Source organism: Brevundimonas sp. UBA6550, from assembly GCF_002434505.1.
Taxonomy (GTDB): Bacteria; Pseudomonadota; Alphaproteobacteria; order Caulobacterales; family Caulobacteraceae; genus Brevundimonas.
The window spans coordinates 1-53,615 of record NZ_DJKE01000010.1 but is presented as its reverse complement, the minus strand read 5'-3'; the positions used below and the strand labels follow the sequence as shown (position 1 = coordinate 53,615).

Sequence of the window (53,615 nt, the reverse complement as noted above, 5' to 3'; positions counted from 1 at the left end):
TCGGTCTTGACCACGTTCCAGCCCAGACCATCGATCGGCGTCAGATAGACGATGTCGCGATAATTGGCCGAGATCCAGGGCGCGACCGTCGTCTTGGAACCGGTGTCGCCATTGCTGTCGTTACGATACAGCACCCCGGCCCCCAGATCTACGGTCCAGCCCTCGGCGGCGGGCCGGACCTGTTCGTAAGGCTGCGACTGGGCGAAGGCGGAACCGGCGAAGGCCGTTGCGGCGATGGCGGCCGTCATGGCCAGGAAGCGCAGGGACATGGATGTTCCTCGAATGGGATTCAGGTCACACGATACGTTCGGGACGCCCCTTTGGCTCCAGCAGAGCCAACGAAGCCGTCTCGATGCGACTTTCCAGCAACGCCATCATGGCGCCGCGCTTCAGGCCGGCGGGGATCGGCTCCAGGAACTCGAACACCACCACGCCGGGGTGGCGGCGGAAGCCGTGGGCTGGCCAATGGACGCCCGAGTTGGTGGCCACAGGCCAGCAGGGGCCTTCCAGATCGCGATAGATGGCGGCGACGCCGGGCTTGTAATCGCCGGGCGCGCCGGGATCGTTGCGCGTGCCCTCGGGAAAGATGACGATCTGGCGGCCTTCGCTCAGGCGATCCCTGGCCTGGCGCGTCATGTCCTTCAGCGCCTTGGCGTGACCGGCGCGGTCCACGGCGATCATCTTGGCCTTCCAGGCGAACCAGCCGAAGAAGGGAAGGGGCATCAGCTCCTTCTTCATCACGAAACAGGCGTCGGGCAGCACCGCCAGCAGGGCCACGATATCCAGCATCCCCTGGTGCTTGGAGGCGACCAGGGCGGCGCCCGACGGACAGTTCTCCAGCCCCCGGAACTCCACCCTAACCCCCGCGATCCAGCGCAGGCCGAACAGCACCGCCTTGGCCCACATCTGGATGACGCCCATGGCGAACCGATGCGGCATCAAAAGCGCCGGCGACAGGCCGACGGCGAAGACCGGCATCGATAGGTACAGCCAGGCGGTGAACAGGAGGGAGCGTAGCGTATTCACTTAGGCGGGGGCCTTCTCTTCGGCGGCGGGAACGGGCGTCGCGGCGGCGGGCGGCTCGCGGGTGAGGCGACGCACGCCCTCGCGCCCCAGGACGGCCAGGTATTTCATGTATTCCAGCGTCATGCGCCGCGCCGTCACCGCCGCCCGCCACCAGCGCGCATTGTCCAGCGACGGGGTCGAGACGGCGTAGGGGGTCAGCTTGACCCCCGGCGCCTGGCCCCGGATCTCCACCAGCGAGCGCGGCATATGATAGTCGGACGTCACCACGATCAAGCTGCGATAGCCCTTGGACCGCGCCCAGGCGGCGATCTCCTGGGCGTTGCCGACCGTATCCTCGGCCTCGAAGCCCAGGTCGACGCAGCAGTTGAACAGGCGGCTGGAGCCGGGGGTCAGTTCGCGCAGTTCGCGGCGGCGCACCTCGCGGTTGACGCCCGAGATCAGCACCCGCTCGCCCTTGCCCTGTTCCAGCAGGCGGATGGCGGCGTTGACGCGCTCGGACGACGGGCCGGTCAGGGCCACGATGGCGTCGGCGCGGGCGGGATCCTCGGCGGGCGTCAGTTCGCGCACCCGGTGAGCGAAGGCGAACAGGCCGACCAGCCAGATCAGGCCGGCGATGAAGACGACGCTCAACAGTCTCATGCGTCCCCCCCGCTCGCGCCCGCACCCGAAGCCAACACCCGCATGGCGGCGAATCTCGCGGCCAGAACCGCAACCGTAGCCGCCAGCAGCGGGCATGGCGAGAGCAACAACAGGTCGCCCCACGCCACCGGCAGGGCCGCCGTCAGCCCGCCCGATCCGCCCAGCAGACGCAGCAAGGCGACCAGGATCGCGGCCAGCCCCGCCCCGATGGCGCCGGCGCCGGCCGCCAGCAGGCCGAATCGGCGCTGGAACAGGCCGGCGATCCGTCCGTCCGTCGCCCCGTTCAGGCTCAGGGTCTGGATCACGTCCCGCCCGGCGGCCAGGCCTGCGCGGGTGGCGTAGGCGATGGCGGCGGCGGCGGCCAGGGCCGTGGCCAGGAAGGCCGCGCCGGCCAGGGCGGTGATCAGATTGGCCGAACGCTCCACCTCGCCGCGCCACAGGCTGTGGTCGTCGACCGTGGCGTCCAGACCCGCCTCGGCCAGGGCGCGGCTCAGGGTCACGGCGCTGGCGGGCGCCTGGGGGTCCAGCCGCACGGTGACCAGATGGGGCAGGGGCAGGTCGGGCAGGACCGCATCGCCCAGCCAGGGGCGCAGCAGATCCTCGGCCGCCTTGCGGTCCAGGGCGGCGGCCTCCTCGACCCCGGCGACGCCCGACAGAGTCTCGGCCGCGCGGGCGGCGGCGGTGTCGCCGGTCTCGCCGACGCGGGGGCGCACCTGGACGGTGGCCTCGGCGCCCAGCTGCCGCGCCCAGCCGTGTGCGGCGCGATCGGCGGCGGAGGCGGCCACGGCGGCCAGACAGGCCAGGAAGCACAGCACGGCGATCACCGTCATCAGCCACGGCTCGCCCGCGGCGGCGGGGGGCAACAGGCCGGGCCGGCGGCTGGTCAGGCTGAAATCCGAAAGGCGGATCATGCGGCGCCCCGCCCCGGCTCATGCAGCCGCCCGCCCTCCAGCCGCAGGACGCGCGCGCCGGAACGTTCGGCCAGCCCCTGATCGTGGCTGGCGATCAGCACGGTGGCGCCCAGTGTGTTCAGCGACTGGAACAGGCGAAGCAGCTTGTCGGCCATCACCGCATCCACGCTGCCGGTCGGCTCGTCGGCCACGATCAGGCCGGGCCGGGCGATCACCGCGCGCGCGATGGCCAGCCGCTGCTTCTCGCCGCCGGACAGGGCCGGGGGGCGGGCGTCCATGCGCCGGCCCAGGCCCACCCATTTCAGCATCTCCTCCACATCGGCGGCGTAATCGGCCTCGGCGCCCCCCGCCAGCCGCAAGGGCAGGGCGGCGTTGTCGAAGGCCGACAGATGGTCCAGCAGGCGAAAGTCCTGGAACACCACGCCCATGCGCCGACGAAAGGCGGGGATGTCGCGCCGATCGATATGGGTGACATCGGCCCCGAACAGGCGAAGACTGCCCCGCAGCGGACGGTCCGCCAGGGTCAGCAGGCGCAGAAGCGAGGACTTGCCCGCCCCGGACGGGCCGGTAAGAAAGTGGAAAGAGCCGCGCGGCAGAATGAGGTTAACGTCCCGCAGCACGTCGGGCGCGCCCGCATAGCCGAAGCCGACGCCCGACAGGCGCACGGTCTCGGTCATGGTCTCGGTCATGAGGGCGGGTTCGGCGGACGGCATGGGATGACGGGTTCAGGAACAGGGGCGCGACGTCGCGCCTTACGGGAGGGGGCGACAGCCTCGCAGTCAGCCACATGATACTGACCTGCCCGGCCTGCGCCACCAGCTATTTCATTCGCGACGACGCCGTGGGGCCGGAAGGTCGCAAGGTGCGCTGCCAGTCGTGCGGCGAGGTGTGGCGCGCGACCCCCGACGAACCGCTGGAACTGACCCTGACGCCCGAAGCCGCCCCCTCTGCGCCCGTGGCCCCTGCGTCGTCTCCCGAGCCGGAGCCCGAGGCGGGCAGCCTGGCCGAGACACCGGCGCCGGAGCTGCCCCGCGCCTTTCGCGCCCGCGCCGAGCGCCAGAAGAAGCTGCGGCGCGCGGCCGCCCAGGGCGTGGTCTGGGCCGGGCTTGCGGCGGTCTTCATCGGCCTGATCGCGGCGGCCTTCGTGTTTCGGGTCCAGATCGTCCAGGCCTTCCCCCGCGCGGCCTCGGCCTATGCGATGATCGGCGCCCCGGTGAACGTGGTGGGGCTGGACTTCGAGGCACTGACCGCCAAGTCGGCCCCGAACCGGCCGGGCATGGTCCTGGTGTCCGGCGCGGTGCGCAACGTGCGCGACGCCGAGATCGTGGCGCCCCCGATTCGCGTCGCCCTGCTGGACGCCCAGGGCGCCGAGGTCGGCTCCAAGATCGTCAAGATGGACGGGCCGCCGGTCCTGCCGGGCAAGGTCCAGGGGTTCGCCGCCCTGATCCCCGATCCGGGCGGACACGGCGCAGGCATCGGCGTGGACTTCGCCCCGGCGCCGCCCGCGCCCGCCAAGCCGTCCGTCGATCACGGCCCGGCCCCCGCGATCCGGCCGGCCCCGCCTTCCGGCGCCCCGGCGGGCGAGGCCGCCGCCTCGCACGGTCTGCGCTCGGCGACCGCGCCCGGCGCCGATACGCCGCACGCTGCCCCGGTCGAGGCGCGCCCGGCCGGCGCGGCCGCGGACACGCCGGCGGTGGACAAGTCCCATGGCCAGGCGGTATCGGCCTCGCATCATGGCTGATCCCTCCCCGACGCCGACCGTCCTTCTGCCCGAGGCCGATGTCGCCCGCATCGTCGCCGAACTGGCCCAGCGCATCGCGCCCGTGATCGACGACGAGACGGTCGCGGCCGTTCTGCTGACCGGCGGCCTGTGGTTCGCCGCCGACCTGACACGCGCCCTGGCCCGCGTCGGCAGGAACGTCCGCTTCGACGCCCTGTGGCTGGCCTCCTATGGCGACGAACAGTCCAGCCGGGGCAAGATCGACGTCTACGCCCCGTTCCAGCGCCCCATCGCGGGCCGGCGCGTCCTTATACTGGACGACGTGTTCGACACCGGCCTGTCGCTGGCCGAGGCGGTCCGCATCGCCAGGGAGGGCGGGGCGTCCGAGGTGCTGACCTGCGTCTTCGCAAGGAAGCCCTGGCCCAAGCCGCGCGCGCCCGAACCCGACTTCGTCGGCTGGGAGGCCCCCAACCGCTTCCTGGTCGGCTATGGCCTGGACCACGCCGGCGCCCTGCGCGGCCTGCCCGACGTTTGCGCGCTGGACTGAGGGCGGCGGGACTGGGGACATCGGGCCGCGACGACGAGGGATAATCCGGGCGGGGCTGAATTTCCGCCGGGTTCGGCGTTGACTCTCGAACGCCCTTCCGTATATGTCGCCGCTCTTCGCCGCCGGGGGTATCTCCGGGGGGCGTATCTTTTTTTGCGTTTGCGCTGAGGCTTCAACATGTACGCGGTGATCAAGACCGGCGGCAAGCAGTACCGGGTCCAACCGGGCGACACCATCGTCGTCGAAAAGCTCGACGGCGACGCCGGCGCTGAGCTGAAGTTCGACAGCGTCCTGATGCTGGGCGGCGACAAGGGCGTGACCCTGGGCGCCCCGCTGATCGACGGCGCCTTCGTCGGCGCGACCCTGGTCGAGACCCGCAAGGGCGAGAAGATCAAGATCTTCAAGAAGACCCGCCGTCAGGGCTATCGCCGCACCAACGGCCACCGCCAGATGGAATCGGTCCTGCGCATCACCGGCATCGAAGGCGCCGGCGAGACCGCCAAGTGGGACGGCACGGTCGATCTGACCACCAAGGCCGAGATCAACCTGCGGGCCCGCAACCTGGCCACGCGCGGTGCGACGTCGTCGCTGGGTTCGACCGAGACGGTCGTGACCGACGTGGACGGCGCCGAGGTCAAGGGCGTCGTGGTCGAGAGCTCGGCTCCCGCCAAGAAGGCCCCGGCCAAGAAGAAGGCCGCGCCCAAGGCTGAAGCCGCCGGCGACGAAGCCTAAGACATTCACCGGCGCTTCACGGCGCCAGACCTAAGTTGCGGACGCGCTCAAGTAGGCCGAACGGCCGGTAGCGCACCAAGAAAGTACGGAGCGGCAAGATGGCTCACAAGAAATCCGGTGGTTCGTCGCGCAACGGTCGCGACTCCCAGTCGAAGCGTCTCGGCGTGAAGAAGTTCGGCGGCGAGCGCGTGCTGGCCGGCAACATCATCGTGCGTCAGCGCGGCACCACCTTCCACCCGGGTGAGAACATCGGCATGGGCCGCGACCACACCCTCTTCGCCCTGACCCAGGGCGCGGTGAAGTTCACGACCAAACGTGGCGGCCGTTGTTACGTGTCGATTCTCGCGGCCAATGACGACGCCCAAGTGGCGATGGCCGCCGAGTAACGCGAGCTGGGATTTCACCGGATCGCGTTGCTTACGACAGCAGCCGATCCGGACCAGGGAAATATTCCGCGGGGAGTCTGGATCACCAGGCTCCCCGTTTGCGTTCCCCGCCTCGAAGACCGTCCGAGCCCTTCAAGGAGATGGTCGAGAGAATGAGGCGATCGCCATGTGCGTCATTGAAACCTCCCCCGTCGTCGAGACGCGGCGTCTGGTGCTGCGTGCGCCCGCGCCCCAGGATGCGCCGCGCATCGCCGTCCTGGCCAACGATCTGGACATCGCGCGCATGACCAAGCGGATGCCGCACCCGTTCCGGGTTCGCGACGCCGACGACTTCGTGCTGCAGGTCGCATCCCAGGATCCGGCGCGGGCCAACACCTTCGTCATCGATCACGAGGACGCCGGACCCATCGGCGTGATCGGCCTGTTCGAGGGCGAGGATCGGGTGCCTGAGACCGGCTACTGGATCGGGCGGGAGTATTGGGGCCGGGGCTTCGCCACCGAGGCGCTGGACGCCGCCCTGGTCTGGGCCAGCCGCAAGTGGAAGCGCCGGGCGCTGGTCGCCGGCCATTTCGCCGACAACCCCGCCTCGGGCCGGGTGCTGGAAAAGGCCGGCTTCCTTTATACCGGCGAGACGCGCCGCGCCTGGAGCCGGGCGCGGGCGGCCGAGGCGGATACGCGGATGATGGTCTGGCTGGCCTGACGCCTTAGTCTCAGCTCGCCAGGGCGGGGCCGTAGATGGCGGCCGCGGCGATCAGCCCGGCCGTCAGCATGGCGGCGGCCCCGGCGATGAAGGTGGCCACCGTCTTGGCGCGGCGGCGGCGCATCCCGCCGGACTTGTATTTGCGGATGATGACCGACGGTCCGCGCGTAAAGGCCTCGGAGCCGATGATGTTGTGTTGGGACAAAGAAGACGCTCCCCCGACTGGCACACAGAAGCCCTAACCCCTCCGGGGCGCTCGCGGCCAGAAGATGGCGACCCGCGTTACCGGGGTCGCATCTTCGTGACACGGGGCGACGGGATCACAGCGTCAGGGACACCACCCGTCCGCCGCGCGTCTGGACATGGCGCATCAGGACGATGGGGTCGCCGTCGGCCTTGACCGGCGCGATCACGAACCAGCCGCCGTCCGGCAGGCCGTCGAACTGGAACCGGCCGGCCCGGCACTGGGTGTCGCGGACATAGGTGACGTAGTTGGCGTTGGCGTCGGCCACGGTGCGGGCGCGGACCACGGCGGCCGGCACGGCGGCGCGCTCGGTCGAGCCATACAGGGTGCGGAAGCGGGCGCGGGTGTAGGGGGTGTCGGGCGTCAGGCCCACATTGCCGACGCAGGCGAAGGCCTTGCCGTCCTGGGCGAAGGCGATCTGGCCCTGGATGGCGTTGCGGCCCGGGGCCTGGGACCAGGCGAAGTCCGATTCGGCGAAGGCGGCGGGACCGGCGCCGGGCAGGCCGCCGCCGACGGTGGGGGCGCAGGCGGCGAGCGCGGTCAGGGCCAGACCTGCAACGGCGGTCGCGGCGACGGTGAGACGGCGGGACATGGGCTTTTCCTCCGAAAGCGACGGGTCGCGGGGGAACGACCCGCGCCACTATCGCACGACCCAAGGGGCGACATCCACGGTCAAGATGCCCCGGCTCTGGACCGGCGCGCGACAACGCGCGAAACAGGCCGCATGACCGTCACCTTCGCCGACATCCAAGCCGCCCGCGCCCGCATCGCGGGTCAGGTCGACCACACCCCGACCCGCTATTCCCGCCGCCTGTCGCAGCTGACCGGGGCCGAGGTCTGGGTCAAGTTCGACAATCTGCACTTCACCGGCAGTTTCAAGGAGCGCGGGGCGCTGAACCGCCTGCTGCTGCTGACCCCGGACGAGCGCAGGCGCGGCGTGGTTGCGGCCAGCGCCGGCAACCACGCCCAGGCCCTGGCCTATCACGGCGGACGGCTGGGGGTTCCGGTGACCATCGTCATGCCCGAGGGCACCCCCTTCGCCAAGATCAACGGCACCCGCTCGCACGGGGCGACGGTGGTGATCCACGGCCTGGACTTCACCGGCTCGACCGAGGAAGCCAAGCGGCTGGAGACCGAAAAGGGCTATGTCTTCGTCTCGGCCTTCGACGACGAAGGCATCGTGGCGGGTCAGGGCGTCTGCGGCATCGAGTTCCTGGAGGATGCGCCAGAGGTCGACGCCCTGATCGTGCCGATCGGCGGCGGCGGCCTGATCGCGGGCACGGCCATCGCGGCCAAGGCGATGAAGCCGGGGATCAAGGTGTTCGGGGTCGAGGCGGCCCGCTATCCGTCCTTCACCGCCAAACGGGCCGGTCTGCCGCCGGTCTGCACCGGCCAGACCATCGCCGAGGGCATCGCCATCAAGGCCGTGGGCGACATCCCCTTCGGCCTGGCCAACGCCCTGATCGACGAGGTCTTCGTCTGCGAGGAGGCGGATTTCGAACGTGGCGTCTCCTATATGGCGACGATGGAGAAGACGGTGTGCGAGGGGGCGGGCGCGGGCGGTCTGGCCGCCATGCTGGCCAACCCCGAGGCCTTCAAGGGCATGAAGGTTGGGATCGAGCTGACAGGGGGAAACATCGACGCGCGGATGCTGGCCGTGGTGCTGAACCGCGAGATGGTCCGTGAACGGAGATTGCTGGTTTACCGGATCCTGGGCGACGACCGGCCGGGGATGCTGTCGGCCATGGCGGCGGTGATCGGGGGCCTGGGCGGCAACATCATCGACGTGGTCCACAACCGTCTGGCGCTGGACGTGCCGGCCAAGGGGGCCGAGTTCGACATCATGGTCGAAACGCGCGATAGCGCCCACGCCGACGAGATCGGCGAAGCCTTGAAGGAACGCGGCTATGAACTTCGGATGGGGTAGGGCGGCGCTGCTTGCTGCGGTGATGCTGGCGGGCTGCGGCCAGGCCGAGCCGGTCGATCCGAACGCGGGCAAGGCCGAGGCGGCCGCCTTCATGGACAAGAACGCCAAGGAAGAGGGCGTCCAGACCCTGCCCAGCGGCCTGCAGTACAAGGTGGTCCAGTCCGGTCCGGCCGGCGGCGTCAGCCCGGACCGCAACGACCTGGTCAAGGTCGATTACGAAGGCAAGCTGGTCGACAACACCGTGTTCGACAGCTCGTTCGCGCGCGGGGCGCCGGCGGTGTTCACGCCCGAGGAAGTGGTCAAGGGCTGGACCGAGGCGCTGCAGAAGATGCGCGTGGGCGACGAATGGCTGCTCTATGTGCCGCCCGAGCTGGGCTATGGCGAACAGGGCAACCCCAAGATTCCGGCCAACTCCGTGCTGATCTTCCGACTGAAGCTGCTGGACGTGGCCAAGGTGCCGGGCGGCGGATCGGGTGCAGGCACGGCGATGGGGTGACGGCTGCCGTCTCCTCCCTGCGAAGCGGGGAGGTGGCTCGGAGCGAAGCGGAGAGACGGAGGTGTTCTGTGCCGCATCGCAAGCGCCTGTGGGACGTCAAGAGCCCCTCCACCGCTACGCGGTCCCCCTCCCCATAAGTGGGGAGGAGACGGAAAAGTGCACTGCAGTTTTTTTGAGTGCACTTTCGTGCAGATTTTTGCGAGTGGCTTGCAGCTCTGCGGCGAATGTCAAAGACCAGGCGGGCAGTTTAGCTCAGCGTGCGAGGGCGGTGGGGTAGCGGTCGCTGGTTGTCTCTAGGTCTCTGAAATCGTTGTGGTCTATCGCGGCGATTATGCGGGTTGGGCGGTTTGGGACCGTCGCCATTCGGCCAGGACCTGGGGATCGGCCTCCGTCGTCGCCTCCGCCAGGGCCGCGAACACGTCGACTGACGCCAGTCGCGACAAAGCCCATACCGCTGCGCCACGCACCAGGGGCGAAGGGTCGGCCAGCAGCGCCTTTGTCGGTTCGATCAGGGTCGCGTCGCCCGCGTTGCCGACGGCGTAGAGAACGTTCCGCAGGAAGCGGTCGCGGCCGATCCGCTTGACCGGGCTCTTGGTGAACAGGGCGCGGAAGGCGGCGTCGTCCAGCGCCAGAAGGTCGTGCAGGCGGGGGCTTTCGAACGCCTCGCGCGGCAAGAGCCGGATCTCGCGGGCCTCTTGCGCGAACTTGTTCCACGGGCAGACCGCCAGACAGTCGTCGCAGCCATAGATGCGCGATCCGGTCAGGGTGCGGAACTCGACCGGCCAGGGACCGGCGAACTCGATGGTCAGGTAGGACAGGCAGCGCCGGGCGTCGAGCTGGAACGGGGCGAGAAAGGCGTTCGTCGGACAGGCGTCCAAACAGGCGGTGCAGCGGCCGCAGTGCTCGGTCTCGGCCGCGTCCGGCTCGATCTCGGCGGCGGTCAGTATGGTGCCCAAAAACAGCCAGTTGCCGTGGGTGCGGCTGAGCAGATTGGTGTGTTTGCCCTGCCAGCCCAGGCCGGCGCGCTGGGCCAGGGGTTTCTCCATCAGGGGGGCGGTGTCGACGAAGACCTTGATGTCGGCGCCGTTGCGAGCCGCGATCTGACCCGCCAGCTGTTTCAGCCGACCCTTGATGACCTCGTGATAGTCGTCGCCGCGCGCATAGACCGAGATGTATCCGGCCGAGCGGTCGGCCAGCTGGTCGAGCGGGTTCTCCTCGGGGCCGTAGTTCATGCCCAGGACGATGGCGGTCTTCGCCTCGTTCCACATGGCGGTGGGGTGCTGGCGGCGGTCCAGCGTCGTCTCCATCCATTCCATGTCGCCATGCCGGCCTTCGTCCACGAAACGCCGCAGCCGCTCGCCCGCCGGCCAGGCGTCGGCCGCCGAGGCGAACCGGCAGACATCGAAGCCCAGCTCGGCCGCGCGCTGGCGGATAAAGGTTTTCAGGCGGTCGGACACGGGGCGGGGGATAGCACGAAGTCTCCTCCCTGCGCAGCGGGGAGGTGGCGCGGCGCGTCTTCGCGCCGTGACGGAGGGGCTGCCCCCGCATCGCAGGCGCCCGTGGGACTTAAAGAGCCCCTCCACCGCTTCGCGGTCCCCCTCCCCACACGTGGGGAGGAGACGGCGTCGTCATTCGCCGGATGCGGCCTCGCCGTCGAACAGTTCCAGAATTTGCGCCCGGATGTCTGTTGGCCAGGGGGCGATCAAGGCGGCGAGACGCTCGCGGTCGGCGGCGAACAGGGCGCGGCTGGCCTCCTCGAAATCGGGGGCGTCGCCGGCCATCTCGACCATGAAGCCATAGGCGGCGTCGGTGCGGCGGCGGCGCGCATCGTCGTCGGCGCCGGTCTTTCGGGCCTGCTCCACCAGCCGGCGCAGGGCGGCCGAGGCGCCGCCGGGCTGGGCCGCCAGCCAGTCCCAGTGGCGAGGCAGCAAAGTCACCTCGCGCGCGGCGACGCCCAGGCGCGGCCGGCCTCGCTTTGGCGGTGTCGGTTGCAAGTCGAGATCGACTGCGCGTCCGGTCTGAAGGTCGAAGACGCGCAACGCGGCCTGGGGCGAGGTCGACAGAGCGGTCTGGAAGGCGGCCGACACCACGGCTTCTGTCCCCGTAGCGATCCGGTATGACCCGTCAAACAGCACCAATCGGCGGATGTCTTCGTCCATACATTTACCCGGATAAAAATAGGAGATAGGATAATACCCGGATAATAAGGAATGCCGTTATGACCACAAGCCGAAAGACCCTGCTTGCCGCATACAAGGAGCGGCCGACCATCGCCGGCGTCTATGCCGTGATCTGCAGCGCGACGGGCCAGGTGTGGGTCGGCAAGAGCCGCCACATCGACACCGAACAGAACGGCCTGTGGTTCGCCTTGCGCCACGGCGGCAGTCCGTACCGGTCGCTTCAGGCGGCGTGGAAGGCGCACATGCCCGAGGATTTTCGCTTCGAACAGCTTGATCGTCTGCCGGACGACATCTCCGACCTGCGACGCAAGGATGAGCTGGTCAGCCGGGCGAAGCTGTGGATCGCACGCCTGGGCGCCGAAGCGCTTTAGGCTCGCCTTCAACTTTCGTCATTCCGGGCGAAGGGCCGCTTGGCCCGAAGACCCGGAACCCAGCGGCGCGCGAGAGCGCGAACCTGTCGCGCATTCGATTTTCAAACGCCGTGCGGCGGATGGATTTCGCCTTCGGTGCCGCTGGGTTCCGGGTCTCCGCTGCGCTGCGCCGGGAATGACGAAAGGGGTTGTGCAGACCTTTAAAAATCCAGGTCTGCATACCAGGCCGACGGCGGCACGCCGACGAAGCGGTCGGCGAGGAGGGGGCGGAAGCAGGGGCGGGATTTGAGCTTGGAGTACCAGGTCTTCAGCCCGGGCCAGGCTTTCCACTGAATCTCGCCGAAATAGTCCAGCACCGACAAGTGGGCGGCGGCGATCAGGTCGGCCTGGGACAGGCGGCGGCCGGCCAGCCAGTCGCGGGCGGCGACCAGGTCCTCCAGCATGGCCAGGTGCGACTTCAGGGCGTCGCGGCCGTCGCGCAGGGCGCGCGCCTCGGGCGGACCCAGCTTGAGCAGGGGCTTCTCCATCCGCTCGTGCAGCAGGACGGCGTCGACCTCGTCCATGAAGCGACGCTCGAACCAGCCGGTCAGGCGGCGCGCCTCGGCGCGTTCGCCGGCGTCGGCGGGCAGCAGCAGCGGCCCCTTCTGCTGATCCTCGATCCAGCCCAGGACGGCGGGCAGTTCGCACAGCGTCAGCGGGCGGCCCCGGTCGGTCGTCTGCACCACCGGCGGCAGGCCCGACGGGTTGAAGTCGTTGACCGGGCAGTCCTCCTCCCACGGACGGACCGGCGTATCCGTCCATTCGATCCGCGCCTCGCCCAGAGCCAGTCGCGCGGCGCGCGAGGCGGGCTGGAAGGCGAAGTGGAAGAGAACGCAAGGGTCGGCCATCCACGGGTTATGCGCCCCGACCCGTTAAATCGGCGTTTACCGCCTTACGACCACGGGCCCTTGGCGACCGGGGCGGCGGGGGCCGCATTCGGGGTCTCCGCCGGCGTCTCCGTGGTCGGATCAGGGGATGCCGGAACAGGCGCCAGAGGCCGGCCGCGCGGATCGGCGTGGATCAGGATGTCGGCGCCGGGAAACCGCGCCAGCACCCGGCGTTCGGCCTCGACCACGATGGCGTGGGCGGCGTCCAGCGTCAGGGCGCCGTCCAGATCGACGTGCATCTGGATCATCATCACCGGCCCGACCATGCGGGTGCGCAGCTGATGCACGCCGGTGACGCGCGGGTCGGCCAGAACGGCCTGGGTGACGGCGGCGCGGTCGGCCTGGGGCGCGGCGCGGTCCAGCAGGTGGTCGGCGGCGGCCCGCAACATGCCGGTCGCGCCCCAGAACAGCCAGACGGCGACGACCACGCCAGCCGCCGCATCCAGCCCCGGCGCGCCCAGGAAGGCGCCGGACGCCACCCCGATCAGCACCACGGCGTTGGCCGCCAGATCGGCGGCGTAATGGGCGCGGTCGCCGGCGACGGCCAGGGAGCCGGTCTTCTTCAGCGCCTGGGTCTGCATCCACACCAGCCAGCCGGTGATCGCCATGGCCGCGACCATGACCCCCACGGCCCAGGCGCCGGCGGTGACCGGGCGGGGATCGAAGATGCGCTGCAGCCCCTCCCACCCGATGAAGACGGCCGAGGCGAACACCAGCCCGGCCTGGACCAGGGCGGCCAGCGCCTCGCCCTTGCCGTGGCCGTAGCGGTGATCCTCGTCCGGCGGGGCGGCGGCCCAGCGCACGGCGAAGAAGGTGGTCAGGGACGCCGCCAGGTCCAGCGCCGAATCCGCCAGGCTGGCCAGGATGGAGACCGAGCCGGACGCGCCCAGGGCGAACGCCTTCAGCGCGATCAGCACCACCGCCACCCCGACCGACAGCCGGGTGATGCGCCGCGTGGCGAGATGGGCGTCTTCGAGGGGGGCGGGGGCGGGCGTCGTCATTGTCGGCTTCTTCTCGCGCAATCGTGGCGGAAAGCCAACCGCCAGACCAAACGGGTCGTTCCGTCCGAAACCATCATGCTCTAGGGGAAGACATCCGGGCGCGCGGCGATCCCGGCGCTTTCGTTTTCGGGGTTTTCCATGTCGGACTGGTTGGCGGCCATCATCCTGGGTCTGGTCGAGGGGCTGACCGAGTTCATCCCCGTGTCCTCGACCGGCCATATGCTGCTGCTGGGCCATTTCATGGGTTTTCAGAGCGCGGGCAAGACGTTCGAGATCGTGATCCAGCTGGGCGCCCTCTTGGCCATCGTCAGCGTCTATTTCCAACGTCTGTGGGCGCTGGCGACGCGCTGGCCGTTCGATCCCGAGGCGCGGCGGTTCCTGATCGGCCTGTTGGTCGCCTTCGCGCCCGCCGTGGTGATCGGTTTCCTGGCCTATGACTTCATCAAGACGGTGCTGTTCGAAACGCCCCAGGTGATCTGCATCGCCCTGATCGTGGGCGGGGTGATCCTGCTGGCGCTGGACCGGATGGACAAGAAGCCGAAATGGCTGGACGCCGAGGCCTATCCGATGCGGGTCTATTTCCTGATCGGCCTGTTCCAGTGTCTGGCCATGATCCCCGGCGTGTCGCGCTCGGGCGCCACCATCGCCGGGGGTCTTTTGCTAAAGACGGACAAGCGTTCGGCGGCCGAGTTCAGCTTCTTCCTGGCCCTGCCGACCATGGGTGCGGCGGTCTTCTACGACCTGTTGAAGAACCACAAGACGCTGGATTTCAGCGACGTGGGCCTGATCGCCGTGGGCTTCGTGGTGGCCTTCGTCTCGGCCCTGGCGGTGGTGCGGTTCCTGCTGGACTTCGTGTCGCGTCGCGGCTTCGGCGTCTTCGCCTGGTGGCGGATCGTGGTCGGGGTCGTGGGTCTGGCGCTGCTGCAGATGGGGTTCTGAGGCTGGCCCCGGCGACGTCGGGACGTTAAGGGCGGGGCATGACCACGCTTCTCTATGGCCGGCCGCCGGTCGTCTTCGATCCTCCCGGCGACGCGATCCAGACCTCGCCCCTGATCCCGGATTCCGCCGCGCTGGAGGCGCAGGCGCCCGGCTCGGCCGATACGGCGATGATCTACGCCCCGCCCGGCGTGCTGGAGCGGCGCTATGTCCTGGCCCTGGCGCTGAGGGCGCTGAAGGTGGGCGGGCGGCTGGACGTCATGGCGCCCAAGGACAAGGGCGGCTCGCGTCTGGGCAAGGAACTGAAGGCGTTCGGCCTGGAGGTCGCCGAGACGGCCAAGGCGCACCACCGCCGCTGCATCGTCATCCGCCCCGAAACGGTGGAAGGAATTGACGAGGCGATCCAGGCCGGCGGGCCGCAGATCGTGCCGGGCCTGGAGGCCTGGTCCCAGCCCGGAATCTTCGCCTGGGACCGGATCGATCCGGGTTCGGCGCTTCTGGCCGAACATCTGCCGCCGATGAAAGGCGAGGGGGTCGATCTGGGCTGCGGCTATGGGGCGCTGGCGACCGTGGTGCTGCGCTCGCCCGCCGTGACCAAGCTGAAGCTGGTCGATCTGGACCGCCGGGCCATCCGCGCCGCGCGCGAGAACATCACGGATGAACGGGCCAAGGTCTGGTGGTCGGACGCGCGGACGCTGGAGGCCAAGGGCGACAAGGACTTCGTGGTCTCCAACCCGCCCTTCCACGACGGCGGCGCCGAGGACCGGCGTCTGGGCCAAGCTTTCGTGCGCAAGGCCGCCGAGCTGTTGAAAAAGGGCGGCGTCGCCTGGATCGTGGCCAACCGGCATCTGCCCTATGAGGCCGAGCTGAACGCGGCATTCAAGCGGGTGCGGCTAGTCGCGGAAGCGGGCGGCTACAAGCTGTTCGAGGCGGTGAAGTGAGCCGCTTTCCCTTAAGCCGTCATCCTCGCCCTTGTGGCGAGGATCCATACCCCAGGTGTGTCCGCGGAGTGCGCGAGCGGCGGGCGCCGGGCGTATGGATCCCAGGGACAAGCCCTGGGATGACGGGTGTGGGGATGAGCGCATGACCAAGACCCCCACCTCCCGCATCGACCGCCTGCTGGGGTCGATGGGCTATGGCTCGCGCGCCGAGATGTCGCGGATGGCCAAGGCGGGCGGGATCGTGCTGGATGGGGCCGATCTGACGGATGTGTCAAAGCGCATCCCGGTGACGCCGGACCTTCCGACCCGAATGGAGATCGACGGCGAGCCGCTGGACCCCGTGCCGGGCCTCGTCCTGATGCTGAACAAGCCGCTGGGCATGACCTGTTCGCACAAGGAGGAGGGCGCGCTGGTCTATGACATCCTGCCCGACCGTTGGCGCCGGCGCGATCCGGCGATCTCGACCATAGGTCGGTTGGACAAACAGACCTCGGGCCTCCTGCTGCTGACCGACGACGGGGACCTGCTGCACCGGGTGATCTCGCCCAAACGCCATGTGGCCAAGGTCTATCGCGCCGGGCTGGCGCGCCCGCTGACCGGAACCGAAGGCGATCTGTTCGCCGCCGGCGAACTGGTGCTGGAGGGCGAGGACAAGCCGCTGGCCCCGGCGCGGCTGGAGGTCGTGACGCCGACCGAGGCCCTGCTGACGGTTACGGAGGGGCGGTATCACCAGGTGCGACGTATGTTCGCCGCCGTCGGCAACCACGTCGAGACCCTGCATCGCGAGCGGATGGGCGGCCTGGTCCTGCCGCCCGACCTGGCGCCCGGCGAATGGCGGTTGCTGGCGCCGGAAGAGGTCGCGTCGATCTTCGGGGAGACAGCGGGCGGCTGATTGAATATTGGGCGACAGATGGCTATCTTGATAGCCATGTCCAGCTATTCCGTCGCCGAGGCCAAGAACAACCTGCCCAAGCTGTTGGACCGCATGCTGGCGGGCGAGGCCGTGACCATCACGCGACGCGGCGTGCCGATCGCGCGGCTGGAGCCGGCGCAGGAGGTTGTTCCGACGCCTCGAACCGTCGATATGGACTGGTTCAGACAGGTCCGCGCCAAACCCACGGATGGATTGAACGGTGTCGATCTGGTTCGTCAGATGCGTGACGAAGACTGATCTTGGCCCTTTATCTGGATACAAGCGTCCTCGTTTCGGCCTTCGTGCAGGACGCTCATTCGGAGTGGGCGGCGGCGCTGCTGATCCGCAGGGCGGATGTCGTGATCAGCCGATGGGCCGAGGCCGAGTTCAGCTCGGCCCTTGGGTTGCGCGTCAGGTCCGGCGCCATGAAGGGCGCGAAACGTGACCAGATCGAAGACACGTTTGATGGCTGGCGCATAGGTCGCGGAGAATGCCGCATGGACGATCAGGATTTTTCGCGCTGTCGCCTGCTGCTGCGCGAAGGGGTTCGATTGAGGACGCCTGACGCCCTGCACTTAGCCGTGGTGTTGAGGCATGGCTACGACATGGCGACGCTAGATAAGGACCTCGCTGCGGCGGCCGTTCTGAAAAACGTTGAAGTCGTTTCCCTATGACGACCAAGATCAAGATCTGCGGCCTGACCACGCCGGACACCCTGGACGCCGCGCTGGACGGCGGTGCGGATTTCGTGGGGGCGGTGGTGTTTCCAAGGAGCCCGCGCCACATCGCGCCCGAAGCGGCGGCCGCCCTGTTCGAGCGGGCGCGCGGGCGGGCGAAGATCGTTGCGGTGACGGTCGACCCCGACGACGCCCTGCTGGAAGAGATCGCGCGGATGCTGAGGCCCGATTTCATCCAGTTGCATGGGGCCGAGACGCCGGCGCGGGCGGAACGGGTGCGGGCGTTGACGGGGGCGGGGGTGATCAAGGCCCTGCCGATCCGGCAGGCGGACGACTTCGCCGCCGCCGACGAATGGGATTATCACGCCGACCACCTGATGTTCGACGCCAAGCCGCCGGAGGGATCGGTGCTGCCCGGCGGGGTGGGACACAGCTTCGATTGGACCCTGCTGGCGGACCGGGCGTTCCGGCATCCGTGGTTCCTGGCGGGCGGTCTGAACCAGGACAATGTGGCCGAGGCGTTGCGGATCACGGGCGCGCCGATGGTGGACGTGTCCTCTGGCGTGGAAAGCGCGCCGGGTGTTAAGGAGGCGGGCCGGATCGCAGCCTTCATCCGAAACGCGCGCCGGTCGTAATTACGACGCCTCCCCGCGTGAAAGTCGAACTCGTGAACGCTCAGACGCCTCTCCAAGCCGCCGATTCCGCCCCCTTGGCGAACGCCTACGCCTGGCCCGACGCGAAGGGGCGGTTCGGTCCCTATGGCGGGCAGTTCGTGGCCGAGACCCTGATGCCGCTGATCCATGAGCTGGACGCGGCCTATAAGGCGGCCAAGGCGGACCCGAGTTTCCAGGCCGAGTTGGACGGCTTTCTGACCCACTACGTCGGTCGCGAGAGCCCGCTCTATTTCGCCGAGCGGCTGACCGAGCATTTCGGCGGGGCGAACATCTGGCTGAAGCGCGAGGACCTGAACCACACGGGCGCGCACAAGATCAACAACTGCATGGGCCAGATCCTGCTGGCGCGGCGCATGGGCAAGACCCGCATCATCGCCGAGACCGGCGCCGGCCAGCACGGCGTGGCCAGCGCCACCGTCGCCGCGCGTTTCGGTCTGCCCTGCACCGTTTATATGGGCGCGGTGGATGTGGAGCGGCAGCAGCCGAACGTCTTCCGCATGCGTCTGCTGGGGACGGAAGTCTTTCCTGTCACCGCCGGCGCCGCGACCTTGAAGGACGCGATGAACGAAGCGATGCGGGACTGGGTCACCAATGTCGCCGATACCTATTACATCATCGGCACGGCGGCGGGTCCGCACCCCTATCCGGCCATGGTGCGCGATTTCCAGTCGGTGATCGGCAAGGAGATCAAGGTCCAGTCGCGCGCCCAGATGGGTAAGCTGCCGCAAGCCGTGGTCGCCTGCATCGGCGGCGGGTCCAACGCCATCGGCGCCTTCCACCCCTTCATCGAGGACGAGGACGTGCGGCTGATCGGCGTCGAGGCGGCGGGATACGGTCTGGATACGCCCGATCACGCGGCGTCGCTGAAGGGCGGACGGCCCGGCGTGCTGCACGGCAACCGGACCTATCTGCTTCAGGACAAGGACGGCAACATCGTCGAGGGCCATTCGATCTCGGCGGGTCTGGACTATCCGGGCATCGGGCCGGAGCACGCCTGGCTGCACGACATCGGCCGGGCCGAATATCGCTCGGCGACGGACGATGAGGCGCTGGAGGCGTTCCAGCTGTGCTCGAAACTGGAAGGCATCATTCCGGCGCTGGAGCCGGCCCACGCCCTGGCGCGGACCGGCGAGATCGCAAGGGAAGTCGGCAAGGGCGGCGATGTCGTCCTGCTGATGTCGGGACGTGGCGACAAGGACATCTTCCAGGTCGCCAAACATCTGGGAGTGGAGTTGTGATGCGTCTTCTGATGGCCGCGAGCGCCGCGCTCGCCCTGTCCGCCCCCGCCGTTCAGGCCCAGACGCCGGCACCGGCTGCGCCTCAATCGACGCAGCAGGGCGGGCCGGCCGATGTCGGCCTGCTGCCCGGCGCGGAACTGTCGGCCGACTGCGGCGGGCTGAACAACCTGGCGGGCCGCGCCTGGTGCGTCACGGCCCAGCTGGGCCAGATCGGCGCCCTGGCCGACGCCTATATCGCCGACCTGTCTTCCAAGAATTGGCTGGCGGCGGGCGGCGACGAGAACCGCGTGGTCTTCATCAAGCGCCGCGAGGCCGGCGGCTGCGACGGAATGCAGATGGTCGCCTTCTACGACACGACCAAGACCGCCGTCGCCGAACTGCCCGCCTATCTGGGCTTCGCCACCATTCCCGGGGATGTCTGCGCTGCCCAGGTGCCCGTCGCGGGAGACGTGCCTCAATGAACCGCATCGCCATCGTTGCTTCGATGGCCTTGCTTGCTTCGTGCGCATCGTCTCCGACCGGGTTGTCGGTTGAAACGGTGTCAGAGATCGTCGCGCGTTCGACCGATCTCGTCGCCTGTGGCAAGGACGGAAAGGTGCAAACGGTCAAAGGTGCGTTCGTTCGTGATCAGATGGTGTGTGATCGGCATCTGATTCCATCAACGTTCGATGTCGCATACGGGTCGCGATGCTATCCGATCACAGACCTTCAATGGCTCGAGGCGTCCGTAGAGGCGTCGCAGAGAGTTTGTCAGGCAACTACATGACCACCGCCCGTATCGACACCCGTTTCGCCGCGCTGAAGGCCGAGGGCCGTGCGGCCTTCATCCCCTATGTGATGGGGGGCGATCCGTCGCGCGAGGCGGCGCTGGCGATCCTGAAGGGGTTGCCCGCTGCGGGCGCCGACATCATCGAACTGGGCTTTCCGTTTTCGGATCCGATGGCCGAGGGGCCGCCGATCCAGAAGGCGGCGATCCGGGGGCTGGCGGCCGGCTTCGGCCTGCGCTCGACCATGGATCTGGCGCGAGAGTTCCGCAAAGGCGACGACGCCACGCCGATCGTGCTGATGGGCTATCTGAACCCGATCGAGAGCCTGGGCTATGACGCCTTCGCCGCCTATGCGGCCGATTGCGGGATCGACGGCCTGATCGTGGTGGACTGCCCGCCGGAAGAGGCCGGGCCGCTGGTTCAGGCGCTGGACCGGGTGTCGATCTCGCTGATCCGCCTGGCCACGCCGACATCGGACGACGCGCGGCTGAAGATCGTGGTCCAGGGCACGTCAGGCTTCGTCTATTACGTCGCCGTCGCGGGCGTGACGGGGGTCAAGGAAGCCGACGCCGACGTCGTGGCGCCGGCCGTGGCGCGGGTGCGGGCGGCCTCCGGCCTGCCGGTCGCGGTCGGCTTCGGCATCAAGACGCCGGAACGGGCCGCCGCCATCGCCAGGGTCGCGGACGCCGTGGTCGTCGGCTCGGCCCTGGTCGAGGAGGTCGCCGCCGCCGTCGCCGCGAACGAACCGGCCGCGCCGCGCGTTCTGGCCAAGGTGAAGCTGCTGGGCGACGCGGTTCGATCCGTCGCCGCTAGTGCTTCCGTGGCGGAAACCGTCTAAGAGCGCGCGGATGAACGACAAGACCAAGCCTCAGGAAAAGCGCGGCGGCTGGCTCAGCCGGTTTGCGCCCGGCGTGCGCAAGATCGTCTCGCGCCGCGACACCCCCGACAATCTGTGGGTCAAAGATCCCGACAGCGGCGAGATGCTGTATCGGTCGGAGCTGGAGACCGCCCTGTGGGTCACGCCGTCGGGCCGCCATATGCGGATCGACGCGCCGACGCGGCTGAAGGCCACCTTCGACGGCGGCGTGTTCGAGACGGTCGATAGCCCCGACGTGCCCGAGGACCCGCTGAAATTCTCGGACGGCAAGTCCTACAAGGATCGGCTGAACGCGGCGCGCAAGGCGGCGGGCCGCAAGGACACTATGGCCATCGGCGTCGGCCCCGTCGGAGGCCAGATGGCGGTGGTGATCGTTCAGGACTTCACCTTCATGGGCGGATCGCTGGGCATGGCGGCGGGCGAGGCCTTCATCAAGGCCGCGCGCGAGGCCGTGGCCCGCAAGGTTCCGCTGATCTGCTTCACCGCAGCCGGCGGCGCGCGGATGCAGGAAGGCGCCCTGTCGCTGATGCAGATGGCGCGCACCACCCTGGCCATCGAAGAGCTGAAACAGGCGAAACTGCCCTATGCCGTGGTCCTGACCGACCCGACGACGGGCGGGGTGACGGCCTCCTACGCCATGCTGGGCGACGTGCATCTGGCGGAACCGGGCGCCCTGATCGGCTTCGCCGGGCCGCGCGTGATCGAGGCCACCATCCGCGAGAAACTGCCGCCGGGGTTCCAGCGCGCCGAATATCTGCAGGAAAAGGGCATGGTCGATCAGGTGGTGGCGCGCGCCGATCTGCCGCGCGTGCTGGGTCAGATTCTGTCGATACTGATGGGCGGAACCCGTCAGGCGGCCTGACCGGCTGATGGACCCGATCTCCGAACGTCTCAGGGCGCGGCATCCGCAGCGGATCGACCTGTCGCTGGATCGGATGAAGGCCCTGTGCGCGGCCCTGGGTGAGCCGCAGGATCGGCTGCCGCCGGTGGTCCATGTGGCGGGCACCAACGGCAAGGGTTCGACCGTGGCCCTGATCCGCGCCATCGCCGAGGCGGCGGGGCTGAAGGTCCATGCCTACACCTCGCCCCATCTGGTGCGGTTCAACGAGCGAATCCGGCTGGCGGGCAAGCTGATCGAGGACGAGGCGCTGAACGCCATCCTGGACCGGATCGAGGCGGCGATGGCCGAGACGGACAGCGAGGCCACGGTGTTCGAAAGCACCACCGCCGCCGCCTTCGTCGCCATGAGCGAGACGCCGGCCGACCTAGCCATTGTCGAGGTGGGTCTAGGCGGCGTGCTGGATGCGACGAACGTGATCGAACGCCCGCTGCTCAGCGTCATCGCCCCGGTCGATTACGACCATGCGGAGTTTCTGGGCACGGACCTGGCGGCCATCGCGTCGGAAAAGGCCGGGGTGCTGAAGGCCGGAGCGCCGGCGGTGATCGCGCGCCAGCGGGAAGAGGCGATGGCCGCCATCGAACGCCGCGCCGCCGACGTCCATGCGCGCCTGACGGTGCTGGGGGTGGATTTCGACGCCTGGGCCGAGCGTGGCGGCATGGCGTTCCAGACCGCCGAACTGTTCATGGACCTGCCGGCGCCGGCCTTGGCGGGCGCGCACCAGATCGACAATGCGGCCCTGGCCGTTGCGGCGGCGGTCGAACTGGACCTGCCCGAGGCCGCCATCGCCGAAGGGCTGAAGACCGTGCGCTGGCCCGCGCGGCTGCAGCGGATTTCGGCCGGTCCTTACGGCGAGGCCGCGCGCGCCGCCGACGCCGAACTGTGGCTGGACGGGGGACACAATCCCCATGCCGGACGCGCCCTGGCCGCCTTCCTGGCCGAGCGTCAGGCGCGGGCGCCGCGTCCCCTGGCCCTGATCTGCGGCATGTTGAACAACAAGGACGCGGGCGGCTTCTTCGCCGCCCTGAAGGACAGCCAGGCCACCGTCTTCACTGTCGGCTTCGAAGGGGCGGCCGCCGATCCGGCGGCCCTGGCGGCCGTCGCGCGCGGGCACGGTCTGGCGGCGACGCCGGCGGGATCGGTCGATGAGGCGCTGAACCTGGCGCTGCGCCTGGGCGCCGGCCGCGTCGCCATCTGCGGCTCGCTGTATCTGGCCGGCGAGGTGCTTGGGGCCAGCGAAGCGACCTGGCCGGACTGATCGCCTATCCGACGAGATGCGGCAGCCACATCCCCATCGCCGCGCCCACGACGCCAAGAGCCATGACCAGGGTCAGCACGGTCAGAAGCGCGGCGGTCAGGGCCTTGCCCACACCTGCCGGTCGATCCTGCGCCCGCAGATAGAGTATCAAAACCGCCAGCGGAACGAGGTAGCAGCCGTAGGCCCAGAACCGCACGAACGGCCCGTCGAAGTCGTCGCCTACCCCCACCGGGCCCTGATTGATCATGATCCAGGCCAGCAGGCCGACGCGAAAGAACCAGACCCCGCTGACCAGGAGAAACGTCGCCATGGCCCAGCGGCGATGCCGGTCGGTCCGGCGCGCGGCGGCCTGACGCCAGGCCATGACGGCGGCGATCAGGATCAGCACGCCGTTGATGCTGATGCCGACCCGCATGGCGTCGCCGCCGGCCGTGCCGCGCGTCCAGACCATGTAGAGGCCGGCCAGACTGATCAGGATCGCCGTGACGATATAGGCCCGACCCATCCAGCGGTGCAGCGGCAGGGCGCGCGAGCGGAGTTGGGGGATAAGCTGAAGCGGCCCGCCCACGGTGATGATCGCCGCCATCAGCAGATGGGCCGCAAGGATCAGATTGCCGATCAGGCCGCCCGCGACATAGCCGCCGACCAGCACGTCGTTCCATCGTTCCGGCTGTCGGGCCACGGCCGCCGCGCCATAGAAGCCGACGATATAGACGACGAACAGGGCCTGTCCGACCACGGCCGTCGAGAACCAGAAGATCCCCGCCGCCTTCAACGCCTGCGCCGCCCTGTTCGGTTTGGTGCGCATCCGTTCGTCGCCGTTGTGGATCATCGTCGTCATTGGAACGCCCCGCTCTTGTCTGACGGCGATATCGGGCCGAACCTGCGCGGCCCATGACCGACACGCTCACAAAACAGGACTTTCGGCGTCAGACGGCGGCGACCGTGTCGGCCGGCTATACGCGCAACCTGTTCGACTATGCGGCGTCGGTCGGTATCGATCCCCAGGCGCTTGCCGACCACAGCGGTATCGCGCCGGCGGACCTCGACGATCCCGACGCGCGCGTGCCGATGGCTCAGTATGTGGCGGCGATGCAGGCCGCCAAGGCACGGGGCGGCGCGGCGGCCTTCGCCCTGGACCTGGGCGCGGCGCAGGACTTCCGCGAGTTCTCGGTGGTCGGGCTGATCTGCTATTCGGCGGCGACGATGGGCGAGGCCCTGGGCGAGCTGAACCGCTTCGGCCGCCTGGTCGCCGACGTCGATCTGGCCCTGGCGGGCGGGCGGTTCGAGATCACGCCGCGCGCGGACGGCCTGTGGCTGATGGACCGACGGGCCGATCCCGCCGCCTTTCCCGAACTGACCGAGGCGACCTGGTCGCGCTTCATCGCCGAGACGCGCCGCCATTTCCCCGACGCGCCGTTCGCCCTGGAGGTCCATGTGCCCCACGCGGCGCCGGCGCACGCCGAGGATTATCTGCGGGTTCTAGGCGTGCCGACCACCTTCGGGTCCGAACTGAACGGCCTCCGTATCGACCCGTCGTGGCTGTCAATTCCGCTGCACAATCCCAGCCGCTACGCCTTTGGCGTGCTGAGCGAACGGGCCAGCCAGCTGCTGGCCGGGCTGGAGACCGTCCGCACCGTGCGCGGTCGGGTGGAGGCGTTGCTGATCCCGATCCTACATAGGGGCGACGTCGGCCTGGTCGAGGTGGCGCGTCAGCTGGGCATGAGCCGCGCGACCCTTTACCGGCGGCTGGCCGAGGAAGGCGCCAGGTTCGACGCCGTGGTCGACGACCTGCGCCACCGCATGGCGCTGCACTATCTCCACGGCCAGAAGGTCTCGGTGAACGAGACGGCCTATCTGGTCGGATTTTCCGAACCCAGCGCCTTCTCCCGCGCCTTCAAGCGCTGGACGGGATCGAGCCCGCGCGGCGGGCGCGGTCGGCTCTGATCGGTCCCTATTTGCTCATCCACGGGCGCGACTTGCCCGCCGCGATCCGGGCGTTCTGCTCGCGCTGGAAGCGGCCGCCGCGCGGGGCCTGGGGGCGGGCGTCCAGCTTGGCGGTCTTCAGGCGCAGGGCCTTCTGGACCGGGGTTTCGCCGGGGATGTCGTCGGCGGGGATCGGGGTGTCTTCGTCGCTCATGGCGGCATCCTAGCATGAAAAACGCCCGCCGGTCGGAACCGGCGGGCGTGATCGGTCAGCGGGGCTGAAGCGGATCAGGCGGCGTCGGTCTTGACGCCGGCCTCGGCCAGCCATTCGACGATCTTGCCCTTGGGCATGGCGCCGACCTTCATCGAGGTCATCTGGCCGTCCTTGAACAGCATCAGGGTCGGAATGCCCTTCACGCCCAGTTTGGACGGGGTCATGGGGCTGTCGTCGATGTTGATCTTGGCCACGGTGACCTGGCCGCCCAGTTCGTCGGCGATCTGCTCCAGCGCAGGGCCGATCTGCTTGCAGGGGCCGCACCATTCGGCCCAGAAATCGACCAGCACGGGTGTCGAGGCTTTCAGGACGTCGGCGTCAAAGCTTTCGTCGGTGACTTTCACAGTCGCCATGAAGGGCTCCTTGGGGCGCTGTCGCTCGGCCTGCGGGCCTGGCTGTTTGCGCGCGAATAGAGGTTGTCCGGAAGCGTCCGGGTTCGGTCGCAGATGTGGGAGCGAATCGCGGGCAATTCAACCGCCCTTCAACGCCCCTTCCAGCATCGCCTGCGGGATCGGCATCAACTTGGGGCCGTCGGTCCAGACCAGGGCGGCCTCGACCGGGCGGTCGGGATAGAGGCGTGTCAACACCGCGACATAGACCGCCGCCTGAAGCACATAGGCGGGATCGGCGGCCTCAATGGTGTCCGGCGCGGGGCGGTTGGTCTTGTAGTCGACGACCAGAACCCGTTCCGGCGTCACCACCAGCCGGTCGATGCGGCCGTTGATCGACACACCCAGGGGCAGGCCGGGCGCGGACCCGGTCAGGGCCACCTCGGCGCGCGACCCTGGGCCGAAGACGGGGGCGAAGCGGGCGTCGTCCAGCACCGAGAAGGCGGCGGCGATCATCTCGGCGCGCTGGGCTTCGTCCAGATCGGCCTCTCGCCCCAGCAGGCGACGAGCGGCGTCGGGGCGGTCGGCGGGCGGGATTTCGGGCAGACGCTCCAAGAGCCGGTGGATCAGGTCGCCGCGCCGGAACCGGCCCAGCGCGGCGCCGCCCGCCTCGGTCCTGGCCAGGGGAGAGGGGGCGGGGATGCGGACCGCGCCGCCCTCCATCCGCGACGGCGAGGCGAAGCGGGCGGCGGCGTCGGCCGGGGGCGCCGCAGCGGCCCAGGCGGGCAGGGTGTCGGCTGATCGCGTTTCGTCGGCGGCGACCGGGCGGCGTTCGGGATCGACGCCATAGCGGCGCACGCCGTTCTCGACCTCGCGCACCTGATCGCCCAGCCGGTCGAAGGTCTCCGAGAGGATCGACCACCAACTGCCGGCCTCGGCGCCCCGGCTGGACGCGCGGCCCATGACGATGACGCGGTCGCGGGCGCGGGTCAGGGCGACATAGAGCAGGCGCAGGGTCTCGTCGTCCGTGCGGGTCTGGCGCGCGGCGCGGGCGTCGGCCGAGGCGGGGCAGTCGTCACGGGCCGAGCCGGGCGCCATCAGCCAGGCCTCGCCTTCGCCCTCCGCCACGACGGCCGGCATCAGCGACGGCCCCTGCGCCTTCGCCTTCATGGTGGTGTCGGGCAGGATGACGATGGGCGCCTCCAGCCCCTTGGCGCCGTGCACGGTCATGACGCGGACCTCGCCGCGCGCGCCCTCCAGTTCGCGCTTCACCTCGACGTCGGCGGCCTCCAGCTGGGCCAGGCAGGTCTCCAGATCGACGGCGCCCCGGTTTTCGGCGGCCAGCACCTGGTTCAGGGTCTCGTCGATGGCTTCTTCCGCCTCGCGGCCCAGACGGGCCAGGATGCGGGCGCGGCCGGATCGGCCGGTGTCGTCCACCCGGTTCAGGGCCTGGGAGAAGAAGGCGAAGGGATCGCCGCCGCGCGCACCGATGGCGGCCTGCAACGCATCGCGGGCGCGGGTCCATTCGGGGCGTTCGTGCGCCCGGTCGCGCAGGTCGCGCCACAACTGGCCGGCCTTGCGGTTCTCGCGCCCGGCCAGGGCATAGAGGCCGTCCTCGTCCACGTCGCACAGGGGGCTGCGCAGCACCTCGGCCAGGGACAGATCGTCGTCGGGGAAGAGAGAAAAACGGGCCAGCGCGATCAGGTCGTCGAACACGATGTGGCTGGACAGTTTCAGCCGGTCGGCGCCGGCCACGGGCACGCCCTCGGTTTTCAGCGCCCGGATGATCTCCTCGAACGTCGCGTCGCGGCGTCGGACCAGGACGATATAGTCGCCGTATCCGGCGGGACGCAGGTCCCGCGTGCTGCGGTCGAAGACGGCGACGCCGCTTTCCACCTGGCGGCGGATTTCGCGAGCCATGTCGCGGGCCAGGCGTTTCCTGGCGCTGCCGGCGCCTTCCTGATCGACGGGATCGTCCCAGGCGTCGGTCTCGGGCGCGGGTTCGTCGAGGAACAGGGGCCACAGGTCGATGGCGCCGTGCTGGCCGATCCGCGCGGGGATATGGCGGGCGATGTCGCCCTGGGGTCCGGTCAGGGCGCGGGTGCGGTCGGGATCGGCGAAGACGGCGTCGACGAAGGCCAGCACCTCTTCGGTCGAGCGGTAGGAGGTGTTCAGCTCCGGCCCGGCGAAGGGCTCGCCGGCGCCTTCGGCCAGGGCCAGGAAGGCGCCGCGTTCCTGACGCAGCCGTTCGGGCCGGGCGCCCTGGAAGGAATAGATCGACTGTTTCTCGTCGCCGACGGCGAAGACGGTGCGACCGGATTTTTCGCCGGAATAGAACTCGCCGGTCAGGGCGCGGACGATGGCCCATTGTTCGGGGGCGGTGTCCTGGGCCTCGTCGATCAGGACGTGATCGACCCCGCCGTCCAACTTGTACAGCACCCAGGCGGCGGCGCCGCTTTCGGTCAGCAGGGCGGCGGCGCGGGCGACCAGATCGGGGAAGTCCAGCGCCCCGCGCTGAGCCTTGGCGGCCTCGTAGAAGGCGGCGTGGGCGCGGGCCAGTGTCAGGACCTTGACCGTATCGTCGGCGACCTTGGCCTTGCGCAGGGCCTCGCGCGTGACCAGGAATTTGGCCTGAAGGTCCAGCAGCCAGCCGACCGCGCCCTGCGGCGCCGACTTGGTGCCCATGCTCTTACGCGGTTCGCCCGCCTGGGTGCAGAAGACCCCGGCCAGGGCCGCGAACCCGGCGTAGGGCGGGGCGGCGACGCTCATGGCGTCGGCGATCTTCTTGTCATTGGTCGAGCCGGTCTCCATGGCCTCGGCCATGCGGTTCCACTCGCCGGGATCGATGAAGGCGACGAAATCGCGCTCCAGATCCTCAGGACTGCGGTCGCGCTCGGCGCCGGTCAGGGACCAAGGATCGGGCGCGGTTCCGGCCTCGGCGCGGTCGATATAATCCAGCAGGTCGGCGCGTTTAGCCTCGATCATCGACAGCAGGGCCTGGAACCGCTGCCAGTCCAGCTCGATGGCGAAATGGCTGTAGGCCTGGCCGATGGGACCGTCGGGATCGGCGACGGCGGCGCGGGCCAGGTCTTCGCGCGCGGCATGGCTCAGCGCGGTCGCGGCCTGGTCTTCCAGAACGGTGAAGCGGGGCGAGACCCCGGCTTCCAGCGGGAAGCGCCGCAGCAGCTTTTCGCAGAAGGCGTGGATGGTCTGGATCTTCAGCCCGCCGGGCGTCTCCAGCGCGCGGGCGAACAGCTTGCGGGCGCGAGATAGCGCGGCGTGATCCATCGCCTGCGGGTCGCCGTCGTCCAGCCGGGCCAGTTCGCGCGACAGGGCGGCGTCGTCCAGCACGGCCCAGCCGCCCAGCTGATCGAACAGCCGGGCCTGCATCTCGGCGGCGGCGGCCTTGGTGTAGGTGACGCACAGGATGGCGCCGGGATCGACCTGGTCCAGCAGCAACCGCGCCACCCGGTTGACCAGGGTGGTGGTCTTGCCCGAGCCGGCGTTGGCGGTGACGAAGACGGTCAGGCGCGGGTCGGCGGCGACGATCTGGGGGACGATGCTCATTCTTCGTCCCCGTCGCCGATGACCGACCATTCCCAGACGCGGGCCAGATGGTCGTAGTTGCCGCCCTGATTGCCCATGAACTGCGGCGCGGCCCAGGAAACGTAAGGCGTGTTCTCGTCGTCGAAGCGGGCGACGCGGCGTTTCAGCCCGTCCAGCGCGGCCTGAGCCAGGTCGGCGGCCTCAAGCCCCGAGGCGCGGGTGATCACCTCGCCCGCCGTCTTGCGCCCGACCACGCGGACATAGGTCAACTCATCCGGCGTGACCGGGCCGTTGGTGCGCGCGAACCCGCCGTCGGCCAGGATGGCGGCGGTCAGGGTCAGCTGGGGGGCGAAGCCGGACTTGACCTGTTTGGCGGACGGCGCCGCCCCGGTCTTGAAGTCCATCACCGCCGCGCCGTCCGACGCCAGCTCGATCCGGTCGGCGAAGGCCTTGACCGTAAAGGGGCCGGCGGGGGCGTCGAAGGTCAGGGTCCCCTGCTGTTCGACCAGGATGTCGACGCCGCGCGCGCGACGCTGGCGCTCGAACTCGGTCAGCCAGCGGGCGCAGTTGCGGGCCAGCGGCGCCTCGCGGGCCATGGCCGCATCCTCGAACCCCTGCGCGCCCAGTTCGCGCAGCAGATGGTCGTGCAGGATGGCCTCGCAGTCGTCAGGCAGGTCGTTCGGCCAGTCCAGCGTCAGCCGTTCGATGGCGGCGTGGACGGCGTTGCCACGGGCGAGCGCTTCGGCCGACGCGCCGGGCCGCTCCATCGCCTCCAGCCCCAGCACCCACAGGGCGTAGATGGCGTAGGGGTCGCGCACCCAGCGTTCGATGCGGGTGACATACAGGCTGCGCGGGCGGCGATGCACGGGCGGGCGGGGTTCCGGCCGTTTGGCGAACTGGGGCGGGCCGGGCGGGGGGGCGTCCAGGGCGCGGGCCCAGTCGATGACGGCCGCCGGGCGGGCGATGGCGACGGGCGTGTCCTTGGCGTTCGCGCCGCGCGTCAGCATCTCCAGCCGCCACAGCCAGCGCGAGCGGACGGCGGGCTGGCCGCCGCGCCGCTCGCTGTGGATCAGGATGACCTCGTCGGCGCAGGCGGCCTGCACGAAGTCCTGCGCCGTCTGACCCAGGCGGCGTTCGGGCGGGGGCAGGCCCAGCGCCTTGCGCATCGGGCGCGACAGGAAGGGATCGGTCGGGGCGGCCTGGGGCCAGACGCCTTCCTCCAGCCCGGCCAGGATCATCCGGTCGGCGCGCACCAGCCGCGCCTCTATGGCCCCCAGAATCCGCAGCGACGGGTGGGTCGCCCCGCCGGTCCTGACGACGTTTTCCTTGACCAGGGCCGTGACCAGTTCGGCCAGTTCCGCGCGCCGGATACGGCCCAAGGACGCCCCGCCCTCGATCAGGCCGGACAACAGGGCGGCGGCGGCCTCGCCGTCGGGACCGGCCCAGGCGTTCTGGCCGGCCAGGGCTTCGATCAGCCGGGTCAGGGCCGAGGCGGCCAGGTTCAGATCGGCGTCGGGCGTGAAGGCGGCGGTCGCGGCCTCGACGGCGGCCTGAAGGTGATCGACCAGCCGGGTCGCGGCGGACAGCCGGGCCTGTTTCCACTCGGGCGGGGCCTTGCCGCGCCGGTCGGGCTGGACCGCCTCCAGCAGGCGGCGACGGAGGGCGGCGAAGTCGCGCGGGCGGGGACCGCGCAGGGCGTGCTCCTCCAGCGCCGCGACGGCCGCCGCTTGCGAGGCCTCGCCCAGGTCGAAGCGGACAAGCGGATGTTTGATCACCGCCAGCAGCAGATGGGGCTGGACCGGATCGGCCATCCAGCGCGCGCACAGATCGACCAGGGCGCCGGCGGGCAGGCGCGACAGGGGCGCGCCGGCCGAGGAATCCGCGATCACGCCCCAGCGTTCCAGCCGGGCGGCGACACGGCGGCCCAGGGCCTGATCCGGCGTGACCAGAGCGCAGGTCCTGCCCGGCGTCTCCAGCGTCTCGCGCATCATCAGGGCGATGGCGGCTGCGGCCTCTTCCTCGGCGCGGACGGTCAGCAGGGACAGGCCCTGCAAGCCCTCGGCGATGGGGTCGCGCGCTTCGCAGCGTGCGACCGCAGCGGCGCGGATGTCGCGAATGGCGCCGCGCCAGTCGTCGGTGGCCTCGGCCGGGCGCAGGGCTTCGTTGACCAGTCGCTGACGCGCCAGGCCGCGTGCCTGAACGGCCGGGGAGACGGCGGGACGGAACCAGGGACGGACGCTCTCGCGCGCGATCTCGCAGCGATCCAGCAGCCGTTTCATCGCGCTCTGCGGATGCTGTTCGTCCAGCCGGTCCCAGACGCCGGCGTCCAGATCGAGGTCGAGGCCGGGCAGGACGACGCAGCCCAGCGGCGCCTTGGCCACCGCCTTCAGCACGTCGCCCGCGGCGGGGACGGTGCCGGTCGAGCCGGCGGCGATGACGGCCTGCGTTGGGGGGTGGGCGTCCCATAGTTCGGCGAGGCGGCGCAGCAGCGTGGCGCGGCGCCAGGCCGGATCGACCAGACCCAGTTCGTTCAGGCGTTTGGGCCAGGCGGTGACGGCGAGGCCCAGGAACTCGGCCGACCGCTCCCAGTGTTCGGCCATCTCGCCGTCGACCAGGGTCGCGATCCGTTCGGGGTTGGGGATTTCCTCCAGCTGGCAGGAATCGAGGAAACTGCCCAGCGCGTCGGCCAGATCCAGCGCGCGCATCGGGCTCAGGGACGAATCGAACTGTTCGACGATTATCCGCGCCATCTCGAACCGGCGGGTCAGGGCAGGAATGGCGGGCGGCAGATCGAGGCCCAGGGCGCCGGGCGTGAAGGGCGGCTCGTCCTCCTCCAGATCGCCCAACGGCCGGACCTGGGGCAGCAGGATCGGCCGCTCGCCCGACAGTTTCGCCAGGGCGCCGGTGAAGGCGCGCGCGGCCCGGCGGTTGGGCAGCAGGATGGTGGCGTCCGACAGGGTCTCGGGCGGCAGTTCGCCGAGCCAGGCCAGGACGCCGGCGGCCAGGTCTTCGAGGAAGGGCCGGTGTGCGGGGATGGCGTACCAGCGGGGGCTGGACGCCGCGAAGGGGGCGAAGGCGCTCACTTCAAGACCGTCATCCTAGGCCTTGCGCCTAGGATCCCGAGACTCAGTCGAGGCCGGTGCGCACCGGCGAACACCGGGCGTATGGATCCTCGGGACAAGCCCGAGGATGACGAGGAAAAGAGAGGCGTCGTCACCCCAAGCCCGCCAGCTTCGCCTCGGCCTGATCCCGCGCCTGAGGATCGCCGACGTGCATCCAGTCGCCGTCGAGGACGCAGCCGAACAGGCGGCCCTGTGCGGCGGACTTGCGCCACAGGGGACTGAGGGAAAAGGGGCCGTCGCAGCCGTTGTCGGCGTATCCGGGCCGGGTGATGTGGACGCCCATATAGGCGTAGGGCGCCGAAGCGGCGGCGCCCCGGAAGGCCAGGCCGCCCCCCTCTCCAGAACTGGCATTACGCAGGAAGAAATCGCCGTCGCCCTCGAAGCCGATGGAGCCTTCGCGCCGGGCCAGCAGCAGGGCGGCGTCCATCGTCTCGGGGTTCCACAGACGGACCAGATCGGCCAGCGCATCGCCCCGGTCGATCCAGACGCTGTCGATGTTGGCCACGAAGACCGGGTCGTCGCCGAGCAGGGGGTGGGCCTTCTTCAGCCCGCCGCCGGTCTCCAGCAACTCGGCGCGTTCGTCGGAAATGACGATCTTTGGCCCTCGTCCGCGCGCCGCCAGATGCGCCTCCAGCCGGTCGGCGAACCAGTGGACGTTGACCACCGCCTTTTCGACCCCGGCGTCGGCCAGTCGGTCCAGCACATGGTCGATCAGGGCGCGGCCCTGGACCTCGACCAGGGCCTTGGGCCGGTCGTCGGTCAGGGGGCGCATCCGGGTGCCCAGGCCGGCGGCCAGCACCATGGCGGTCTTTGGAGCGGCGGTCATGCGCGCACCTCGGTTGGAACATGGCGGTCGAACCAGCGGGCGACGGGCGCCAGGGCCGGTTGTTCCAGATTGGCGTTCAGATGCCGCCACATGCGCGGCAGGAACCGGCGGTAGCGGGGCTTGCCGTCGCGGGCGATCAGGCGGGCGAAGATGCCGATGATCCGCCCCTGGTTCAGGGCGGCGAGGCCAGCGTAATCGGCCATGAAGGCGGCGCGGTCCACGTCGGGACGCAGGGCGAAGTAACGGTCCAGCGCCTGGGCCTCCAGCGCGGGCGACACGTCGCGGCGCGCGTCCTGAAGCAGGGAGTGCATGTCCCACGACGGGTGGGCGCGCACCGCGTCCTGGAAGTCGATCATGCCGACGCGGGCCGCGCCGTCGCGCCGGGGCAGCCAGATCAGGTTCTCGGCGTGATAGTCGCGGTGGGCCATGACCGAGGCGCCCGCCGCGCCCGAGGCCACGATGGGCGCCCAGGCCGCGCGCCAGTCGGCGATGGCGGCGTCATCGAACGACACCCGATCATCCAGCTTCGGCAACCATTCGACGAACAGATCGGCCCCGCCCTGCAGCGCCGTCTCGTCATAGGTCAGCAGCGGCCAGTCGCCGCCGGGGCCGTGCAGGGTCTGCGGCGGCGTTCCGGCCTCGTGCAGGACAGCCAGGGCCTCGATGGCGGCCAGATACAGCGGCGTCTCGTCGGCGCCGTCTTCGATCACGCGGGCGAACAGGTCATCGCCGAAATCCTCCAGCACGGCCAGACCTTTGGACGCATTCAGCGCCGGGATTTCGGGGGCGGACAGGCCCATCGACTTCAGGTGGGCGGCGACGGCGGCGAAGGCCTCGATCCGCCCGGCGGACAGGCGGGCGACGGCGTTCCAGCCGGCGGCATGACGCTGCTCGGGCGTCCAGTTCGGATCGGCGGGCGGGCTCTCGGCGGCGGGCGCCTGATCCATCAGCATCAGGGTCGGGCCGCTGGCCGGCGTCAGGCGCTCGTAGCGCCGCGTGGAGGCGTCGCCCGGCAGGGGCGCGCGTACGGCATCGGCCAGACCGGCGGCCTTCAGGAAGTCGAGACGGAGGATTTCGCGGTCAGACATGCAGTTCCTTCACCCCCGTTTCCCATCGGCCTACGCCGGAAACGGTCGCAAGGCGGCCCTCGCCCTGTTCGGAGATTTCGATGATCAGCTGGTCCGCTCCTAAGAACCGGCCGGGATCGTCGCCCAGCCGTTCGGGCCATTCGATGACGGCGCAACCCTCGTCCAGCGCCTCGTCCAGCCCGATCTCGAACGCCTCTTCAGGACGGGTCAGGCGATAGAGGTCGAAATGGGCGACGGGCGGATCGCTCTCGTAGAACTGGACCAGGGTGAAGGTGGGCGAGGGCACATCCTCGTCCGGCGTGGTCAGGGCGCGGATCAGGCCCCGCGCCAGGGTCGACTTGCCCATGCCCAGCGGTCCGTAGAGCAGCAGACTGTCGCCGGGCGCCAGCAGGGGGGCGATAGCCTGGCCCAGGCGGGTGGTGGCTTCGGCGTCGGGCAGGTCGATCTTCATGGGAACACCGCGTCATGATTGGCGGCCAGGGTCCGTTCCGTGAACTGTTTCAGCGCCTCGGTCGCCTTGGCGGCGTCCACGTCCAGCCGCTTGGCGGGGATGGGCAGGCCGACATCGACGCCAAACGGCTTGCCCGCCTTGTTCAGCAGTTCGTGGAACAGGGTCACGTCGCGCAGTTCCTGCGAGAAGCGGTCGAAGGTGTGGAACAGGCGGCTGTAGGGGCCGGTGACGTGTATAGGGATCACCGGCGCATCGTATTTGCGCGCCATCGAGGCGGCGGTTGGCGCCCATTCGGGATCGGTCAGAACGCCGTTCGTCTCGCGCGCCAGACGCCCGGCGGGGAACATGACCACGCAGCGTTCGGCCTGGAACGCTTCTTTCGCCGCGTTCAGGGTGGCGCGGGTCTTTTCGCGGGTGCGTTTCTCATGGACCCATTCGACGGGGATGATGGTCTCGTCCAGCCGGGGCGAGACGCGGATGGCGTCGGCGTTGGCGAAGAAGATCATGTCGCTGCGCCGTCGCTTGATCGCGTCGAACACGGCGACCCCGTCGGCGATGCCGGTGGGGTGGTTGCACACCACGATGCAGCGGCCCGTGGCTGGCAGGCGCTCCAGATGGGTGGTCGCGACCTTCAGCTTCAGCAGGTCGGACACATAGTCGAAGGTCTCCACCCCCGACAGGTCCCGAATGGCGTCGGCCATCCGCACCGCCGCCCCATAGCCCAGCACCCCGTAAAGCGCCGGCCGCACCACGGGCCAGAAGGGCGAGGCGGTCAGGCGCGGCGCACGTTCGGCGATCAGCGCATCGACGATGTGCGGCTGGCGTCTGGCGGGGGTGGAGGCGGCGATCATGGATCACCGCTTGTCGCCGGTTCGGTGGGAGGGGGCAAGATGGGGTGTGAGGGCCGGCGTCGTTCGTGTCCGCTCGCGACAACTTCCGCCCGGCGAACGGCGGTGCTACGCCATGCCGCAGCGAGATTTCCGAGGAAGAGCCCATGCGCCACCGTTCCCTTCTGTCCGCCGCCTGCGCGGCCGTCGCCCTGATCAGCGCCGTTCCGGGCCTGGCCCTGGCCCAGGTTCCGCCCGCGCCGCAGCCGGCGGTTCCGGCGACGTCGGACGCCTTCACCTATCAGGACATGATCTCGGCCAACCGGCTGGGCGATCCGCAGGTGTCGCCGGACGGCCGCTATGTCGTCTATTCGGTCACGACGACGGATGTGGAGGCCAACCGCCGCGCGGGCAGCCTGTGGATGCTGGACCTGAACACGCCGGACGCCGCGCCGCGCCGCCTGGCCATCTCGGACCTGGGCGCGAACACCGCGCGCTGGGGCGGGGACGGCAATCTGTACTTCCTGTCGGGCAAGTCGGGGACCAGCCAGGTCTGGCGCGTGGCTTCGCCCACGGCGGCGCCGGTTCAGGTGACGAACCTGCCGCTGGACGTGAACGCCTATCGCGTCAGCCCGACGGGCGACAAGGTGGCGGCCTCGCTGGCCGTCTATCCGAACGCCGCCGACCTGAACGCCTCGGTCGAGATGGGCAAGGCCATGGCCGAGCGGAAGACGACCGGCCAGGTCTATGACCGGATGTTCGTGCGCCACTGGGATACGTGGAACGATCACACCCAGAACCATCTGTTCGTCCAGTCCATCGGCCGCGACGGCAAGGCGACGGGAACGCCGGCCTGGATCACCAAGGGCTTCGACGGCGACACGCCCTCCAAACCGTTCGGCGACGAGAGCGATTTCGTCTTCACGCCGGCGGGCGACGCCGTGGTCTTCTCGGCGCGCCTGGCGGGCCAGACCGAGCCGTGGAGCACCAACTTCGACCTTTGGAAGACCAACGGCCTGACTGGCGACGGAACCTTCACCAACCTGACGGCGGACAACAAGGCCTGGGACGCCGGCCCGGTGTTCTCGCCCGACGGACGCACCCTGGCCTATCGCGCCATGGCGCGGCCGGGCTTCGAGGCGGACCGCTATCAGATCGTGCTGATGGACGTGGCCACGGGCCAGAAGCGCGAGATCGCCTCGAACTGGGATCGGTCGGCCGATACGCTGCAATGGTCGCGCGACGGCCACACCCTATACACGACCGCCGGCGACGTCGGTTCGACCAAGCTGTTCGCGGTGGATACGCGCAACGGCGTGGTGACGCCGATCACAGGCAGCGGCCACGTCTCGGCTTTCCAGCAGACGCCTTCTGGCTTCATCTTCGCCCAGGACAGCCTGCGCGAGCCGGGCGACCTGTATTTCAAGACCTATCTGGGCCGCGAGATGCCGCGTCGCCTGACGCAGTCGAACCCCGCCTTCGCCGCCAAACAGTTCGGCGAATACGAGCAGTTTAGCTTCGCCGGCTGGAACAACGAGACGGTCCACGGCTATGTCATCAAGCCGGTCGGCTACGTCGAGGGCCGCAAATATCCGGTCGCCTTCCTGATCCACGGCGGGCCGCAGGGGTCGTTCGGCGACGGCTGGTCCTATCGCTGGAACCCCGAGACCTATGCGGGCGCGGGCTATGCGGTGGTGATGATCGATTTCCACGGCTCGACCGGCTACGGCCAGGCCTTCACCGACGCGATCAGCCAGCACTGGGGCGACCGCCCGCTGGAGGATCTGAAGAAAGGCTGGGCGGCGGCCCAGCAGAAATACGGCTTCCTGGACGGCCAGAACGCCTGCGCGCTCGGCGCCTCCTACGGCGGCTATATGATCAACTGGATCGCCGGCAACTGGTCGGACGGGTTCAAATGCCTGGTCAACCACGACGGAGTCTTCGACACCTTCGCCATGGGCTATTCCAGCGAGGAGCTGTGGTTCACCGAGTGGGAATACGGCGGCGCGCCGTGGCGCAACCCGGAGGGGTACCAGAAGTTCAACCCGGCCAATCACGTCGACAACTGGAAGACGCCGATGCTGGTGGTTCAGGGCGACCGCGACTTCCGCATCCCGACCGCCCAGGGCCTGTCCACCTTCACCGCCCTGCAGGGCCGCAACATCGACAGCCGTCTGATCGTCTTCCCCAACGAGAACCACTGGGTGCTGAAGCCGGCCAACAGCCTGCAGTGGCACAACGAGGTCTTTGGCTGGCTGAACAAATATCTGACGCCGGCGCGCTGATCCGGTCCTCGGGTCGGGCAATAGAAAAGGGGCGCGGTCAGCCGACCGCGCCCCTCTTTTTTTGGTCTCGACGCGAACGGCTTAGAGCGAGGCGCGCTGGATCGCCGGGCCGGCCAGGCGGTTGTACTGATGGGCGGTCATGCAGCGCGGCGTGGCCCAGCGCTGGCCCGTCTGGCGCGCGGCCAGGGCTTCCTGAGCGGTGACGAACAACGGCGCCGCGCCATAGGTCTGCTGATAGGCGCGGCGCGCCTCGGCATCGCCGCCGCAGACCATGACGGATTGCAGGGTCTCGGCGCGCAGGGTCTGGCGCGACACCTCTCGCGGCGAATGAGCCAGGGCCGGGGCGGCCGAGGCCATCAGGGCGGCGGCGATCAGGGCGGGCGTAGCGAAACGGATCATCGGAAACCTCCTCCATTTCCCGAATTAAGATCAGGACTCGGACGAAATATGCGCCGATCTTTTCGATTGTAAAGAATATACGACAGATAAACGTCAAATCGACGACATCGAACGCCGAGGTTGACGTTGCGGCGCCAAACCGCCGGTGGCGCGTTTGCTTTCCGACATGGAGGCGTGCGTTTGTCCAAACCCCTGAATTGGCGAGATTTCGGATCGGATTTCCATCGTCGCGCGGTGGCCCCGAACGTGGCGCGGGCGCGCGTGTGGCGCGATTGGGTGCGCGAAAACGATCCTGTCTATGCGGCGGCCCGCCATCCGGGCGCGGCCGAAAAATGGGCGCTGGGGGTCGTTCTTTTCCTGACGCTGGCGGTGGTGCTGTTCCTGGCCCTGTTCGACTGGAACATGCTGCGCGGTCCGATCGGCCGTTGGGCCTCGGCCAAATACGACCGCCAGATCGCCCTGACCGGCGACCTGGACGTCAATCTGTTCAGCTGGACCCCTTCGGCGGTGGTGCGAGGCTTGAAGATCGGCGGCCCGGACTGGGCGCGCCAGCAGGACACGGCCGATGTGGACGAGATCCACGCCTCGGTGCGATTGCGCAAACTGCTGGCCGGTCAGATCGAAATGCCGTTGCTCAGCTTCACGCGGCCGCAGGTTGTGTTGATCGCCAGCCAGGACGGCCGCAAGAGTTGGGACCTGAACCCGAACAAGCCCGACACCGGCGAGGGGATGAAGCTGCCGGTCATCCAGCAACTGGTCATCACCGACGGTCAGCTGTCCTTCGACGAACAGCGGCGAAAGATGACTCTGCAGGCCGCCGTCAATGCGCGAGAGGCGGCCAACGGAAACGCCGGCTTCCTGCTGGAGGGGCGCGGCACGGTCAACGGATCGCCCCTGACGCTGAAGATCGAGGGCGGCCCCTTCATCAACATCCGTCGCAACCGCCCCTATCGGTTCGAGGCCAATGTCAGCGGGGCGGGATCGTCCCTGACGGCCAAGGGGGCGATCACCCGCCCGTTCGACCTGGGGCGGTTCGACGCCACCCTGACGATGCAGGGACGGGACCTGTCGGACCTGTATCTGCTGACCGGCGTGACCCTGCCGAACACCCCGCCCTATCGGCTGTCGGGGGCGCTGAACCGCAACGAGCGGGTATGGACCTTCAAGGATTTCGACGGCCGGGTCGGGGCGTCGGACCTTTCGGGCCAGGTGCGGGTGGACGCCGCCCAGCGCCTGAGGGTGGACGCCGACCTGCGGTCGCGTCGGCTGGACATCGACGATCTGGCCGCCGTTCTGGGCGCGCGGACCCGCACCAATGCGGCAGGCACCAATACCGAAGCCCCGGTCGTCGTGGGCGGCAAGCTGTTGCCCGACGCCAAGCTGCAGACCGAACGGCTGCGCACCATGGACGGCACGCTGGCCTATCGCGCCGTCGCGGTGAAGGCGAACCAGTTCGATGTGCGCGCGGTCAATCTGGGCGCCGATCTGAAGGACGGCATCCTGAAGCTGGACCCCATCAGCTTCAACTTCAATCGCGGCGAGCTGAACGGCACGGCCCGCATCAATGCGACCAAGGACACGCCCTACAATGCGGTGGACCTGCGACTGTCCGGCTACCCGCTGGAATCGATCATTCCCGCGCGCAACGGCTCGGTTCCCTTGAGCGGGCGTGCGCTGGGCCGGGCGCGGCTGGAGGGGCCGGGCGCCTCAATCCACGACTTCGCCGCCGCCTCCAAGGGGTCGATGAGCCTGGTGGTGCCCAACGGCCGGATGCGCGCGGCCTTCGCCGAACTGCTGGGAATCAACGCCAGCGCGGGCCTGCTGAAGCTGCTCAGCGGCGATCAGTCCGAGAGCCAGATCCGTTGCGCCGTCGCCGACTTCGGCGTCGCCAACGGCACGGCGACGGCCCGAACCTTCGTCATCGACACCGATGTCGTCCTGGCCCAGGGCAAGGGGTCGATCGACCTGGGGGCTGAGACGCTGAACCTGCGCATCGAGGGCGAATCCAAGAAGCCGCGCCTGCTGCGCCTGTGGGCGCCGATCACCGTCTCCGGCGCCTTGAGCGCGCCCAAGGTCGGGGTCGATGTCGGCAGCGTGGTGGGACAGGGCGGGCTGGCCGGTCTGCTTGGGGCGGTGGTGGCGCCGGTCACGGCCCTGTTCGCCTTCGTCGATCCGGGTCTGGCGGAGGACGCGGACTGCGGTCGCCTGATCGCCGGGGCGCGCTAGGGTGCGGCGTCGGATGACGACCGAATCGACGCTTCGGACGTATTGAGGCCTATGGAAGATCACGCATGACCCGCCGCGGCCTGTTCGCCCCGCCCTGGGGTTCGTCGCCGCGGCCTGTTCGCCGCTGAACCTGTTGAACACCCTGGGGCCGCGCGATCCCGGCGTGCGCCGCGTCGCGCGCCACATCGCCTATGGCGACGATCCCCGTCAGCGCATGGACCTCTACGCCCCCACGGCGCCGGGCCCCTATCCGACCCTGGTCTTCTTCTACGGCGGAGGCTGGGATTCCGGGTCGCGCGACCAGTATGGCTGGGCCGCCCAGGCCCTGGCGGCCAAGGGGTTCGTGGTGGCCCTGCCGGATTATCGGGTCGTGCCTCAGGTCGTCTTCCCGGCCTTCATCGAGGATGCGGCGGCCGCCACGGCCAAGGCGGCCCAGGTCGCGGGCGCCTATGGCGGCGAGCCTGAGCGTCTCGGCGTGCTGGGTCATTCCGCCGGGGCGCATCTGGCCCTGATGATCGCCCTGGATCGCCGCTATATGGCCGCCGTGGGCCAGCCCGACCTGATCAAGGCGGCGGCGGGTCTGGCCGGACCCTACGACTTTCTGCCGTTCGATGTGGCGGCGTCGAAGAACGCCTTTGGCCGCGCGCCGGACCCCACCCTGACCCAGCCCGTGACCTTCGTGCGGGCCGACGCGCCGCCGATCTGGCTGGGCCACGGCACGGCCGACACGGTGGTGCATGACGAGGACACGATCATCCTGGACGAACGGATGCGGGCGGTGGGCGGCCGCTCGCAAGCCAGACTCTATCCCGGCCTGGATCACGCCGACCTGATCGCGACATTCTCGCCCCTGTTCAGGAAGAAGGCGACGGTGCTGGCGGATGTGACGGACTTCTTCCATCGGCAGCTGGGCTGAACCGAGAAAGAGTGGTGCGGGCGGCCGGGGTCGAACCGGCACTCCTTTCGGAACTGGATTTTGAGTCCAGCGCGTCTACCAATTCCACCACGCCCGCAGCGGAAGGACCGCCTCATGCCACAGAGGGGCGAGGCGGGTCTAGTGCCAGTGATCTATCCCTGGACGTTGAACGTCATTCGTGTGGTGAATGTCGCGCCCGGCTCGAAGGGGCTGCCGTCGATCTGGCGAACCCGACCCGTGCGAACCGCCTGAAGCGCATAGCTTCCGAAACCGGAGCGGGGGGGCTGCTCATCCAGCAACACGCAGTTCTGCGGCCGTCCCCGAGCATCCACGGCGCATTGAATGAGGGCGTTGCCGCTTGTGACCGACGGCATGGGCGACGGGACGCCCATCTGCGGCGGTCGATCCCAGGTGATAACCGAGATGCTGGGGTCGTAGGTCGCGTCAGAAGCGCTTTCCAGCGGAATTCCACACTCCGTCATCACCGCTGCGAGCGGCGCCGGATCGGCAGGTAGGTCCAACTCATATCGGCGGGCCGGCGTGGAGTCGTCGCCAGGCACGCGAACGGTGAGGCGTGGCGTCTTCAATAGACGGCGGGCATATACCGCAGGCGCAGTCGAGAGGGCGGCGCTGCGTTCGCCATCCGAAGACACGGCCCAGTCGCCCGCGCGTAAAGTGTCGTCTGTGAGGTTCACCTCCAGCCTTCTATAGCTGGCGTCGGCCCGCGCGGGCGGCAGGCCGCCTAACGCCAGCGTGAAGCTGCGGCTCTGGCAGACGGCCGATAGCGTCAGACCGACGTCGTATTCGATATAGGCCACGCTCAGATTGGGCTGCTTGCCTGTCGTCCAAGCCAGGTCCGGTGCGGCGGCGTCTTGAGCGAGCGCCAGCAATAGGCCCGTGATCACGCCACGACCTCCACATGCTCGTCCAGGCGGCCGGCCTGGACGCGGCGGGCGCGGATGTACATTTCGACGCGCTGCATGACGATCAGGCCCATGGCGAAGACCAGGAAGGCGTCGGTGACGGCCAGGGCGTTCAGATGCCACTGGGCCGCGTGGCTTTCGATCAGGTCGCGCAGCAGGGACCGGCCGGCGAACAGCACGACCAGCAGGATCAGGCCCAGCGGCGAGGCCTGGGCCATCAGCACGCCGTTCGGTTCGCGCTCTATGGTGACGGTCTTGCCGCGATACCAGCCGACCACCCCGCCCAGCACTCCGCCGACGACCAGCACGGCCCAGGCGTCGGGGCCGAAGGGGGCGTGCGCCATGTGGGGGTTCTGGGCCGAGCCCCAGATGCCCAACCCGATCAGCGGCACGACGATGGTCGGCATGATCCACAGCAGCTGGGGCTTCAGCACCCGCTTGCGCCGGTTCTTCAGCAGGACGAGCACCAGCATGATCGGAATGATCGCCAGCGGGATCAGTTTTTCAGGCGCCACGTCGTGTCTCTCCCCAAAGACCTTTTGCGACCTCCCCCCGAGGCCGACGCGATCACCCTAGCGCCGTCATCCGACGCTGGAAAGCGGGGCCACCGTCTGTTCGATGGCGCCGAACAGGGTGTGGTGGCGGTCGTCCAGCATCTCGATCCGCACCGTGTCGCCGTGCTTGAGGAAGGGGGTTTCGGCCGCGCCGCGCAGGATGGTCTCGACCGTGCGGACCTCGGCGATGCAGCTATAACCCAGGCCGCCCTCCGACACCGGCTTGCCGGGGCCGCCGTCGGCGTCCTTGTTGGATACGGTGCCCGACCCGATGATGGTCCCGGCGCCCAGCGACCGGGTCTTGGCCAGGTGGGCGATCAGGGTTCCGAAGTCGAAGGTCATGTCCACCCCGGCGTCGGCGCGGCCGAAGTCCTGGCCGTTCAGCTGGACCGACAGGGTTCCGTGCAGCTTGCCGTCCTTCCATCGGTCGCCCAGGGCGTCGGGCGTGACCAGGACGGGCGACAGGGCGCTGGCGGGCTTGGACTGGACGAAGCCGAAGCCCTTGGCCAGCTCGGCCGGGATCAGGTTCCTGAGCGAGACGTCGTTGACCAGGCCGACTAGGCGGATGGCGGCCAGAGCCTCGTCTCGCGTCGCGCCTTGCGGCACATCGCCGGTCACGACCACGATCTCGGCTTCCAGGTCGCAGCCCCAGCTTTCGTCCGCCAACGGAATGACGTCGCGAGGGCTGAGGAAGCCGTCCGAGCCGCCCTGATACATCAGGGGATCGGTCCAGAAGCTGTCGGGCATCTCCGCGCCGCGCGCCTTACGCACCAGCTCCACATGGTTCACATAGGCCGAGCCGTCGGCCCACTGATAGGCGCGGGGCAGGGGAGAGGCGGCGTCGCGCTCGTGGAAGCGGCCGCGCGGCACGCCCTCGTGCTCCAGGCTCTCGGCCAGGGCCTGAAGGCGGGGGCCGCAGTTCTCCCAATCGTCCAGCGCCGCCTGCAGGGTGGGGGCGATCAGGAAGGCGTCGGTGAACCAGTTCAGGTCCTGGGAGACGACCACGAGGCGGCCGTCGCGGCCGTGCTTGAGCGAGGCGAGTTTCATGACGTCAGGCCTAGACCGGATTTGCGGGATTGGGAACCGGGCGGATCAATCGGCGGCGGTCAGCAGGGCGCGGGCCTCGGCGCCGGTTCGCGCGGCGCGGTCGCGCACCTCGACCTCGACGATGACGCCGCCCTCGGGCTCGACGGCCCAAAGGTAGCGGCGCTCGATCTCGACCGTGCGGCCGGACGGGGCGAAGCCTTCGTAGCTGTCGCCCCAGGGGGTGATCTTCCTGACCTCGACGAAGGGCATGGCGCAGGCGGCGTCCAGCTCCTCGTTGGCCATCTGGGTCAGTTCGTCGTCGGATGCGGGCATGGAATTCAGTCTGGAAAAAAGAGAGTCTAATTCGTCTGCAATGCACTTTCGTCATCCTCCGACAAGCCGCGCCAGCGGCGCAGATCGGGGGACCCAGCGGCGCGCGCGAGCGCGAACCTGTCGCGGCTATGACTGTCCGACATCGCGATGCGGATGGATTTCGCCTTCGGCGCCGCTGGGTCCCCCGGTTCCGCTGCGCGGCCCGGAGGATGACGAAAAAGGAAAAGGCTCAAGGTTCGTCGGCATAGATGGCGACGCGGGGCGGCGTGTCGGAGGCGGCGGCGGCGCGATACATGCCGGAGGTGGACATGGCGAAGACGGGGGCGCCGGTCGTGGTCATGACGATGACGCCGCCTAAGCCGCCCAGCGTTCTGGCCTCGTCGATCTCGGCCTGCGCGGCCGCGTCGGGCGCGGTCGCCGAGCCGATCCGGGCGCAGATGTCGCGGGCGACGGTGGCGCGGATGAAATATTCGCCGTCGCCGGTGGCCGACACGGCGCAGCCGTCGGCGTTGGAGGCATAGGTGCCTGCGCCGATCACCGGCACGTCCCCGACCCGGCCCCAGCGTTTGGCGGTCGTGCCGCCGGTCGAGGTGCCCGCCGCCAGACGGCCTTGCGCGTCCAGGGCCACGGCTCCGACCGTGCCGAACTTCTTCTCGTTCAGCGGCGGGGCGGGCAGGGCGGCCTGAGCGCCGGGAATTGCAGCGCCGACGGGACGGGGCGGCACAGGCTGGCCGGCCTCGGTCAGGGCCTTGACCAGACCCTGCCAGCGCCGCTCGGTGAAGAAATAGGACGGATCGACCTGCTCCAGCCCGGCCTGGGCGGCGAAGGCGTCGGCGCCGGGGCCGATCAGCATGACGTGGGGCGACCGCTCCATCACGGCGCGGGCGGCGGCGACGGGGTGACGGGTGGTGGTCAGGCCGGCGACGGACCCGGCGGTCAGGTCCGATCCGTTCATGACGGCGGCGTCCAACTCGTTACGGCCGGCCGCGGTGAAGACCGCCCCGCGCCCGGCGTTGAACAGGGGATCGTCCTCCATGACCTGAACGGCGGCCTGGACCGCATCCAGCGCCGAGCCGCCGCTTTTCAGCACGGCCGACCCGGCGTCCAGCGCGCCTTGCAGCGCCGCGCGATAGGCCGCGTCCTGCTCGGGCGTCAGGCTGGACCGCTCGATCACGCCCGCCCCGCCGTGGATCGCCAGGGACCAGCGCGGCGCGGCGTCCTGGGCCTGGGCCGTGGAAAAACACAGTGCAAAGAGTGCAATCAGTCCCGAACAGGCGATACGCATCGTGAAACCCCTCCGCGCATTAAAACAGAGTGCAATCAGTGCACTTTTCCAAGGGACGCCGGTTCGTCGCATTGTAACGCCGTGTTCGAGCGTGTCAGGTCGATTGGCCTAAGAAAATCGGAAATGTTGTTTAATCAACATGTTGGCCTCGGGCGATAGGATGGCGGGTCAGAGTCAGAGGGTGCCGCCCATGAGGGGAAGACCGCTTTGAGGCGAATAGGCTGGGTAGCAAATCGACCATTGCGGACTTTCGTGCGTGCTCGCATTCTCGAAGTATGCGGATCGCCGATATCCTAACTATTGTTGCCGTGACGATTTGGGGAGCAATCCTGCTTTTCGGCCGAATGTTGCTGGTTGGCGTCGCGGCCCAACAGTCTCCCGGCTATCCGAGGCTTGGTCAGATCGACTGGCTAATCGTCGGCCCGTTCGGTGTTATCACCTTGCTCCTCATCTTCGGGTGGATGGGAAGCGCCTATAGGCGGATCAAGCGTGTCCAATGGGCGGTAGCTGTCATCACACTTCTCGCAGTGCTGCCTTATTTCTTTTTCTACGGAGGCGGGGTCTGATTAAAGCGCCCGCTGACCATCCACAACAGACCCTCGATCCAGTCACTCTCTGACCAGCGCCAATCTCCGCCCCTCACCCCCGGTGGTGCAGCCGCTTCCACACCTGATAGCCCAAGATGGGCGCGAATCCGCAGGCCAGGGCGGTGAACAGCACCACCCAGAACCCGCCCCCCAGCCAGTATTCGCCCGCCAGGGCCCCGGCGCCGGCCGCAAGGACCGGGCCGAGCCAGGGCAGCCATGTCGGCGGCCGCATCTTCATTCAGGCGTCGACCTTGATGACGCCGCGACGGATCTGGTCCAGTTCGATGGAATCGAACAGGGCCTGGAAGTTGCCGTTGCCGAAGCCTTCGTTGCCCTTGCGCTGGATGATCTCGAAGAAGATCGGGCCGAAGGCGTCCTGGGTGAAGATCTGCAGCAGCAGGCCTTCCTCGTCCGAACCGTCGATCAGGATGCGGTTCTTGCGCATCCGCTCCACGTCCTCGCCGTGGCCCGGCAGGCGTTTGTCGATCAGTTCGAAATAGGTCTCGATGGTGTCCTGGAAATCGACGCCGCGCTCGCGCATGGCCTCGACCGTCTCGAAGATGTTCTCGGTGGTCAGGGCGATGTGCTGGATGCCCTCGCCGTTGTAGCGACGGATAAACTCCTCGATCTGGGAGTTCTCGTCCTGGCTTTCGTTCAGCGGGATGCGGATGGCGCGGTCTGGCGCGATCATGGCCTGGGAGAACAGGCCGGTCGCCTTGCCCTTGATGTCGAAATACTTCTGCTCCTCGAAGTTGAACACCGAGCCGTAGAAGCCCGACCAGGTGCGCATCTGGCCGCGACGGACATTGTGGGTCAGGTGGTCCAGCACCTCCAGGCCGACGTTGTTCTTGCGCTCGGCCTCTTCCCAGCCCTCGATCTCGTCCCAGGCGTCGTACAGGGAGCCGGCGTCGCCATACTGGTCGATGACATAGAGCAGGCTGCCGCCGATGCCCTCCAGAATGTAGGGATAGTCGTCGCCCAGCGCCCCGCCGTTCACGCCCTCGGCCGGCTTGGCGCCGCGCTGGACCGCGCCCTCGTAGGCGGCCTTGGCGTCGGTGGTGCGGAAGGCCATGCCGTTGGCCGAGGGGCCGTGGTCGCGGGCGAAGTCGGCGGCGTGAGCGGCCGGCGAACGGTGCACCAGGAAGCTGATGTCGCCCTGTTTCAGCCTAACGACGTCGGTCTTGGGGTTCACATGGGTCTGGGTGAAGCCCATCGTCTCCAGGCGCGCGATCATCGCCTTGGGCTCTGGCCCGGTGAATTCGACGAATTCGAAACCGTCGACGCCGAGGGGGTTCTCCAGATCCAGCTTCTCGACTTCGGCCTTGGTCATGTCGTTCATGGCGCGTCTCCCGCACAGATTTTGAGGCGGTCTTACCCGAAAGGGGCCGCCGATTGGCGCGGAACCTAGTCGTGCAAGGCGACGGAGCCAAGACGAAGCCACGGGGACGTGATGACCGGGCGTGGCGCCAGCGACGGTTTGCGTCAGGCGCTGCGCGTCTTCAAAGACGGGGCCGCCGTAACGACCCAGGCTTTGGGCGTGGCCAGGGGGGCCTTGCAGACGGCCTCGACCGATCGGCCGTCCTGGAACCGATAGCGCACCGGCAATTCGGCTGCGCAGCGGGCCTGGATGGCGAAGAACATGCCCTGGGCGTCGGCGTAGGGGTCGTGATCCTCTATGGCGGCGATAATCGGCGACCCGGCCAGGACGCCGCATTTCTCGGTGGTGTCGAGCTTGATGCCTTCTGGAACCTGATAGAAGCCTGTCGAGCCGCCGGTGCAATTCTGGTCGTTCATGTGGAACAGGGCCGCGCGACGATAGTCGCCTCGACTAGGTTCGTCCTTCAGGGCGACGCCCAGGGCCGTCAGCCGCGCCTCGATTCCCGTCCATCGGTCCGCACCGGGACCGTCCAGCAGAATGTTCACGCCGCTGTCGGCGGGCAGCAGGGCGCGGAAATCCGCCACGCCATAGCCGTCGCCGGCGCGCCCGGCGTCCAGCATCGTCTTCCACACATCAAGGATGTCACGCCGGCCTTGGGAAGCCTGGCGGGCCTCCAGATCGGCGATCCACTGGATCACAACGCCGCAGTCATAGATGCCCGAGCCGGATTGAAGCCGCCGGGGATTGTAGTCGCGATCCTTGAGCGCCGAACGGCAACCGTTCAGTCGCTCGGCCAGCGACGATCTGGCCTGGGCGTCGTCGATGACGCCCGATGAGGCGGCGGCGACCATGGCGCCGTATTCGGCCCCGCCCTCATGCAACCAAGGCGCCGTATCGCCGTCCTTCACCGTAAGGCCGTGGCCGTTCCACAGGTGGAAGGTCTCATGCCAGACGAAGGTGGACAGGGGGCCCGCCACATCCTCGGCCGGCGGATCCCAGGACGCGCCGAAGAAACGGGTGGAGATGACGCCCGTGTCGGTGACGTCGCCGCGAAAGGTCGAGGGGCCGGGGCTGTCGGTGGTGACGATCAGGACGGGCCGATAGGGCAAATCGCGGCCAAGCCGTGCGCCATAGAAGGTCTGCGCCGCCAGGAAGCCGTCGCTCATCAGCCTGGACAGCGATGCGGGGACAGAGGCGCCGGACACCACAGTCCCCCCGTCCCGGCGCGTGACCGCCGCCTCTGGGCCCAGATAGGCGTAGCCCTTGATCGCGTGGGTCTGGGGCAGGGTGGTTTCGCGCGCGGCTGGCTGCGCGGTCAGTTCGGCGTCTATGCCCTTCAGCGCCAGGCCGGGGCCGTAAAGGACATGGCCCGCGCCGACGCGCGTCAAGCCCATATAGACGCGGTCGACCTCGGCCGCGTCAGGCGCGATCAGGATTTCGAAGGTGTCGAAGGGCCGGTCGGACTTCACCGCCCCGTCCGTCAGGCTCAGGCCGGGCGTGGTCACCGTCCAAAAGGTGCGGATGATATTGGGGTCCAGGAAGGCGACCTCGGTGGTCGGCTGGGCCAGCCGCCAGGTTACGGCGACGCCGCCCGGCGCGGTGCGCGCCTGGATGGTCGCCGCCTGCTGAGCCTGGGCCGGGGCGACCAATGCTGGGGTCAGGCCCAGGCCCAGGCCCAGGCCCAGGGTCAGGCCGACGGCCAGCGCTTCGATCCGCTTCGTCTTCATCTAGTTCCGAACTCCTGGAGCGTAAGCGTCAGCATACTGGCGTTTTCGATTCAGGCGATTTCGCGGCGATGTTGGACTTGGAATCGCTTTCGGCTCCAGCGACGGTTTGCGTCAGGCGCGGACGGATGACGCAGCGGCGCGCGGCGTGTTATCGGCGTCGTCAAAGGGCGTCGGGTCGACGCCGAGGATTCCCATGCTTCGCAAACTGTATGACCGCGTGTTCGAACTGGCCCGCAGCCGGCACGCGACCAAGGCCCTGGCCGTCGTCTCCTTCGCCGAGAGTTCGTTCTTTCCGATTCCGCCCGACGTGATGCTGGCGCCGATGATCCTGGCGCGGCCGCAGAAGGCGTATTTCTATGCTGCTGTGTGCACCGTCGCCTCGGTGCTGGGCGGCATGCTGGGCTACGCCATCGGTTATTTCCTGACCGATCTGGGACTGGCCATCATGCGGGTGCTGGGCCATTCGGACGGGCTGGAGCAGTTCCGTCAGTGGTTCGACCAGTGGGGGCTGTGGGTCATTCTGATCAAGGGACTGACGCCCATTCCTTATAAGCTTGTGACCATCGCCTCGGGCCTGGCGGCGTTCAGTTTCCCGGTCTTCATCGCGGCGTCGGTGGCGACGCGGGGCGGGCGGTTCTTCCTGGAGGCGTGGATCCTGAAACGCTGGGGTCCGGCCATGCTGGCCCAGGTGGAGAAGCGGCTGGCGCTGTGGACCGGGGTGGGTCTGGTCGCCCTGGTCGGGCTGATCGTCGTGCTGAAGGTTCTGTAAGTCGACGGATGCGGGCGGGCGCGGTAAGAGCGAAGCACGATGACAGACGCCTATCGCCTTCTGACCCGTTGGTGGACCGCCTTCGCCCTGGCCGCGTCGCTGGCCATGCTGGGCGCCGCCCATGCGTTCGAGCGCTTTGGCGGCCTGGCGCCGTGCAATCTGTGCCTGAAGCAGCGCGAGGTCTATTGGGCCGCCGTCGCGGTGGGCGGGCTGGCCACGGCCTGGACCCTGTTCAGCGGCGGACGACGCGGTACGCCGCGCATCGCCGCCTTCCTGCTGGCCGCCATCTTCGCCACGGGGGCGATCACGGCCGTCTTCCACATGGGCGGCGAATACAAGTGGTGGGCCCTGCCGGCGACCTGTTCGCCCGGAGGCGGCGCCATAGACATGGACAGTCTGGCGGCGCTGGCGCTGGGCACGGGGCCGGTCGTCAAGGTGATCGGCTGCGGCGACGTGGCCTGGAGCTGGCTGGGTCTGTCGATGGCCGGGTGGAATGCGATCATCAGCGCCGCATTGGCCGTGTTCAGCCTGCTGGCCGCCAAACGGCCCAAGGACGCCCGCGCGCCTCGGATCGAAAAGGCCTGACGCAGACATGAGCGGCTCCATTCCTCTTCCCCGTCCCGGACAGGGCGCCGACAAGGCCCGGATGGACGAGATTCTGCGCGTCGATCATGCGGGGGAGTATGCGGCGGTCCTGATCTACCGGGCGCAGAAGGCCGTGTTCGAGGGGCGCAAGGCCCATGGCGACATGGTGCGCGACCTGTCGGAGATGCAGGATCAGGAGGCGGTGCATCTGGACCGTTTCAACCGGCTGCTGAACGAGCGCCGGGTGCGTCCCACGGTCATGACGCCCCTGTGGCGGATCGCGGCCTCGGCTTTGGGCGCCGGCACGGCGCTGATGGGGGAAAAGGCCGCCCACGCCTGCACCGAGGCGGTCGAGAGCGTGATCGAGAAACACTATGCCGACCAGATCGCCGAGATCGGCGACCGTGACCCGGCCCTGGCCGCCGAGCTGAAACAGTTCCGCGACGAGGAACTGGCCCATCACGACCACGCCGTCGAACACGGCAGCCGCGAGGCGCCGGCCTATCGGCTGCTGTCGGGCGTGATCAAGGCGGGATGCCGGGCGGCGATCAAGATCAGCGAGAAGGTCTGAGGCGTCTCCTCCCCACCTGTGGGAAGGGGACCACCCCCGGGTCTCGCCAAAGGCGAGCCCGAGGACAGGCTAAGCGGCGGAGGGGCTCTTGAGGTTCCGAAGACGTTTGCGATGCGGCGAAGAGCCCCTCCGTCTCTCCGCTTCGCTACGAGCCACCTCCCCATGAAATGGGGAGGAGACAGGTGGGTGTCTCAGAAGATCTCGAACAGTCCCGCCGCCCCCATCCCGCCGCCGATGCACATGGTGACGACGCCGTATTTGGCGCCGCGACGCTTGCCCTCGATCAGGACGTGGCCGGTCATGCGGGCGCCGGACATGCCGTAGGGGTGGCCGATGGAGATGGCGCCGCCCGAGACGTTCAGACGCTCGTCGGGAATGCCCAGCTGATCCTGGCAATACAGGACCTGGGCGGCGAAGGCCTCGTTCAGCTCCCAGATGCCGATGTCGTCCACGGTCAGGCCGTGGCGCTTCAGCAGCTTCGGCACCGCGTAAACGGGGCCGATGCCCATTTCGTCCGGCTCGCAGCCCGCGACGGCCATGCCGCGATAGGCGCCGAGCGGTTGAAGATTGCGCTTCACCGCCTCGCCGGCCTCCATCACCACGACGGCCGAGGCGCCGTCCGACAGCTGAGAGGCGTTGCCGGCCGTGACGAACTCGCCCGTCTGGATCTCCTCGCCGTCGCCGAAGACGGGCTTGAGCGCCTGAAGCCCTTCCAGGGTGGTGTCGGGGCGGTTGCCCTCGTCCTTGGACAGGGTGACGTCCTTGGACGAGGTCTGGCCGGTCGCCTTGTCCATGACCAGCATGGTCGTGATCATAGGCACGATCTCGGCGTCGAACCGGCCGGCGGCCTGGGCGGCGGCGGTGCGTTGCTGGGACTGAAGCGCGTAGGCGTCCTGACGCTCGCGCGACACGCCATAGCGGCGCGACACCACCTCGGCCGTCTCCAGCATGGACATATAGATGTGGGGCGACAGCTTCAGCAGCGCCTCGTCCTTCATCCGGTACAGGTTCATGTGCTGGTTCTGGACCAGGGAGATGCTTTCCAGGCCGCCGCCGACCGCCATCTTCTGCTGGTCGAAGACGACCTGTTTCGCCGCCGTGGCGATGCCCATCAGGCCGGACGCGCACTGGCGGTCCAGGCTCATGCCGGGAACGGAGGAGGGCAGGCCGGCGGCCAGGGCGATCTGGCGGGCCACATTGGTTCCGGTCGAACCCTGCTGCAGGGCCGCGCCCATGACGACGTCCTCGATCTCGGCCGGATCGACGCCGGCGCGCTGAACCGCGTGTCTGACCGCATGGGCGCCGAGGCTTTGCGCCTGGGTGTCGTTGAAGGCGCCGCGATAGGCGCGCCCGATGGGGGTGCGGGCGGTGGAGACGATGACGGCTTCGCGCATGGATGCTCTCTATGCTGGGCCTGTCGCGCGTTCGCGCTGATCAAGGCCATTTCTGTTTGGCCTATCGCGCGTTCGCGCTACTTGAGGCCGGTTTCCTCTGTGACGACGATAGGCGCCTCACGTCGCGTCAACGCAAGGCGCCTTCGTATTCAGCCGCCGTGCGCCTTCTGGGCCTTGGTCAGTTCGATCATGCCCTGGGCGGCGCCCATATCCGGGACGATCTCGCCGGCGCGGTCCGAAATGGCGTCGAAGCGGGCGGCGACCTGATCGGGCGCGTCGTCGCCGGCGATGAAGTCGCCTTGGGTCAAGGTGACATAGGCGCGCTCGAACCCGCCGGCGCCGGCAGCCAGGATGGCGCGGGTCGGGGCGTCTCGGCTGACCAGATACAGAAGGCCCGGCGTCACCAGGGCCGGGGCCAGCGCCTCCAGCGGCAGGGCCGCGCCCAGGTCCTCAGTCATGCGGGTGTGGGCGGTGGGCGCCAGGCAGTTGACGCGGATATCGTTCTTGGCGCCCTCGATGGACAGGGTCTGCATCAGCCCGACCAGCGCCATCTTGGCCGCGCCATAGTTCGACTGGCCGAAGTTGCCGTAAAGGCCCGAGGACGAGGTGGTCATCACGATGCGGCCATAGTTCTGACCCCGCATGATCTCCCACACCGCCTTGGTGCAGTTGACCGCCCCCATCAGGTGAACGTCGACGACGAAGCGGAAGTCCTCCAGCTCCATCTTGGCGAACGACTTGTCGCGCAGGACGCCGGCGTTGTTCACCAGAATGTCGATCCGGCCCCATCTGGCCATGACCTGATCGACCATGGCCTGGACGGCGGCGGCGTCGGTGACGGAGGCCGCATTGGCCATAGCTTCGCCGCCCGCGGCCTCGATCTCGGCGACCACGGCCTCGGCCGCCGTCGCCGATCCGCCCGAGCCGTCGCGCGCCCCGCCCAGGTCGTTGACTACCACCCTGGCTCCGCGCGCCGCCAGCGCCAGGGCGTGTTCGCGCCCCAGACCGCCGCCGGCCCCCGTCACGATCGCCACCTGTCCGTCGAACCGCATCGTCATAATCGCTTCCTTTCGCGGGCGTCCAATGTGTTGAAATGGCGCCACAGTGGACACAATCATAATCCGGGAGCGGAACCGGGCGCCAGCCACGCCGTTTGGATCGCGAATGCTGTGCTAGTGCGCAGCTTCGCGCATTCACACAGTGAGGAAGCTATGAAGCTCAAACTTCTCGCCTCCGTCGCCGCGGCCGGGCTGTTCGCAGCCGGCGCCGCATCGGCGGAACCC

General features: G+C 68.9%; 58 protein-coding genes, 1 tRNA gene and 1 pseudogene (1 of these 60 running past the window's edge). 28 read left to right on the top strand and 32 right to left on the bottom strand.

Translation table 11 applies throughout. The annotated features are described in order from the left end of the window. From B3Z70_RS12555 to B3Z70_RS12535, 5 genes and pseudogenes are all read right to left on the bottom strand, one after another. Window positions 1-248 (bottom strand): annotated as a pseudogene (locus B3Z70_RS12555) (MipA/OmpV family protein); it reaches 519 nt to the left of the window's first position. Between the two features lie 46 nt (window positions 249-294). Next, window positions 295-1,026, bottom strand: a complete 732-nt coding sequence (locus B3Z70_RS12550) for a lysophospholipid acyltransferase family protein (RefSeq protein ID WP_292020831.1) — start codon at window positions 1,024-1,026, stop codon at window positions 295-297. Beyond that, entirely contained in the window at window positions 1,027-1,665 is a 639-nt protein-coding gene (locus tag B3Z70_RS12545; RefSeq protein WP_292020833.1) for a YdcF family protein, read from the bottom strand. Next, complete coding sequence (locus tag B3Z70_RS12540; RefSeq protein ID WP_292045696.1) at window positions 1,662-2,576, bottom strand: cell division protein FtsX; 915 nt, start codon at window positions 2,574-2,576, stop codon at window positions 1,662-1,664. Before B3Z70_RS12540 ends, B3Z70_RS12545 begins: the two co-directional genes overlap by 4 nt. After that, window positions 2,573-3,265, bottom strand: coding sequence for a cell division ATP-binding protein FtsE (locus B3Z70_RS12535; RefSeq protein WP_292045695.1), 693 nt, complete (start codon window positions 3,263-3,265; stop codon window positions 2,573-2,575). The genes B3Z70_RS12540 and B3Z70_RS12535 overlap by 4 nt, the downstream gene beginning before the upstream one ends. Window positions 3,266-3,363: 98 nt before the next feature. Here B3Z70_RS12535 and B3Z70_RS12530 point away from each other — a divergent pair, with 98 nt between their 5' ends. The 5 genes from B3Z70_RS12530 (at window position 3,364) to B3Z70_RS12510 (ending at window position 6,661) form a co-directional block, all read left to right on the top strand. Continuing rightward, entirely contained in the window at window positions 3,364-4,317 is a 954-nt protein-coding gene (locus tag B3Z70_RS12530; RefSeq protein ID WP_292045693.1) for a DUF3426 domain-containing protein, read from the top strand. Beyond that, window positions 4,310-4,843 (top strand): phosphoribosyltransferase, encoded by a 534-nt coding sequence (locus B3Z70_RS12525; protein ID WP_248119237.1) that lies wholly within the window; start codon window positions 4,310-4,312, stop codon window positions 4,841-4,843. The genes B3Z70_RS12530 and B3Z70_RS12525 overlap by 8 nt, the downstream gene beginning before the upstream one ends. Window positions 4,844-5,020: 177 nt before the next feature. After that, on the top strand, window positions 5,021-5,575 hold the full coding sequence (gene rplU, locus B3Z70_RS12520) for a 50S ribosomal protein L21 (RefSeq protein WP_248119236.1): 555 nt from the start codon (window positions 5,021-5,023) through the stop codon (window positions 5,573-5,575). 98 nt (window positions 5,576-5,673) lie between these two features. Beyond that, entirely contained in the window at window positions 5,674-5,961 is a 288-nt protein-coding gene (gene rpmA, locus B3Z70_RS12515; RefSeq protein ID WP_292023560.1) for a 50S ribosomal protein L27, read from the top strand. A gap of 166 nt (window positions 5,962-6,127) precedes the next feature. Continuing rightward, the gene (locus B3Z70_RS12510) at window positions 6,128-6,661 is read left to right on the top strand and encodes a GNAT family N-acetyltransferase (protein WP_292023562.1); all 534 of its coding nucleotides are present in this window, start codon (window positions 6,128-6,130) and stop codon (window positions 6,659-6,661) included. 10 nt (window positions 6,662-6,671) lie between these two features. Here the strand turns inward: B3Z70_RS12510 and B3Z70_RS12505 are convergent, their stop codons facing one another. Further along, window positions 6,672-6,866, bottom strand: coding sequence for a hypothetical protein (locus B3Z70_RS12505; protein ID WP_248119233.1), 195 nt, complete (start codon window positions 6,864-6,866; stop codon window positions 6,672-6,674). A gap of 115 nt (window positions 6,867-6,981) precedes the next feature. Next, entirely contained in the window at window positions 6,982-7,497 is a 516-nt protein-coding gene (locus B3Z70_RS12500) for a hypothetical protein (protein ID WP_292023564.1), read from the bottom strand. A 132-nt stretch (window positions 7,498-7,629) separates the two neighbouring features. On the opposite strand from B3Z70_RS12500, the gene B3Z70_RS12495 reads away from it, so the two are divergent. Together B3Z70_RS12495 and B3Z70_RS12490 are read left to right on the top strand one after the other, a co-directional pair. Beyond that, window positions 7,630-8,832, top strand: coding sequence for a threonine ammonia-lyase (locus B3Z70_RS12495; RefSeq protein ID WP_292023566.1), 1,203 nt, complete (start codon window positions 7,630-7,632; stop codon window positions 8,830-8,832). Further along, on the top strand, window positions 8,813-9,328 hold the full coding sequence (locus B3Z70_RS12490) for an FKBP-type peptidyl-prolyl cis-trans isomerase (RefSeq protein WP_292023568.1): 516 nt from the start codon (window positions 8,813-8,815) through the stop codon (window positions 9,326-9,328). Before B3Z70_RS12495 ends, B3Z70_RS12490 begins: the two co-directional genes overlap by 20 nt. 329 nt (window positions 9,329-9,657) lie before the next feature. Here B3Z70_RS12490 and queG read toward each other — a convergent pair whose 3' ends face one another. Further along, a complete protein-coding gene (queG, locus tag B3Z70_RS12485; protein ID WP_292023570.1) occupies window positions 9,658-10,785 on the bottom strand; it encodes a tRNA epoxyqueuosine(34) reductase QueG in 1,128 nt (375 codons plus the stop codon). A gap of 171 nt (window positions 10,786-10,956) precedes the next feature. Next, window positions 10,957-11,487 (bottom strand): DUF2239 family protein, encoded by a 531-nt coding sequence (locus B3Z70_RS12480; protein ID WP_292045691.1) that lies wholly within the window; start codon window positions 11,485-11,487, stop codon window positions 10,957-10,959. A 59-nt stretch (window positions 11,488-11,546) separates the two neighbouring features. Here B3Z70_RS12480 and B3Z70_RS12475 point away from each other — a divergent pair, with 59 nt between their 5' ends. Continuing rightward, entirely contained in the window at window positions 11,547-11,879 is a 333-nt protein-coding gene (locus tag B3Z70_RS12475) for a GIY-YIG nuclease family protein (protein WP_292020980.1), read from the top strand. A gap of 200 nt (window positions 11,880-12,079) precedes the next feature. Here B3Z70_RS12475 and B3Z70_RS12470 read toward each other — a convergent pair whose 3' ends face one another. Both B3Z70_RS12470 and B3Z70_RS12465 read right to left on the bottom strand, forming a co-directional pair. After that, window positions 12,080-12,766 carry a glutathione S-transferase family protein gene (locus B3Z70_RS12470; RefSeq protein WP_292020982.1) on the bottom strand — a complete coding sequence of 229 codons (687 nt, stop codon included), beginning with the start codon at window positions 12,764-12,766 and terminating at the stop codon, window positions 12,080-12,082. Between the two features lie 44 nt (window positions 12,767-12,810). Next, window positions 12,811-13,806, bottom strand: coding sequence for a cation diffusion facilitator family transporter (locus tag B3Z70_RS12465; protein WP_292020984.1), 996 nt, complete (start codon window positions 13,804-13,806; stop codon window positions 12,811-12,813). A 138-nt stretch (window positions 13,807-13,944) separates the two neighbouring features. Here B3Z70_RS12465 and B3Z70_RS12460 point away from each other — a divergent pair, with 138 nt between their 5' ends. From B3Z70_RS12460 to B3Z70_RS12405, 12 genes are all read left to right on the top strand, one after another. Then, on the top strand, window positions 13,945-14,745 hold the full coding sequence (locus tag B3Z70_RS12460) for an undecaprenyl-diphosphate phosphatase (protein WP_292020985.1): 801 nt from the start codon (window positions 13,945-13,947) through the stop codon (window positions 14,743-14,745). Window positions 14,746-14,783: 38 nt separating this feature from the next. Further along, window positions 14,784-15,683, top strand: coding sequence for a class I SAM-dependent methyltransferase (locus B3Z70_RS12455; protein WP_292020987.1), 900 nt, complete (start codon window positions 14,784-14,786; stop codon window positions 15,681-15,683). Window positions 15,684-15,825: 142 nt separating this feature from the next. Then, the gene (locus tag B3Z70_RS12450; protein ID WP_292020990.1) at window positions 15,826-16,575 is read left to right on the top strand and encodes a pseudouridine synthase; all 750 of its coding nucleotides are present in this window, start codon (window positions 15,826-15,828) and stop codon (window positions 16,573-16,575) included. 18 nt (window positions 16,576-16,593) lie between these two features. Further along, window positions 16,594-16,854, top strand: coding sequence for a type II toxin-antitoxin system Phd/YefM family antitoxin (locus B3Z70_RS12445; protein WP_292020993.1), 261 nt, complete (start codon window positions 16,594-16,596; stop codon window positions 16,852-16,854). Between the two features lie 2 nt (window positions 16,855-16,856). Further along, complete coding sequence (locus B3Z70_RS12440) at window positions 16,857-17,270, top strand: type II toxin-antitoxin system VapC family toxin (protein ID WP_292020996.1); 414 nt, start codon at window positions 16,857-16,859, stop codon at window positions 17,268-17,270. Then, complete coding sequence (locus tag B3Z70_RS12435; protein WP_292020998.1) at window positions 17,267-17,908, top strand: phosphoribosylanthranilate isomerase; 642 nt, start codon at window positions 17,267-17,269, stop codon at window positions 17,906-17,908. Before B3Z70_RS12440 ends, B3Z70_RS12435 begins: the two co-directional genes overlap by 4 nt. Window positions 17,909-17,982: 74 nt before the next feature. Beyond that, the gene (gene trpB / locus B3Z70_RS12430) at window positions 17,983-19,185 is read left to right on the top strand and encodes a tryptophan synthase subunit beta (RefSeq protein WP_292021006.1); all 1,203 of its coding nucleotides are present in this window, start codon (window positions 17,983-17,985) and stop codon (window positions 19,183-19,185) included. Continuing rightward, window positions 19,185-19,646 (top strand): hypothetical protein, encoded by a 462-nt coding sequence (locus B3Z70_RS12425; protein WP_292020999.1) that lies wholly within the window; start codon window positions 19,185-19,187, stop codon window positions 19,644-19,646. Before trpB ends, B3Z70_RS12425 begins: the two co-directional genes overlap by 1 nt. Further along, entirely contained in the window at window positions 19,643-19,951 is a 309-nt protein-coding gene (locus B3Z70_RS12420; RefSeq protein ID WP_292021001.1) for a hypothetical protein, read from the top strand. The genes B3Z70_RS12425 and B3Z70_RS12420 overlap by 4 nt, the downstream gene beginning before the upstream one ends. Continuing rightward, window positions 19,948-20,790: a tryptophan synthase subunit alpha gene (gene trpA / locus B3Z70_RS12415; protein ID WP_292045688.1), complete on the top strand. Its 843-nt coding sequence runs from the start codon at window positions 19,948-19,950 to the stop codon at window positions 20,788-20,790. The genes B3Z70_RS12420 and trpA overlap by 4 nt, the downstream gene beginning before the upstream one ends. Window positions 20,791-20,800: 10 nt before the next feature. Further along, window positions 20,801-21,691: an acetyl-CoA carboxylase carboxyltransferase subunit beta gene (locus tag B3Z70_RS12410; protein WP_292045687.1), complete on the top strand. Its 891-nt coding sequence runs from the start codon at window positions 20,801-20,803 to the stop codon at window positions 21,689-21,691. Between the two features lie 7 nt (window positions 21,692-21,698). Next, window positions 21,699-22,985, top strand: coding sequence for a bifunctional folylpolyglutamate synthase/dihydrofolate synthase (locus B3Z70_RS12405; RefSeq protein ID WP_292045685.1), 1,287 nt, complete (start codon window positions 21,699-21,701; stop codon window positions 22,983-22,985). A gap of 4 nt (window positions 22,986-22,989) precedes the next feature. On the opposite strand, the gene B3Z70_RS12400 is transcribed toward B3Z70_RS12405, so the two are convergent. Then, entirely contained in the window at window positions 22,990-23,826 is an 837-nt protein-coding gene (locus B3Z70_RS12400; protein WP_292021427.1) for a DUF2306 domain-containing protein, read from the bottom strand. 53 nt (window positions 23,827-23,879) lie between these two features. Here B3Z70_RS12400 and B3Z70_RS12395 point away from each other — a divergent pair, with 53 nt between their 5' ends. Then, window positions 23,880-24,932, top strand: a complete 1,053-nt coding sequence (locus B3Z70_RS12395) for an AraC family transcriptional regulator (RefSeq protein ID WP_292021429.1) — start codon at window positions 23,880-23,882, stop codon at window positions 24,930-24,932. A gap of 7 nt (window positions 24,933-24,939) precedes the next feature. Here B3Z70_RS12395 and B3Z70_RS12390 read toward each other — a convergent pair whose 3' ends face one another. From B3Z70_RS12390 to B3Z70_RS12355, 8 genes are all read right to left on the bottom strand, one after another. Next, window positions 24,940-25,125 (bottom strand): hypothetical protein, encoded by a 186-nt coding sequence (locus tag B3Z70_RS12390; protein WP_292021431.1) that lies wholly within the window; start codon window positions 25,123-25,125, stop codon window positions 24,940-24,942. A 74-nt stretch (window positions 25,126-25,199) separates the two neighbouring features. Beyond that, the gene (gene trxA, locus B3Z70_RS12385) at window positions 25,200-25,538 is read right to left on the bottom strand and encodes a thioredoxin (protein ID WP_248119194.1); all 339 of its coding nucleotides are present in this window, start codon (window positions 25,536-25,538) and stop codon (window positions 25,200-25,202) included. A 117-nt stretch (window positions 25,539-25,655) separates the two neighbouring features. Continuing rightward, on the bottom strand, window positions 25,656-29,081 hold the full coding sequence (gene addA / locus B3Z70_RS12380; protein WP_292045684.1) for a double-strand break repair helicase AddA: 3,426 nt from the start codon (window positions 29,079-29,081) through the stop codon (window positions 25,656-25,658). Beyond that, complete coding sequence (gene addB / locus B3Z70_RS12375) at window positions 29,078-32,143, bottom strand: double-strand break repair protein AddB (protein WP_292045682.1); 3,066 nt, start codon at window positions 32,141-32,143, stop codon at window positions 29,078-29,080. The genes addA and addB overlap by 4 nt, the downstream gene beginning before the upstream one ends. Before the next feature lie 130 nt (window positions 32,144-32,273). After that, complete coding sequence (gene murU, locus B3Z70_RS12370) at window positions 32,274-32,984, bottom strand: N-acetylmuramate alpha-1-phosphate uridylyltransferase MurU (RefSeq protein ID WP_292023096.1); 711 nt, start codon at window positions 32,982-32,984, stop codon at window positions 32,274-32,276. Window positions 32,985-33,004: 20 nt separating this feature from the next. Beyond that, window positions 33,005-34,096, bottom strand: a complete 1,092-nt coding sequence (amgK, locus tag B3Z70_RS12365) for an N-acetylmuramate/N-acetylglucosamine kinase AmgK (protein WP_292023094.1) — start codon at window positions 34,094-34,096, stop codon at window positions 33,005-33,007. Beyond that, a complete protein-coding gene (gene tsaE / locus B3Z70_RS12360) occupies window positions 34,089-34,547 on the bottom strand; it encodes a tRNA (adenosine(37)-N6)-threonylcarbamoyltransferase complex ATPase subunit type 1 TsaE (RefSeq protein WP_292023092.1) in 459 nt (152 codons plus the stop codon). The genes amgK and tsaE overlap by 8 nt, the downstream gene beginning before the upstream one ends. Beyond that, on the bottom strand, window positions 34,544-35,398 hold the full coding sequence (locus B3Z70_RS12355) for a GNAT family N-acetyltransferase (RefSeq protein WP_292023090.1): 855 nt from the start codon (window positions 35,396-35,398) through the stop codon (window positions 34,544-34,546). The genes tsaE and B3Z70_RS12355 overlap by 4 nt, the downstream gene beginning before the upstream one ends. A gap of 143 nt (window positions 35,399-35,541) precedes the next feature. Between B3Z70_RS12355 and B3Z70_RS12350 the strand changes: the two genes are divergently transcribed. Then, a complete protein-coding gene (locus tag B3Z70_RS12350) occupies window positions 35,542-37,659 on the top strand; it encodes an alpha/beta hydrolase family protein (RefSeq protein ID WP_292023088.1) in 2,118 nt (705 codons plus the stop codon). Window positions 37,660-37,740: 81 nt separating this feature from the next. Here B3Z70_RS12350 and B3Z70_RS12345 read toward each other — a convergent pair whose 3' ends face one another. Beyond that, window positions 37,741-38,058 (bottom strand): hypothetical protein, encoded by a 318-nt coding sequence (locus B3Z70_RS12345; protein ID WP_292023086.1) that lies wholly within the window; start codon window positions 38,056-38,058, stop codon window positions 37,741-37,743. 180 nt (window positions 38,059-38,238) lie between these two features. On the opposite strand from B3Z70_RS12345, the gene B3Z70_RS12340 reads away from it, so the two are divergent. Together B3Z70_RS12340 and B3Z70_RS12335 are read left to right on the top strand one after the other, a co-directional pair. After that, window positions 38,239-40,284 carry an AsmA family protein gene (locus tag B3Z70_RS12340; protein WP_292023084.1) on the top strand — a complete coding sequence of 682 codons (2,046 nt, stop codon included), beginning with the start codon at window positions 38,239-38,241 and terminating at the stop codon, window positions 40,282-40,284. A gap of 133 nt (window positions 40,285-40,417) precedes the next feature. Further along, window positions 40,418-41,200, top strand: coding sequence for an alpha/beta hydrolase (locus tag B3Z70_RS12335; protein ID WP_292045680.1), 783 nt, complete (start codon window positions 40,418-40,420; stop codon window positions 41,198-41,200). Between the two features lie 12 nt (window positions 41,201-41,212). Here B3Z70_RS12335 and B3Z70_RS12330 read toward each other — a convergent pair. The 6 genes from B3Z70_RS12330 to B3Z70_RS12305 form a co-directional block, all read right to left on the bottom strand. After that, a tRNA-Leu gene (locus B3Z70_RS12330) sits at window positions 41,213-41,297 on the bottom strand. Between the two features lie 55 nt (window positions 41,298-41,352). Further along, complete coding sequence (locus tag B3Z70_RS12325) at window positions 41,353-42,105, bottom strand: hypothetical protein (protein WP_292023079.1); 753 nt, start codon at window positions 42,103-42,105, stop codon at window positions 41,353-41,355. Beyond that, window positions 42,102-42,638, bottom strand: coding sequence for a CcdC protein domain-containing protein (locus B3Z70_RS12320; protein WP_292023078.1), 537 nt, complete (start codon window positions 42,636-42,638; stop codon window positions 42,102-42,104). The genes B3Z70_RS12325 and B3Z70_RS12320 overlap by 4 nt, the downstream gene beginning before the upstream one ends. A gap of 66 nt (window positions 42,639-42,704) precedes the next feature. After that, the gene (locus tag B3Z70_RS12315) at window positions 42,705-43,724 is read right to left on the bottom strand and encodes a fumarylacetoacetate hydrolase family protein (protein ID WP_292023076.1); all 1,020 of its coding nucleotides are present in this window, start codon (window positions 43,722-43,724) and stop codon (window positions 42,705-42,707) included. A gap of 45 nt (window positions 43,725-43,769) precedes the next feature. After that, the gene (locus B3Z70_RS12310; protein WP_292023074.1) at window positions 43,770-44,036 is read right to left on the bottom strand and encodes a hypothetical protein; all 267 of its coding nucleotides are present in this window, start codon (window positions 44,034-44,036) and stop codon (window positions 43,770-43,772) included. Between the two features lie 229 nt (window positions 44,037-44,265). Then, window positions 44,266-45,321 (bottom strand): isoaspartyl peptidase/L-asparaginase family protein, encoded by a 1,056-nt coding sequence (locus tag B3Z70_RS12305; protein ID WP_292023072.1) that lies wholly within the window; start codon window positions 45,319-45,321, stop codon window positions 44,266-44,268. 275 nt (window positions 45,322-45,596) lie between these two features. Between B3Z70_RS12305 and B3Z70_RS12300 the strand changes: the two genes are divergently transcribed. Beyond that, on the top strand, window positions 45,597-45,887 hold the full coding sequence (locus B3Z70_RS12300; protein ID WP_292023071.1) for a hypothetical protein: 291 nt from the start codon (window positions 45,597-45,599) through the stop codon (window positions 45,885-45,887). A gap of 73 nt (window positions 45,888-45,960) precedes the next feature. Here the strand turns inward: B3Z70_RS12300 and B3Z70_RS12295 are convergent, their stop codons facing one another. From B3Z70_RS12295 to B3Z70_RS12285, 3 genes are all read right to left on the bottom strand, one after another. Beyond that, entirely contained in the window at window positions 45,961-46,146 is a 186-nt protein-coding gene (locus tag B3Z70_RS12295; RefSeq protein WP_292023069.1) for a hypothetical protein, read from the bottom strand. Further along, complete coding sequence (gene hppD, locus B3Z70_RS12290; protein ID WP_292023067.1) at window positions 46,147-47,247, bottom strand: 4-hydroxyphenylpyruvate dioxygenase; 1,101 nt, start codon at window positions 47,245-47,247, stop codon at window positions 46,147-46,149. A 143-nt stretch (window positions 47,248-47,390) separates the two neighbouring features. Next, the gene (locus B3Z70_RS12285) at window positions 47,391-49,013 is read right to left on the bottom strand and encodes a hypothetical protein (protein ID WP_292045678.1); all 1,623 of its coding nucleotides are present in this window, start codon (window positions 49,011-49,013) and stop codon (window positions 47,391-47,393) included. A gap of 193 nt (window positions 49,014-49,206) precedes the next feature. Between B3Z70_RS12285 and B3Z70_RS12280 the strand changes: the two genes are divergently transcribed. From B3Z70_RS12280 to B3Z70_RS12270, 3 genes are read left to right on the top strand one after another with little or no spacing between them, the layout of a single operon-like run. Continuing rightward, the gene (locus B3Z70_RS12280) at window positions 49,207-49,782 is read left to right on the top strand and encodes a YqaA family protein (RefSeq protein WP_292023061.1); all 576 of its coding nucleotides are present in this window, start codon (window positions 49,207-49,209) and stop codon (window positions 49,780-49,782) included. Between the two features lie 39 nt (window positions 49,783-49,821). Beyond that, on the top strand, window positions 49,822-50,367 hold the full coding sequence (locus B3Z70_RS12275; protein ID WP_292045677.1) for a disulfide bond formation protein B: 546 nt from the start codon (window positions 49,822-49,824) through the stop codon (window positions 50,365-50,367). Window positions 50,368-50,374: 7 nt separating this feature from the next. Then, window positions 50,375-50,938 carry a demethoxyubiquinone hydroxylase family protein gene (locus B3Z70_RS12270; protein WP_292023058.1) on the top strand — a complete coding sequence of 188 codons (564 nt, stop codon included), beginning with the start codon at window positions 50,375-50,377 and terminating at the stop codon, window positions 50,936-50,938. 191 nt (window positions 50,939-51,129) lie between these two features. Here B3Z70_RS12270 and B3Z70_RS12265 read toward each other — a convergent pair whose 3' ends face one another. Continuing rightward, on the bottom strand, window positions 51,130-52,332 hold the full coding sequence (locus B3Z70_RS12265) for an acetyl-CoA C-acyltransferase (RefSeq protein ID WP_292045675.1): 1,203 nt from the start codon (window positions 52,330-52,332) through the stop codon (window positions 51,130-51,132). A gap of 149 nt (window positions 52,333-52,481) precedes the next feature. Beyond that, window positions 52,482-53,390, bottom strand: a complete 909-nt coding sequence (locus B3Z70_RS12260; protein WP_292023053.1) for an SDR family NAD(P)-dependent oxidoreductase — start codon at window positions 53,388-53,390, stop codon at window positions 52,482-52,484. Window positions 53,391-53,615: the final 225 nt, after the last annotated feature.

Excerpts from the sequence above, each read along its gene's own strand:
- B3Z70_RS12545 (WP_292020833.1), bottom strand. The coding sequence starts at position 1,665 with ATGAGACTGTTGAGCGTCGTCTTCATCGCCGGCCTGATCTGGCTGGTC.
- B3Z70_RS12540 (WP_292045696.1), bottom strand. The coding sequence starts at position 2,576 with ATGATCCGCCTTTCGGATTTCAGCCTGACCAGCCGCCGGCCCGGCCTG.
- B3Z70_RS12535 (WP_292045695.1), bottom strand. The coding sequence starts at position 3,265 with ATGACCGAGACCATGACCGAGACCGTGCGCCTGTCGGGCGTCGGCTTC.
- B3Z70_RS12530 (WP_292045693.1), top strand. The coding sequence starts at position 3,364 with ATGATACTGACCTGCCCGGCCTGCGCCACCAGCTATTTCATTCGCGAC.
- B3Z70_RS12525 (WP_248119237.1), top strand. The coding sequence starts at position 4,310 with ATGGCTGATCCCTCCCCGACGCCGACCGTCCTTCTGCCCGAGGCCGAT.
- rplU (WP_248119236.1), top strand. The coding sequence starts at position 5,021 with ATGTACGCGGTGATCAAGACCGGCGGCAAGCAGTACCGGGTCCAACCG.
- rpmA (WP_292023560.1), top strand. The coding sequence starts at position 5,674 with ATGGCTCACAAGAAATCCGGTGGTTCGTCGCGCAACGGTCGCGACTCC.
- B3Z70_RS12510 (WP_292023562.1), top strand. The coding sequence starts at position 6,128 with ATGTGCGTCATTGAAACCTCCCCCGTCGTCGAGACGCGGCGTCTGGTG.
- B3Z70_RS12500 (WP_292023564.1), bottom strand. The coding sequence starts at position 7,497 with ATGTCCCGCCGTCTCACCGTCGCCGCGACCGCCGTTGCAGGTCTGGCC.
- B3Z70_RS12495 (WP_292023566.1), top strand. The coding sequence starts at position 7,630 with ATGACCGTCACCTTCGCCGACATCCAAGCCGCCCGCGCCCGCATCGCG.
- B3Z70_RS12490 (WP_292023568.1), top strand. The coding sequence starts at position 8,813 with ATGAACTTCGGATGGGGTAGGGCGGCGCTGCTTGCTGCGGTGATGCTG.
- B3Z70_RS12480 (WP_292045691.1), bottom strand. The coding sequence starts at position 11,487 with ATGGACGAAGACATCCGCCGATTGGTGCTGTTTGACGGGTCATACCGG.
- B3Z70_RS12475 (WP_292020980.1), top strand. The coding sequence starts at position 11,547 with ATGACCACAAGCCGAAAGACCCTGCTTGCCGCATACAAGGAGCGGCCG.
- B3Z70_RS12470 (WP_292020982.1), bottom strand. The coding sequence starts at position 12,766 with ATGGCCGACCCTTGCGTTCTCTTCCACTTCGCCTTCCAGCCCGCCTCG.
- B3Z70_RS12465 (WP_292020984.1), bottom strand. The coding sequence starts at position 13,806 with ATGACGACGCCCGCCCCCGCCCCCCTCGAAGACGCCCATCTCGCCACG.
- B3Z70_RS12460 (WP_292020985.1), top strand. The coding sequence starts at position 13,945 with ATGTCGGACTGGTTGGCGGCCATCATCCTGGGTCTGGTCGAGGGGCTG.
- B3Z70_RS12455 (WP_292020987.1), top strand. The coding sequence starts at position 14,784 with ATGACCACGCTTCTCTATGGCCGGCCGCCGGTCGTCTTCGATCCTCCC.
- B3Z70_RS12450 (WP_292020990.1), top strand. The coding sequence starts at position 15,826 with ATGACCAAGACCCCCACCTCCCGCATCGACCGCCTGCTGGGGTCGATG.
- B3Z70_RS12445 (WP_292020993.1), top strand. The coding sequence starts at position 16,594 with ATGGCTATCTTGATAGCCATGTCCAGCTATTCCGTCGCCGAGGCCAAG.
- B3Z70_RS12435 (WP_292020998.1), top strand. The coding sequence starts at position 17,267 with ATGACGACCAAGATCAAGATCTGCGGCCTGACCACGCCGGACACCCTG.
- B3Z70_RS12425 (WP_292020999.1), top strand. The coding sequence starts at position 19,185 with ATGCGTCTTCTGATGGCCGCGAGCGCCGCGCTCGCCCTGTCCGCCCCC.
- B3Z70_RS12420 (WP_292021001.1), top strand. The coding sequence starts at position 19,643 with ATGAACCGCATCGCCATCGTTGCTTCGATGGCCTTGCTTGCTTCGTGC.
- trpA (WP_292045688.1), top strand. The coding sequence starts at position 19,948 with ATGACCACCGCCCGTATCGACACCCGTTTCGCCGCGCTGAAGGCCGAG.
- B3Z70_RS12410 (WP_292045687.1), top strand. The coding sequence starts at position 20,801 with ATGAACGACAAGACCAAGCCTCAGGAAAAGCGCGGCGGCTGGCTCAGC.
- B3Z70_RS12405 (WP_292045685.1), top strand. The coding sequence starts at position 21,699 with ATGGACCCGATCTCCGAACGTCTCAGGGCGCGGCATCCGCAGCGGATC.
- B3Z70_RS12400 (WP_292021427.1), bottom strand. The coding sequence starts at position 23,826 with ATGACGACGATGATCCACAACGGCGACGAACGGATGCGCACCAAACCG.
- B3Z70_RS12395 (WP_292021429.1), top strand. The coding sequence starts at position 23,880 with ATGACCGACACGCTCACAAAACAGGACTTTCGGCGTCAGACGGCGGCG.
- B3Z70_RS12390 (WP_292021431.1), bottom strand. The coding sequence starts at position 25,125 with ATGAGCGACGAAGACACCCCGATCCCCGCCGACGACATCCCCGGCGAA.
- trxA (WP_248119194.1), bottom strand. The coding sequence starts at position 25,538 with ATGGCGACTGTGAAAGTCACCGACGAAAGCTTTGACGCCGACGTCCTG.
- addA (WP_292045684.1), bottom strand. The coding sequence starts at position 29,081 with ATGAGCATCGTCCCCCAGATCGTCGCCGCCGACCCGCGCCTGACCGTC.
- murU (WP_292023096.1), bottom strand. The coding sequence starts at position 32,984 with ATGGTGCTGGCCGCCGGCCTGGGCACCCGGATGCGCCCCCTGACCGAC.
- amgK (WP_292023094.1), bottom strand. The coding sequence starts at position 34,096 with ATGTCTGACCGCGAAATCCTCCGTCTCGACTTCCTGAAGGCCGCCGGT.
- tsaE (WP_292023092.1), bottom strand. The coding sequence starts at position 34,547 with ATGAAGATCGACCTGCCCGACGCCGAAGCCACCACCCGCCTGGGCCAG.
- B3Z70_RS12355 (WP_292023090.1), bottom strand. The coding sequence starts at position 35,398 with ATGATCGCCGCCTCCACCCCCGCCAGACGCCAGCCGCACATCGTCGAT.
- B3Z70_RS12350 (WP_292023088.1), top strand. The coding sequence starts at position 35,542 with ATGCGCCACCGTTCCCTTCTGTCCGCCGCCTGCGCGGCCGTCGCCCTG.
- B3Z70_RS12345 (WP_292023086.1), bottom strand. The coding sequence starts at position 38,058 with ATGATCCGTTTCGCTACGCCCGCCCTGATCGCCGCCGCCCTGATGGCC.
- B3Z70_RS12315 (WP_292023076.1), bottom strand. The coding sequence starts at position 43,724 with ATGAAACTCGCCTCGCTCAAGCACGGCCGCGACGGCCGCCTCGTGGTC.
- B3Z70_RS12310 (WP_292023074.1), bottom strand. The coding sequence starts at position 44,036 with ATGCCCGCATCCGACGACGAACTGACCCAGATGGCCAACGAGGAGCTG.
- B3Z70_RS12305 (WP_292023072.1), bottom strand. The coding sequence starts at position 45,321 with ATGCGTATCGCCTGTTCGGGACTGATTGCACTCTTTGCACTGTGTTTT.
- B3Z70_RS12300 (WP_292023071.1), top strand. The coding sequence starts at position 45,597 with ATGCGGATCGCCGATATCCTAACTATTGTTGCCGTGACGATTTGGGGA.
- B3Z70_RS12295 (WP_292023069.1), bottom strand. The coding sequence starts at position 46,146 with ATGAAGATGCGGCCGCCGACATGGCTGCCCTGGCTCGGCCCGGTCCTT.
- hppD (WP_292023067.1), bottom strand. The coding sequence starts at position 47,247 with ATGAACGACATGACCAAGGCCGAAGTCGAGAAGCTGGATCTGGAGAAC.
- B3Z70_RS12285 (WP_292045678.1), bottom strand. The coding sequence starts at position 49,013 with ATGAAGACGAAGCGGATCGAAGCGCTGGCCGTCGGCCTGACCCTGGGC.
- B3Z70_RS12280 (WP_292023061.1), top strand. The coding sequence starts at position 49,207 with ATGCTTCGCAAACTGTATGACCGCGTGTTCGAACTGGCCCGCAGCCGG.
- B3Z70_RS12275 (WP_292045677.1), top strand. The coding sequence starts at position 49,822 with ATGACAGACGCCTATCGCCTTCTGACCCGTTGGTGGACCGCCTTCGCC.
- B3Z70_RS12270 (WP_292023058.1), top strand. The coding sequence starts at position 50,375 with ATGAGCGGCTCCATTCCTCTTCCCCGTCCCGGACAGGGCGCCGACAAG.
- B3Z70_RS12265 (WP_292045675.1), bottom strand. The coding sequence starts at position 52,332 with ATGCGCGAAGCCGTCATCGTCTCCACCGCCCGCACCCCCATCGGGCGC.
- B3Z70_RS12260 (WP_292023053.1), bottom strand. The coding sequence starts at position 53,390 with ATGACGATGCGGTTCGACGGACAGGTGGCGATCGTGACGGGGGCCGGC.